54 protein-coding genes and 1 tRNA gene (2 of these 55 running past the window's edge) are annotated in these 56,379 nt (G+C 53.2%); 22 read left to right on the plus strand and 33 right to left on the minus strand.

From position 1 onward, the window contains the following. The 8 genes from fliM to fliF all read right to left on the minus strand — a co-directional run. On the minus strand, positions 1–722 hold the 5' portion of the coding sequence (gene fliM, locus FQ179_RS02520) for a flagellar motor switch protein FliM (RefSeq protein ID WP_149395695.1). The gene continues 271 nt to the left of window position 1, outside the view; 722 of the gene's 993 nt are visible here — the first part of the coding sequence; the start codon lies at positions 720–722; its stop codon lies off the left edge, out of view. Next, positions 722–1,207 carry a flagellar basal body-associated protein FliL gene (gene fliL, locus FQ179_RS02525; RefSeq protein ID WP_149395696.1) on the minus strand — a complete coding sequence of 162 codons (486 nt, stop codon included), beginning with the start codon at positions 1,205–1,207 and terminating at the stop codon, positions 722–724. Before fliL ends, fliM begins: the two co-directional genes overlap by 1 nt. A gap of 156 nt (positions 1,208–1,363) precedes the next feature. Further along, the gene (locus FQ179_RS02530; protein WP_149395698.1) at positions 1,364–2,794 is read right to left on the minus strand and encodes a flagellar hook-length control protein FliK; all 1,431 of its coding nucleotides are present in this window, start codon (positions 2,792–2,794) and stop codon (positions 1,364–1,366) included. A gap of 15 nt (positions 2,795–2,809) precedes the next feature. After that, positions 2,810–3,253, minus strand: a complete 444-nt coding sequence (gene fliJ, locus FQ179_RS02535; protein ID WP_149395700.1) for a flagellar export protein FliJ — start codon at positions 3,251–3,253, stop codon at positions 2,810–2,812. Next, entirely contained in the window at positions 3,250–4,722 is a 1,473-nt protein-coding gene (gene fliI / locus FQ179_RS02540) for a flagellar protein export ATPase FliI (protein ID WP_149395702.1), read from the minus strand. Before fliI ends, fliJ begins: the two co-directional genes overlap by 4 nt. Further along, the gene (locus tag FQ179_RS02545; protein ID WP_188074486.1) at positions 4,709–5,482 is read right to left on the minus strand and encodes a flagellar assembly protein FliH; all 774 of its coding nucleotides are present in this window, start codon (positions 5,480–5,482) and stop codon (positions 4,709–4,711) included. The genes fliI and FQ179_RS02545 overlap by 14 nt, the downstream gene beginning before the upstream one ends. After that, positions 5,475–6,476: a flagellar motor switch protein FliG gene (gene fliG, locus FQ179_RS02550; protein WP_149395705.1), complete on the minus strand. Its 1,002-nt coding sequence runs from the start codon at positions 6,474–6,476 to the stop codon at positions 5,475–5,477. Before fliG ends, FQ179_RS02545 begins: the two co-directional genes overlap by 8 nt. Next, entirely contained in the window at positions 6,463–8,112 is a 1,650-nt protein-coding gene (gene fliF / locus FQ179_RS02555; protein ID WP_149395706.1) for a flagellar basal-body MS-ring/collar protein FliF, read from the minus strand. The genes fliG and fliF overlap by 14 nt, the downstream gene beginning before the upstream one ends. 349 nt (positions 8,113–8,461) lie before the next feature. On the opposite strand from fliF, the gene fliE reads away from it, so the two are divergent. After that, positions 8,462–8,797 (plus strand): flagellar hook-basal body complex protein FliE, encoded by a 336-nt coding sequence (gene fliE, locus FQ179_RS02560; RefSeq protein WP_149395707.1) that lies wholly within the window; start codon positions 8,462–8,464, stop codon positions 8,795–8,797. Here the strand turns inward: fliE and FQ179_RS02565 are convergent. Genes FQ179_RS02565 through fliD form a run of 3 tightly spaced genes read right to left on the minus strand, consistent with a single transcriptional unit; the run spans position 8,736 to position 10,981 of the window. Then, on the minus strand, positions 8,736–9,125 hold the full coding sequence (locus tag FQ179_RS02565; protein WP_149395709.1) for a flagellar protein FliT: 390 nt from the start codon (positions 9,123–9,125) through the stop codon (positions 8,736–8,738). The genes fliE and FQ179_RS02565 overlap by 62 nt on opposite strands. Positions 9,126–9,128: 3 nt before the next feature. Beyond that, a complete protein-coding gene (gene fliS / locus FQ179_RS02570) occupies positions 9,129–9,575 on the minus strand; it encodes a flagellar export chaperone FliS (RefSeq protein WP_149395710.1) in 447 nt (148 codons plus the stop codon). Next, on the minus strand, positions 9,572–10,981 hold the full coding sequence (gene fliD / locus FQ179_RS02575; protein WP_149395712.1) for a flagellar filament capping protein FliD: 1,410 nt from the start codon (positions 10,979–10,981) through the stop codon (positions 9,572–9,574). The genes fliS and fliD overlap by 4 nt, the downstream gene beginning before the upstream one ends. 153 nt (positions 10,982–11,134) lie before the next feature. Between fliD and FQ179_RS02580 the strand changes: the two genes are divergently transcribed. Further along, on the plus strand, positions 11,135–11,902 hold the full coding sequence (locus FQ179_RS02580; protein ID WP_149396873.1) for an RNA polymerase sigma factor FliA: 768 nt from the start codon (positions 11,135–11,137) through the stop codon (positions 11,900–11,902). Positions 11,903–12,313: 411 nt separating this feature from the next. Here FQ179_RS02580 and FQ179_RS02585 read toward each other — a convergent pair whose 3' ends face one another. The 4 genes from FQ179_RS02585 to FQ179_RS02600 form a co-directional block, all read right to left on the minus strand. Beyond that, the gene (locus tag FQ179_RS02585) at positions 12,314–13,126 is read right to left on the minus strand and encodes a flagellin (protein WP_149395713.1); all 813 of its coding nucleotides are present in this window, start codon (positions 13,124–13,126) and stop codon (positions 12,314–12,316) included. A 264-nt stretch (positions 13,127–13,390) separates the two neighbouring features. After that, entirely contained in the window at positions 13,391–15,364 is a 1,974-nt protein-coding gene (locus FQ179_RS02590) for a TRAP transporter large permease subunit (RefSeq protein WP_149395715.1), read from the minus strand. Continuing rightward, the gene (locus FQ179_RS02595) at positions 15,361–15,990 is read right to left on the minus strand and encodes a TRAP transporter small permease subunit (RefSeq protein ID WP_149395717.1); all 630 of its coding nucleotides are present in this window, start codon (positions 15,988–15,990) and stop codon (positions 15,361–15,363) included. Before FQ179_RS02595 ends, FQ179_RS02590 begins: the two co-directional genes overlap by 4 nt. A 259-nt stretch (positions 15,991–16,249) precedes the next feature. Beyond that, positions 16,250–17,404, minus strand: coding sequence for a TRAP transporter substrate-binding protein (locus FQ179_RS02600; RefSeq protein WP_149395719.1), 1,155 nt, complete (start codon positions 17,402–17,404; stop codon positions 16,250–16,252). 205 nt (positions 17,405–17,609) lie between these two features. On the opposite strand from FQ179_RS02600, the gene FQ179_RS02605 reads away from it, so the two are divergent. The 3 genes from FQ179_RS02605 (at position 17,610) to FQ179_RS02615 (ending at position 20,573) form a co-directional block, all read left to right on the plus strand. Continuing rightward, on the plus strand, positions 17,610–18,419 hold the full coding sequence (locus FQ179_RS02605; RefSeq protein ID WP_149395721.1) for a sulfite exporter TauE/SafE family protein: 810 nt from the start codon (positions 17,610–17,612) through the stop codon (positions 18,417–18,419). Positions 18,420–18,572: 153 nt separating this feature from the next. Further along, complete coding sequence (locus FQ179_RS02610; protein ID WP_149395723.1) at positions 18,573–19,370, plus strand: IclR family transcriptional regulator; 798 nt, start codon at positions 18,573–18,575, stop codon at positions 19,368–19,370. 48 nt (positions 19,371–19,418) lie between these two features. After that, complete coding sequence (locus FQ179_RS02615) at positions 19,419–20,573, plus strand: acyl-CoA dehydrogenase family protein (protein ID WP_149395724.1); 1,155 nt, start codon at positions 19,419–19,421, stop codon at positions 20,571–20,573. Positions 20,574–20,616: 43 nt separating this feature from the next. On the opposite strand, the gene FQ179_RS02620 is transcribed toward FQ179_RS02615, so the two are convergent. Continuing rightward, complete coding sequence (locus FQ179_RS02620; protein ID WP_188074487.1) at positions 20,617–21,330, minus strand: lipopolysaccharide kinase InaA family protein; 714 nt, start codon at positions 21,328–21,330, stop codon at positions 20,617–20,619. A 205-nt stretch (positions 21,331–21,535) separates the two neighbouring features. Here FQ179_RS02620 and FQ179_RS02625 point away from each other — a divergent pair, with 205 nt between their 5' ends. Then, positions 21,536–22,804 carry an MFS transporter gene (locus FQ179_RS02625; protein ID WP_149395726.1) on the plus strand — a complete coding sequence of 423 codons (1,269 nt, stop codon included), beginning with the start codon at positions 21,536–21,538 and terminating at the stop codon, positions 22,802–22,804. A gap of 201 nt (positions 22,805–23,005) precedes the next feature. On the opposite strand, the gene FQ179_RS02630 is transcribed toward FQ179_RS02625, so the two are convergent. Beyond that, complete coding sequence (locus FQ179_RS02630; protein ID WP_149395727.1) at positions 23,006–23,212, minus strand: hypothetical protein; 207 nt, start codon at positions 23,210–23,212, stop codon at positions 23,006–23,008. A 426-nt stretch (positions 23,213–23,638) separates the two neighbouring features. Here FQ179_RS02630 and FQ179_RS02635 point away from each other — a divergent pair, with 426 nt between their 5' ends. After that, positions 23,639–24,436, plus strand: a complete 798-nt coding sequence (locus tag FQ179_RS02635) for a 2-keto-4-pentenoate hydratase (protein WP_149395728.1) — start codon at positions 23,639–23,641, stop codon at positions 24,434–24,436. A 437-nt stretch (positions 24,437–24,873) separates the two neighbouring features. Next, complete coding sequence (locus FQ179_RS02640; protein WP_255474802.1) at positions 24,874–25,437, plus strand: transglycosylase SLT domain-containing protein; 564 nt, start codon at positions 24,874–24,876, stop codon at positions 25,435–25,437. 148 nt (positions 25,438–25,585) lie between these two features. Here the strand turns inward: FQ179_RS02640 and FQ179_RS02645 are convergent, their stop codons facing one another. From FQ179_RS02645 to FQ179_RS22560, 3 genes are all read right to left on the minus strand, one after another. Then, positions 25,586–26,011, minus strand: coding sequence for a VOC family protein (locus FQ179_RS02645; RefSeq protein WP_149395730.1), 426 nt, complete (start codon positions 26,009–26,011; stop codon positions 25,586–25,588). Positions 26,012–26,166: 155 nt separating this feature from the next. Then, positions 26,167–27,597, minus strand: coding sequence for a sulfatase-like hydrolase/transferase (locus FQ179_RS02650; RefSeq protein ID WP_255474803.1), 1,431 nt, complete (start codon positions 27,595–27,597; stop codon positions 26,167–26,169). A gap of 388 nt (positions 27,598–27,985) precedes the next feature. Next, entirely contained in the window at positions 27,986–28,225 is a 240-nt protein-coding gene (locus FQ179_RS22560) for a hypothetical protein (RefSeq protein ID WP_255474804.1), read from the minus strand. A gap of 226 nt (positions 28,226–28,451) precedes the next feature. Here FQ179_RS22560 and FQ179_RS02655 point away from each other — a divergent pair, with 226 nt between their 5' ends. Continuing rightward, on the plus strand, positions 28,452–28,712 hold the full coding sequence (locus FQ179_RS02655; protein WP_149395731.1) for a BrnA antitoxin family protein: 261 nt from the start codon (positions 28,452–28,454) through the stop codon (positions 28,710–28,712). Positions 28,713–28,749: 37 nt separating this feature from the next. Here FQ179_RS02655 and FQ179_RS02660 read toward each other — a convergent pair whose 3' ends face one another. Continuing rightward, positions 28,750–29,697, minus strand: a complete 948-nt coding sequence (locus FQ179_RS02660) for an alpha/beta fold hydrolase (RefSeq protein WP_149395732.1) — start codon at positions 29,695–29,697, stop codon at positions 28,750–28,752. Between the two features lie 296 nt (positions 29,698–29,993). Here FQ179_RS02660 and pqqA point away from each other — a divergent pair, with 296 nt between their 5' ends. The 7 genes from pqqA to FQ179_RS02695 all read left to right on the plus strand — a co-directional run bounded on the left by pqqA (position 29,994) and on the right by FQ179_RS02695 (position 35,427). Beyond that, entirely contained in the window at positions 29,994–30,068 is a 75-nt protein-coding gene (gene pqqA / locus FQ179_RS02665) for a pyrroloquinoline quinone precursor peptide PqqA (protein WP_137237098.1), read from the plus strand. Positions 30,069–30,134: 66 nt separating this feature from the next. Then, a complete protein-coding gene (gene pqqB, locus FQ179_RS02670; protein ID WP_149395733.1) occupies positions 30,135–31,061 on the plus strand; it encodes a pyrroloquinoline quinone biosynthesis protein PqqB in 927 nt (308 codons plus the stop codon). A 13-nt stretch (positions 31,062–31,074) separates the two neighbouring features. Then, positions 31,075–31,761: a pyrroloquinoline-quinone synthase PqqC gene (gene pqqC, locus FQ179_RS02675; protein ID WP_255474805.1), complete on the plus strand. Its 687-nt coding sequence runs from the start codon at positions 31,075–31,077 to the stop codon at positions 31,759–31,761. Beyond that, a complete protein-coding gene (pqqD, locus tag FQ179_RS02680; protein ID WP_149395735.1) occupies positions 31,762–32,037 on the plus strand; it encodes a pyrroloquinoline quinone biosynthesis peptide chaperone PqqD in 276 nt (91 codons plus the stop codon). It abuts the gene before it with no gap. A 23-nt stretch (positions 32,038–32,060) separates the two neighbouring features. After that, complete coding sequence (gene pqqE / locus FQ179_RS02685) at positions 32,061–33,188, plus strand: pyrroloquinoline quinone biosynthesis protein PqqE (protein ID WP_149395736.1); 1,128 nt, start codon at positions 32,061–32,063, stop codon at positions 33,186–33,188. Positions 33,189–33,827: 639 nt separating this feature from the next. Then, positions 33,828–35,093 (plus strand): sorbosone dehydrogenase family protein, encoded by a 1,266-nt coding sequence (locus FQ179_RS02690; protein WP_149395737.1) that lies wholly within the window; start codon positions 33,828–33,830, stop codon positions 35,091–35,093. Continuing rightward, a complete protein-coding gene (locus tag FQ179_RS02695; RefSeq protein WP_149395738.1) occupies positions 35,080–35,427 on the plus strand; it encodes a cytochrome c in 348 nt (115 codons plus the stop codon). The genes FQ179_RS02690 and FQ179_RS02695 overlap by 14 nt, the downstream gene beginning before the upstream one ends. A gap of 103 nt (positions 35,428–35,530) precedes the next feature. On the opposite strand, the gene FQ179_RS02700 is transcribed toward FQ179_RS02695, so the two are convergent. The 6 genes from FQ179_RS02700 to FQ179_RS02725 all read right to left on the minus strand — a co-directional run bounded on the left by FQ179_RS02700 (position 35,531) and on the right by FQ179_RS02725 (position 42,758). Beyond that, entirely contained in the window at positions 35,531–36,511 is a 981-nt protein-coding gene (locus FQ179_RS02700; RefSeq protein WP_223146180.1) for a transporter, read from the minus strand. 96 nt (positions 36,512–36,607) lie between these two features. Beyond that, positions 36,608–37,627: a HupE/UreJ family protein gene (locus FQ179_RS02705; protein WP_149395739.1), complete on the minus strand. Its 1,020-nt coding sequence runs from the start codon at positions 37,625–37,627 to the stop codon at positions 36,608–36,610. After that, positions 37,624–38,625, minus strand: a complete 1,002-nt coding sequence (locus tag FQ179_RS02710; RefSeq protein ID WP_149395740.1) for a peptidyl-prolyl cis-trans isomerase — start codon at positions 38,623–38,625, stop codon at positions 37,624–37,626. Before FQ179_RS02710 ends, FQ179_RS02705 begins: the two co-directional genes overlap by 4 nt. 15 nt (positions 38,626–38,640) lie before the next feature. Further along, complete coding sequence (locus FQ179_RS02715) at positions 38,641–40,833, minus strand: DUF3604 domain-containing protein (protein WP_149395741.1); 2,193 nt, start codon at positions 40,831–40,833, stop codon at positions 38,641–38,643. Between the two features lie 411 nt (positions 40,834–41,244). Further along, the gene (locus FQ179_RS02720) at positions 41,245–41,652 is read right to left on the minus strand and encodes an ankyrin repeat domain-containing protein (RefSeq protein WP_149395742.1); all 408 of its coding nucleotides are present in this window, start codon (positions 41,650–41,652) and stop codon (positions 41,245–41,247) included. 434 nt (positions 41,653–42,086) lie between these two features. Then, positions 42,087–42,758 carry a hypothetical protein gene (locus FQ179_RS02725; protein WP_149395743.1) on the minus strand — a complete coding sequence of 224 codons (672 nt, stop codon included), beginning with the start codon at positions 42,756–42,758 and terminating at the stop codon, positions 42,087–42,089. Positions 42,759–43,214: 456 nt separating this feature from the next. Between FQ179_RS02725 and FQ179_RS02730 the strand changes: the two genes are divergently transcribed. Continuing rightward, positions 43,215–44,933 carry a DUF927 domain-containing protein gene (locus FQ179_RS02730; protein WP_149395744.1) on the plus strand — a complete coding sequence of 573 codons (1,719 nt, stop codon included), beginning with the start codon at positions 43,215–43,217 and terminating at the stop codon, positions 44,931–44,933. Positions 44,934–45,356: 423 nt separating this feature from the next. Beyond that, positions 45,357–46,583 (plus strand): hypothetical protein, encoded by a 1,227-nt coding sequence (locus tag FQ179_RS02735; RefSeq protein WP_149395745.1) that lies wholly within the window; start codon positions 45,357–45,359, stop codon positions 46,581–46,583. Here FQ179_RS02735 and FQ179_RS02740 read toward each other — a convergent pair. Continuing rightward, positions 46,580–47,278 carry a hypothetical protein gene (locus FQ179_RS02740; RefSeq protein ID WP_223146181.1) on the minus strand — a complete coding sequence of 233 codons (699 nt, stop codon included), beginning with the start codon at positions 47,276–47,278 and terminating at the stop codon, positions 46,580–46,582. The two genes, FQ179_RS02735 and FQ179_RS02740, sit on opposite strands and share 4 nt — an antisense overlap. 134 nt (positions 47,279–47,412) lie before the next feature. Further along, a complete protein-coding gene (locus FQ179_RS02745) occupies positions 47,413–48,660 on the minus strand; it encodes a type II toxin-antitoxin system RelB/DinJ family antitoxin (protein ID WP_149395747.1) in 1,248 nt (415 codons plus the stop codon). A gap of 738 nt (positions 48,661–49,398) precedes the next feature. Here FQ179_RS02745 and mobC point away from each other — a divergent pair. Genes mobC through FQ179_RS02760 form a run of 3 tightly spaced genes read left to right on the plus strand, consistent with a single transcriptional unit; the run spans position 49,399 to position 51,789 of the window. Beyond that, on the plus strand, positions 49,399–49,785 hold the full coding sequence (gene mobC / locus FQ179_RS02750; protein WP_149395748.1) for a plasmid mobilization relaxosome protein MobC: 387 nt from the start codon (positions 49,399–49,401) through the stop codon (positions 49,783–49,785). Between the two features lie 5 nt (positions 49,786–49,790). Next, the gene (locus tag FQ179_RS02755; RefSeq protein ID WP_255474899.1) at positions 49,791–51,482 is read left to right on the plus strand and encodes a relaxase/mobilization nuclease domain-containing protein; all 1,692 of its coding nucleotides are present in this window, start codon (positions 49,791–49,793) and stop codon (positions 51,480–51,482) included. Positions 51,483–51,537: 55 nt separating this feature from the next. Beyond that, a complete protein-coding gene (locus FQ179_RS02760; RefSeq protein WP_149395750.1) occupies positions 51,538–51,789 on the plus strand; it encodes a hypothetical protein in 252 nt (83 codons plus the stop codon). Between the two features lie 73 nt (positions 51,790–51,862). Here the strand turns inward: FQ179_RS02760 and FQ179_RS02765 are convergent, their stop codons facing one another. From FQ179_RS02765 to FQ179_RS02775, 3 genes are all read right to left on the minus strand, one after another. Next, the gene (locus FQ179_RS02765) at positions 51,863–52,966 is read right to left on the minus strand and encodes a site-specific integrase (protein WP_149395751.1); all 1,104 of its coding nucleotides are present in this window, start codon (positions 52,964–52,966) and stop codon (positions 51,863–51,865) included. Positions 52,967–53,125: 159 nt separating this feature from the next. Next, positions 53,126–53,202 (minus strand) — tRNA-Met (locus FQ179_RS02770). A 426-nt stretch (positions 53,203–53,628) separates the two neighbouring features. After that, positions 53,629–55,317 carry an FMN-binding glutamate synthase family protein gene (locus FQ179_RS02775; protein ID WP_149395752.1) on the minus strand — a complete coding sequence of 563 codons (1,689 nt, stop codon included), beginning with the start codon at positions 55,315–55,317 and terminating at the stop codon, positions 53,629–53,631. 109 nt (positions 55,318–55,426) lie between these two features. Between FQ179_RS02775 and FQ179_RS02780 the strand changes: the two genes are divergently transcribed. After that, positions 55,427–55,861 (plus strand): GNAT family N-acetyltransferase, encoded by a 435-nt coding sequence (locus tag FQ179_RS02780; RefSeq protein ID WP_255474806.1) that lies wholly within the window; start codon positions 55,427–55,429, stop codon positions 55,859–55,861. A gap of 66 nt (positions 55,862–55,927) precedes the next feature. On the opposite strand, the gene FQ179_RS02785 is transcribed toward FQ179_RS02780, so the two are convergent. Next, on the minus strand, positions 55,928–56,379 hold the 3' portion of the coding sequence (locus FQ179_RS02785; protein WP_149395753.1) for a DUF2478 domain-containing protein. It continues 91 nt past the right edge of the window; only the last 452 of its 543 coding nucleotides appear in the window; the start codon falls outside the window, past its right edge; the stop codon is at positions 55,928–55,930.

Genomic DNA, 56,379 nt, shown 5'->3' on the forward strand with positions numbered 1-56,379 from the left:
CCGGCCCCGCCTTCCTGCAATGGGCGGGTGAGCAGGTCGCGTAGTGGCTCAATCATGGAGTAGGGCAGGCAGATGTTCAGGTTGCCGCCTGTTGCGCCAAGCTCGATGTGAAATGAGGTGACCACCACAATCTCGTTGCTGCTGGTGATGCTGGCAAACTTCGTATGCATTTCAGATCGTATGTATTCAAACTCGATCGGGTGAACCTGCTCCCAGGCGCTGGCGTAACTGTCGAGCGTCAGACCAAGCAACTTGCGGATGATGCGCTGCTCGGTCATCGTGAAATCACGACCTTCGACGCGTGTGTTGTAACGCCCGTGGCCACCAAACAGGCTGTCGATCACCAGAAAGACCAGGTTGGGGTCATACGTAAACAGCGCTGCACCTCGCAGGGGCTTCATGCTCACCATATTAAGGTTGCTGGGTACTGGCAAGTTACGTTCGAAGTCAGCGTATTTTTGTATGCGTATGGGGCCCACCGTAATGTCGGCATTGCGGCGCATAAAACTAAGTAGGGTTGACCGCAGACGCCTGCCGAACAACTCGTTGATGAGCTCCAGCGTTTGCATGCGGTGGCGCACGACACGGTCTGGTGAGCTAAGGTCGTACGATCTGACACCACCACTGTCAGCACGCTGCGATGGGGCGTCAGGGCTTTCGCCCGTTACGCCCGCAAGTAGTGCATCGACTTCATCTTGCGAGAGCTGGCTTTGATACGACATTACTGAACCACGAAAGCGGTGAACAGCACATCGTTAACGCGCGGGCCTGTTGGCTCAGGCACATAGGGCTGGCTGATTTCGCTGCGCAACTGCTGTACCAGATGCTGGCGTCCATCAGCAGTCTGTACGGTGTCGGCGTCTTGCTGGGCAAGCAGGCTGAGTATGCGGTCACGTACTTCTGGCATGTAACGCGTCAGAGTTCGTGCTGAATCGTCGTCCGCCACGCGCAGCGTGATGCCTACGTAAAGAATGCGGCGCTTGTACCCGCTGTTCAGAGTGACCGTAAAGGGGTCAAGCTCGACGAAGATAGGGCTGGGCATGGCAGCAGGCGCTGATGTGCGGGGGCTCTCTCCGGCAGTGGCCTTGCGGATGGCGAGTGCATCATAAAAATACAAGGTTGCTGAGGTGCTGCCTGCCGCGATTAAGGCGGCGGTAAGCAGGGAGCGGAGTGTTTTGGTGCGTTTGCTGGGTGTGCTCTGGGGCATAGCCTGTCGGCGGGAAGTTTAAGTATCGACGTGATTGTGCCGGATGCGGGCACAGCACGTGGTACGGAATAATGCAGTTAATTTGTGTTAGCTCTGTTGATTAACGACGGTGGTGAGGCACGGACTCGTGCGCGCGGCGATGCGGGGCTGGCTCGATCAGGCGTAGGTATCCACCAGTGCGTCAGATGACTGAGGCACGCGTGTCTGGTTTAGCGACGTTGCGACGGAGCCGTCCGACGCATCGGGGGTGTCTGGCTTTTGTATGGCGGCTTGGTCGTTGCGCTGATCGTGCTCACTGAAAGCCCTGCTTTCCTGCCCGAAATTGCTGACGCTAGTGTGCCCCAATGTCAGTCCTGCTTGCCACAATTGTTGCTGCAGTTGGGGCAACGCCTGTTCTACCGCCTGGCGCACTGATGCATGCGCCGACACAATGAGAGCCTGAGCGACCTTGTCATGTACCTGAAGGGTAATGTGCAAGGGTCCAAGTTCAGGGGGATTCAGCCGCAGATCCACGCTTTGCAAGGTACCGTGGTTGCGTTGCGCCAGGGCGGTAAGCTGGCGGCTGAACTCGGGTGCCCATGCTGGGCTGCCCAGCGATGCTGCCACGACCACAGGCAGGTTGGGCGGGGCTGAAGACGCCGACATTGTTGGGGCTCCAGGCGCTGCTGTTGTCAGGATGGTTGCGCTGCCACCCGGTATTGGCGCGTCGTTGGTACGAAGGATGTCGTCGCCCATAGCTGCGGTGCTACCTGCTACGCTGGGTTGGTGATCAGTGAACCCGCCTGACGCAGACTGTGCTCCGCGTTCAGCCATGTTTTCCAGAGCCTCCATAACGTCCGTCAAAGATGTCATGGCCGGATCAGATAACGCCGTTTCAAGACGTGTCTGCATAAGCGTGACGGCACGCAAGGCCCCGGCTGTTGTTTCGCCGTCAGCGACAGTGTCGCGTCGCAGTACGTGTGATGCCAGACGAGGTTTATATGCTTGTTCTGTAAGTGAGGCCGCTGAGTTGGCCATATTGTGCGCAAGCGGCGCATGGTCTGTGGTGCTCACAGCATTCGTATGGGTCGCTGCTAACGCAAGCGGCAACAAGCCATCCAAAGGGCCTGTGTGGGTAGGCCTAGTGTTTCCTTGTTTCAGGTTGGCATCCATAAAGTTTTGCAAGGTTTCTGTAGATTCCTCGGTCTTGCCGGCGGGCGAAAAATGCTCGGCGGCCTGTGCGGCGGTGGCCATGACGCTGTGTACGACAATGGCGAGTGCGGTGCTATCTTCAGATTTGTTGTGGTCGTGTGCAGAGTGAGCACGTTCAGACGGAGCGAGAAGTGGCAGACCTACTTGGGCCTGCTGGCTGCAGACATGTGTGCAGCAAGCTTCGTCTGCACCATGTTCTCGCCAGATCGACCTCGGAAACGAGGTCGACCCACCGCCTTTGAGAAACTGTGGCGTGTGTGTCAATGGTTTATCTTCGTTGTTAGCCTGATGGCTGGCCAGAATATCTTCAAACCCGGTCCGCTCCGACCCAGCATCGTGTTTTGCAGTAAGTGTGGCAGGCTGGCTGGCAATAGACGTTATGGTGGGAATTGTCATGAGAGGGCTCACTGATCAAGTGTTGTGCATGTAGTGCATACGGGCGGACGTTTCATCGTTGGCAATCTGCTCGCTGCGGTTTTCCAGCTCACGCTGACGGGAACGCGCACGCGTTTCCAGCGCTTCGAAGGCGTTGAGGCGACGTTTTCCCGTCTGCCAGTATTGGCGTTTTTCCCGCACTTGCGTCTCTTGGCGCGCAACAACATGGCTTTGCTGTGAAATCGCTGCATCCAGTGTGGTGATGAACTGTCTGAAATTCTTAAGGCTTGAAGCGGGCAATCCGATTTGTACGGCCTGTTGCAAGCGACGCGCATAATCGAGACGGTAGTCGTGCAGCAACGTAAGCTGAGCCTGGGCACGCTGGCGTTCGTTCGCAAGCAGATATAGTTCTTTGCCTGCTTTTTGCGCAGCGTGTCGAGCCAGATTCATGAGAGCTTGAAAGGCGTGGGCCTTGTTCATGGCTGGTAATCCCCGATTGGTATCGGCGTTTCGTGAACGCCTGTAGCGTGCGCCAATGACTCGGCAGCGCTGACATAGTCGATGCCGCTTGCTGTGTCTTGCTGCAGATAGGCTTCGAGGTAGGGGTATCGGGCAACCGCCTCATCAATCTGCGTATCGTTTCCGGGTGTGTAAGCGCCAACGGCGATCAGGTCGTGGTTGCGCTGGTAGCGGGACAGCAGTTGCTTGAAGCGGTGCGCCAAAGCTATTTGGGTGGCTGGCACCACGGCCGTCATTACACGTGAAATCGAGGCTTCGATGTCAATAGCCGGGTAATGCCCCGATTCTGCCAAGCGGCGTGACAGCACAATGTGGCCATCCAGTATGGCGCGGGCTGAGTCGGCGATGGGGTCATGCTGGTCGTCGCCCTCCGTTAGCACGGTGTAAAACGCGGTGATCGAGCCGGGGGCTTGTCCATTTTCTGAAGCGCCGTTGCCGGCGCGTTCGACCAGCGCAGGAAGCCGGGTAAAGACCGAGGGCGGGTAACCCTTGGTGGCAGGTGGCTCACCAATGGCCAGAGCAATTTCGCGCTGCGCCATGGCATAACGTGTTAATGAATCCATAATTAACAGCACATGGCGGCCCTGATCACGGAAATGCTCGGCCAGTCGGGTGGCATACACTGCGCCTTGCATGCGCAGCAACGGTGAGACATCAGCCGGCGCTGCAATTACCACCGATCGGCACAGCCCGTCTGGCCCTAGATTGTGTTCAATAAATTCTTTGACCTCGCGTCCGCGTTCGCCGATCAGGCCCACGACAATGACGTCTGCCTGTGTGTATCTGGCCATCATTCCCAGCAGTACGCTTTTCCCCACGCCTGAACCGGCGAATAAACCCATGCGTTGTCCACGACCGACGGTGAGCAAACCGTTAATGGCCCGTACCCCGACGTCTAGCACGGTATCAATAGGGGCCCGCAACAGGGGGTTGATGTACCGAGCAGAAAGTGAGGCGGTTGGTACAGCGTGAAGATCGCCCAAGCGGTCGAGAGGTTGGCCAGCGCCGTCCAGCACGCGTCCCAAAAGTTCTTCACCCACGGGTAGATGGCGGGATAATACGGGAGCTGTGTGCGTGGCCTGAGTGAGTGCGGACTGCGGGGTTTGGTGTTGTGGACCAGGTGGTACGGCAGCCACCCTGGCACCAGGCTGTAGCCCTAAAATATCGCTGTGTGGCATCAGGTAAAGAGTCTGACCATGAAAGCCTACCACCTCAGCATCGACCCAGTGGCTGGAGCCAGGTGTGATTTCTATACGGCATGCAGCGCCGACGGCGAGGCTAAGCCCAGTGGCCTCCAGTACCAGACCCGTGGCGCGCGTTACCTTGCCGTGTAAAGCGAGCATATCGGTCGCGGCAACATGCTGTGCGCTTGAACGAAGTAAGGCTCGCCAGCGGTCAGGGGCCATGTGTGCCGGCTTAGCTTTTTGCATGGTCAGCCTGCGCGATCCAGGGCAGCGTGTAGCCCAGAGAAGACGTGGCACGCTCCCATCGCTTCGCCAGGGTTGCATCAATGCTGCTGGCAGATGTTTCCACAATGCAGTCGCCACGCTCCAGCGTGGGTTCTGGCACGATGCACCAGCGCTGCACTGTGCTACGGCTTTCAAGATATGGACGCAGCGCGGCTTCATCGTCCGGGTGTATACGCAAGGTCAATAAAGCCTGGTCGTTTGCATTGACGCGCAGTATCTGGCCAACCAAGTCGGTAATGTGGCCGGGTTGGGTGGTCAGCGTGCTTTGCAGTATGTGTTGTGCAATGTGCAGGGCGAGTTCGACAAGCTGGTGCCCAAGCTCTGCTTCCAGAGTATGGAGCGCGTCTGCGCAGGCGTCTGCCAAATGTGCGAGACGTTGTGCTTCTTGTTGCGCCTGCGCCTGGCCGGATGAATGGCCTTCGGTATAGCCCGCATCATAACCAGCCGAGTGCCCGTTGCGGTGACCGTCACGTGTACCTTCTTCGAGCCCTTGCGCATAACCCTCTTGATAGCCCTGTGCCTGCCCTTGCCCACGGGCGGTCTCATACAGGCAGTTTGCATCAGCACGGGCAGCGTCGTCATCAACGTTTAACCTGGCCGTGCCGCTTGGCGCATGCCCGTTGGGTCGATCAGCGTCGCCCGTAGGGCCGCCAGGCAGGGGGGCGGGCTGCCAGCGACGCCATTTCTTGAGGCGTTCGGCAGTAATCGTATGTTTAGACATACTCGTCATTGCCCAGACCCGTCAGGCTAAATTGCCCGGCTTCGGCCAGCTTTCGCGTAACTTGCACAATACGCTTCTGCTCTGCATCAACCGTGGACATGCGCACGGGGCCTTGCGCCTCAAGGTCATCGCGCAACATGACGGCCGCACGGTTCGACATATTGCGGAAAAATTTCTCGCACAGCTCTGGCGCGGCGCCTTTCAGTGCAATGGTGAGCGATGCGGTATCGATCTCGGCCAGTATCAATCGGATGGCGGTATCTTCAAGCTGTATCAGGTTATCGAATACAAACATTTCGTCGACAATGCGTTGGGCCAGATCCGCATCGAGTTCGCGCAGACTGTTCACCACCGCTTCTTCATCTGAAGAGTTCATGAAGTTCAATATTTCTGCAGCCGTACGCACACCGCCCATTTTGCTGCGTTTCGCACCTTGGCCTGCCAGCACACCGTTTAGAACTTCAGTCAGTTCATGCAGGGCTGAGGGCTGAACGCCGCCGAACGTGGCGATGCGCAACATGACATCGTTGCGCAGTCTTTCGTTCAGCAGCGCCAGCACTGCCGATGCACGGTCGCGTTCAAGGTGCACCAGTATGGTGGCAATGATTTGCGGGTGTTCGTCTGAGATCAACTCGGCGACACTGGTTGCTTCTAGCCAGTTAAGGGCGTCGATACCGCTGCCATTATTGCCGGCTTCGAGAATATCTTCGATCAGGCCAGCAGCCCGATCTGTGCCCAGGGCTTTGGTCAGCACGGCGCGGATGTATTCATCGGAACCCAGTGTGACCGCCATGAATTGATCTGCTTCTTGACGAAAGTCCTCAAGTACCTGGTCCACATCGCCGCGTGTGACCTGTCGCAGATTGGCCATGGCGCTGCCGATGCGCTGCACTTCGGGCGGGGTAAGATACTTGAAGACCTCTGCAGCAGCGTCTTCACCCAGCGACATCATAAGGATGGCGCACCGATCCAGATTGGCTTCAACCGTTGTCATTAGACTTCTCCATCCAGGTGCGCAGCACCATTGCCACGGCGCGCGGGTCTTTTTCGGCGAGAGTGCGAGCGGTATTCAGATTTTCTTCGTAGCGGCTGAGTTCACCCGCCAATCGTTCTTCTGCCAGGTCGCGCTCTTGTGCATCGGTAAGGGCTACAGGACGGTCATCTTCTGCGACTGTCACCACCCGCGGTGGGGCCAGTAGCGGTTTGATAATGGCTCTCCATACCAAGTACAGACCCAGTGCGATTAGCAAATACCGAATAAGTCGCATGCCGTATTCGAGGTAAACAGGGTCTTGCCACATCGGGACTGCCGTATCGGTGCCTTCGTTGAACGCGCTATTAATGACGCTTAGCGTGTCGCCTCGTTCTTCTGAGTAACCTATGGCTTGTCTGACCAGTTCGGTCAGTCTGTCCAGCTCATCGGCAGGCAAAGGCTCTGCCTTGTCGTCAAACTGGCGGTAGTTGACAACAACTGCTACGGAGAGCCGACGCAAGGTGCCCAGAGGATTTTTGGTGTGACTAATGGTGCGATCGACTTCATAGTTGATGGTCGCGTCGTCGCGTGTTGATCCACTGCCTTGCTGTTGAACGCCTGTTGCTGCGAGAGCAGTTGGGTTGCCTGGCGCGTTGTTGGCAGATGCTGCCGAAGGTGGTGTCTGTATGGGAGCGACGGCATTGACAGGAGGCTGGTTGGTCAGAGCCCCAGGCACACCCTGAGGCGGCTGCGTGTTGGTCTGCGCTGAGGCGCTGGTTTGCTTGCTGCGCACGGCTGCTTCGCCGGGCAATTGATTGGGCCGGTATGTTTCAGAGGTTTGTTCCCGGTGCACAAAGTCAACATCTGCGCTGACCTGTGCGCGTACATTTTCGGGCCCCACCAGGGGGCTCAGCAGAGCAAGAATTTTCTGTACGGTACGTTGCTCAATGTCATTGACCAGGTTGCGGCGAGAACCATCGGCGCCTGCCTCACCGGATGGTGGGGTCAGCAGACGGCCATTTTGGTCTACCACCGATACTTTCTGTGGGTCAAGATGAGGCACGCTGGACGAAACCAGCCAGGTAATGGCCGAAACCTGGGCTTCTGTGAGGCTGCGGCCGGGATAAAGTGTGAGCAGTACCGAGGCAGTAGGCGGCTGTCGCTCCCGCACAAACAGTGATTCTCTGGGTAGGGCCAGGTGTACCCGCGCACGTTGCACAGCATGCAGTGCTTCGACTGACTGAGCCAGCTCGCCCTCCAGAGCACGTTGGTAAGTGACTTGTTCCGAAAACTGGCTGGCCCCGAAGCGTGTCTGATCCAGCAGGCCAAAGCCTGTTTCGCCGCTGCGTGGCAGGCCTTTCTGGGCCAACAGCAGACGAGCTTCGTGTACCTTGTCGGCAGGCACCATAATGGCCTGGCCTGCGCCCGCCAATCGGTAAGAAACATTCATCTGCTCGAGTGCTGTCACAATTGCGCCACCGTCGCGATCTTCAAGATTGGCGAACAACACGCGGTAGTCTGGGCGGCCTGCCCATAAAAAGGCGCCGACAACCAGTGTGACTGCTATCGATGCGACGCCCAGCTGCACCGGACGGGGCCACGCTGCGATCCGGCTCACTGCGGGGAATCGCTCAGCCCACAGGGTCCACGTCTTCATTTAGCGCCTCGTGCTTTTTGAGCGGACGAACAGAGTAAATGACATGGGGCGTATGCTGAGGCGTGGGTAGACATGCGGTGATACAAGATTTGGACAGCCTGAATTATGGTTGCTTGAGTCAGGACGGCAAGCGGTGAAAAGCGCAGCTTTTGGGTGTTATTTAGGTTTAATGGGTTCTCGCCCAAAAGACGGCACTATAGGTGTCTACTCTCAGTGCATTAACGTCAAACAGCCCTGTGTTTTGGTAGCTTTTGAGGCAGTGCTTATTGCGCATGCACAGGTATAGTCTTGTGGCTCAGGCCGTCCGGGCCGTGCCATGTGTTTTCGTCTTATTATTTTGCCTACTCTCATGACAGTTCAACACATTTCCAGCGTTCAGAATCTGCTTGCGCAAATGCGCGCGGCAGCCAAAGCCGCATCATCATTGGCTCCTGTTCACCATGAACAAGTGCCTGCGGGGTCCGGTAGCTTTGCTACTGAGTTGTCACGCTCTCTGGCGCGCGTATCGAGCATGCAAAATGAAGCAGCCGCGCAAGCGCGCGCCTTTCAACTGGGGGAACCCGGTGTCTCGCTTAACAATGTCATGATCGACATGCAGAAAGCGGGTATTGCTTTTCAGGCCACTATTCAGGTTCGCAACCGTCTGGTGGCGGCCTATCAGGAAGTGGCTGGTATGGCCGTTTGAATTGAATGCTTCGCCCTAAGTAGGCATCAAGCACGTGACGCTGCCGACGAAGATCACCCAGAAGTTTTCCCAGGCGACCCATCTCGGGTGAGATGAGTGCGCGTATAGCTGCGTCGGCATCGAGTATGCGGGTTAGAAGTGCCTGGCGCTCTGCACGCGACTGCTCGGACAGTGTGGGACTAGCCCGCAATAGTTCGACTGCGGCCGTATATTCGTTGGCCAGCAATGCCACCTCGTTCCAATGGTTGGATCTGGCACAACACAGCATGCGCTCGGCGATGTTAACAATGGTCTGATAGCGGCACTGTATGGGAGAACATGTGTCCATGCTTCAAGCCCTTGGGGTTGGTGTCGCAGCGTGATGGTTGGGCGAATCAACGGCAGTGCGCCAGGCACTGCCTAAGTTTGCAAGCAGACGCTCCGCTATCAGGAGCTTGTCGGGATCACTATTGAGGTTGGCCAGTAGCAGGTTGCGTATGACCTGGTCGTAAACCGTGACCAGGTTTCTTGCGAGCTCGCCGCCTTCTTCCAGATTGACGCTTGCCTTAAGACCGCTGCCGACGATTTCGATGGCCTTGGAAATAGCGTTGCCGCGTTCCTGGATATTGCCCTGCTGCATATAGAGGTGTGCTTTGGAAATGGCTGCCTGTGCACCGTCAAACAGCAAAGTGATCAAATGGGCGGGGTTGGCGCCAAACACTTGTGTCTGCAGGCCTATACGCGTGTAGGCTTGAGTGGCATGACGTCTATGGGGGTTGCTGGCCTGGGTGTAGGTCATGAACGGGCCTTGTTCTGTGCGCCCAGCATGGACAGTTGTTGCGTAAGGTAATTACTGACGGAGCTCATTTGGGCGATGAGGGTGTCCAGTTGCACGAACTGCTGACGATAGTTTTCGAGCTTTCGATCGATACGGTCAGAGGTGCTGTTGTACTGGTCTTGCAGACCCTTAAGAGTGGTGCTCATGCCTCCTGTGGCGGTATTGATAATGCCGTCGCTCTTCAGGTACAAATTGGCGGTTGTAGTAACCCGCGAAGCGATACCGTTGGTACCCGAAAATAGTCTTGTAACGTCATTCGGGTTGGCGTCAAGCGCTGAAGCCAGTTTGCCGCTGTCTAGAATAAGCATGCCGGTGCTGGGTTCCGTTGTAATGCCTAGTTGAGACAGTGTGCGTAACTCGCCCGAGTCAAGTGCAACATTAAGGGTGTTACGCATCTGGGTTTGTACGCGCCGGGCCAGGCTGTCGCCAGTCAGCGCACTGGCCGACTGGCTTTCAACGTTATAGCTGGTAAGGTTTGTGACTACGTTTTGAAGGTTGTTATACGCCGACACAAAGCGCTCGACGACCGAAAGGGCAGGCTTGTCATCGCGGGTGACTGATAGTGTGGTGGGTACACTGCCTGTGGTGTTGCTTAGCTGCAGGGTTATACCTTCGATGGCGTTTTCAATTGTGTTGCTTTGGCTGCTTATATTGATGCCGTTAATGTTGATTAAAGCGGGCCTGCCTTCGGTGGCCTGCGTCAGGCCGCCTGCTTGCTCAGGGGTGTTGGCATTAAAGCCAAACATACGGGCCAGCTCTGATTCGGCCCCAATACCGGTAACCGTTATGGCCCGTACCGAGCCCACATCGCCTGATTCGGCTGCGGTAATCAGCAGACGGTAGGGTTGCGCGCTGCCGTCGTTGATTACCGTTGCACGTATGCCTAGGCCAGGCTGACCATTAATGGCTGCGGCAATGCCGTCGAGCGTCGTGGCATTTTGTGCAAGCGTAAGTGGTTGGGCTTGGATGCTTGTGCCTACCGTAATATTGAGCGTTACATCGGTGGTGGACAATGTGCGGCTGCGACTGTCCAGACCCTGGCTGGTTAATGCCTGGTGTGTGGCCAGTTGGTTCACATTAATGCTGTAGTTGCCAACCGTGGCTTTGGTTGAGGCGCTGGCAGTAAACCCTTCGCCGCTGATGCGGGTGGCGTGCGCGCCAAATGCTTCAGCATTGGCGAGGTCTCTGGCAGCCGTCTGAAAGTCTTCTAGTGCGTTTTTGATGGTGCCATACGCCGATATACGATTTTGCACCGCTTCAGTGCGATTCTTGAGCAGCGTTAGTGGCGAACTTTCTGCTGCACGCAAGTTGCTTAGCAATTCGTTCAGGGGTAGACCCGATCCGACGCCGATTGAGGATAAAGCCATGAACAATTCCTTGAGTAATAATCTCTGGTTACGGCAGCGCGGAGCCGATGTTTAATCGTGTAATCAGCTGGGCGATTGCATTGCAGCTCTTGGAAACAGATAGGCGTATGCGTGGCGACAATAGGCTTCCAGAATTTTCTTTCCTGCCACTGCATGCCCAGCACCGAAGACCTTCTTGTGGCACAGTACGTACCGCTTGTTCGTCGCCTTGCCTTGCAACTCGCGGCCAGACTGCCGTCCAGTGTCGAACTTGATGACCTGGTTCAGGCCGGCATGATGGGCTTGCTCGATGCCGTGAGACGATACAAAGAAATGCCCAGTGCTCAGTTTGATACGTATGCGGTGGCCCGTATACGGGGCGCCATGCTGGACGAACTGCGCGCTCAAGATTGGCTGCCTCGATCGGTTCGCAGCAAGTCCAGGCAGATCGAGCAGGCCGTGTCGGAGCTGGTGCAAAGCCTAGGGCGCGCACCCACCGAGACGGAGACCGCGCAGGCGCTTGGCTTATCACTGCGTGACTATCAGTCTTTGCTTGAGGAGGCGCAGGGTGCTCAGGTCATTCATTATGAAGACCTGGCTGGCCAGGGCCAGGATGGAGATCATGCACTTGACGTGGCCATGATAGGTGGCCCGGCCAGTGAGGAACAATGGCAAGACAACCCGCTTCATCAGCTCGTTTCAAAAGGTTTGCGCCAGGCGCTGGTTGCAGCTATTTCGGCCTTGCCTGAGCGCGAGGCGTTGCTGCTTTCCCTGCAGTTTGAGCGCAACCTGAACCAACGAGAAATCGCTGCAGTAATGGGTTTGACCGAAGGGCGGGTGTCACAGATAAGGTCGCAGGCCGTGGCACGCATACGTGCGAGCCTGGCTGCCCACCATTGGCACGAACGGCCTGAAGAAGCTGCCTTGCATAGTCTTGTTTAGCAAGTGGGCAGCAGCCTCCAGATGTGCGGCTGTTTTAAGGCGAAGCGCGCACTGCTGGCAGAGGTGCGCCTGATAAACAGGTGACTGAACTTGTAGCGGTTGCCGGCCTGCGACGATGATATCTTCGGCAGATGTGAGCCTGGCAAGTTGAACGACAATTTCGACATGTTGAACCAGAGCCACAAGAACCTGCACTATGCGTTTGAGCGTGATGTTCAGAAGCGTATAAGGACGCCGTTGCGGCATCGTGGGCTGCGCCATGCTTATAGTTGTTTGGGTGTGGTTTTTTAACGCTGAAATTGTTGTTGTTAGTTTGACTGCAGTTCGATGATCAGATCGTGTGATCAAAAAGCAAGTTTGGGCTGAGTTCTGTATTGCACAGCGCTCAGCCCTTTTTCAGAATACCGCGAATTAACGCAGCAGCGACAGAACGGTTTGCGGAACCTGATTAGCTTGCGCCAGCACTGCTGTACCAGCCTGTTGCAGAATCTGTGCGCGGGTCATGTTGGACACTTCTACGGCATAGTCGGCGTCTTCGATGCGCGAACGTGCGGCAGACAGGTTGGTAATGGTGTTGTTCAGGTTGTTGACGGTGGAGGAGAGACGGTTTTGCACCGCACCCAGATTGCTGCGGGCATCGTCCACCACTTTCAGTTGCGCGTCGACAGCGGTAATGGCGGCTTTTGCGTCGGTGACCACGTCAAACGTACCGGCCGTTAGATCTGTGGCATTTACCAGTGCATTGGCACCGATTTCGATGGTGTCGTTGTCAGTGGCGTTGGCGCCTACCTGGATGGCGACAGCTTCGCCGGTGAAGAGGGCCTGGTTATTGAAGGTTGCGCCATTGGCGATGCGGGCGATTTCAGCAACGCGTTGCCCGATTTCTACCTGTATGGACGCCTTGTCGTCACCGTTGTTGGTGCCGCTTGCTGCCTGGGTTGCCAGCTCACGAATGCGCTGCAGGTTATTGTTGATTTCGTTCAGGTTGCCTTCGGCGGTTTGCGCCAGCGAAATACCGTCGTTGGCATTACGGGCCGCCTGGGTCATGCCGCGTATCTGGGCAGTCATGCGGTTGGCAACAGCCTGACCGGCGGCGTCATCTTTGGCGCTGTTGATACGCAGCCCCGACGACAGGCGTTCGATGGCGACACCAAGCGATGATTGCGATTTATTGAGATTGCCCTGGGCAATCAGTGAGAGTGAGTTGGTGTTGATAACTGACATGGATAGCTCCTGGTTGAATGACGTGGCGAAAGTGCATTCGCCCTGATGTCAGAGAGAAACCAGCACTTCATGCAGGCTGTTGTTAGCCATGCAGGTGAGTGCCGCTTTCTTCCCGTACAGAAGCTTTTACGGCCGTGTGCAGAGTATCTTTAGTGTGGCAAGCCGCATAAAAGCAACGCTAAAAAAAACCGGCCCCAATTAGGAGCCGGTTTGTGGCAGGAGCGTCTGACGCCTGCTTGTGGCAGGGTCAGCTAGACGTTAACGTTAGTACAACACCCTTGGCAGCCACAAGCCAATTCCTGGGAATATGTATAGCAGCACGATAGCCACTATCTGTATGCCCATGAAAGGCAGCATGCCCAAGAATATTTGGTTAAGCGTGACATGTGGCGGCGAGACACCTTTAAGGTAAAACGCCGACATGGCAACCGGTGGTGAAAGAAACGCCGTCTGCAGGTTTAGCGCTACCAACAGACCGAAAAACAGCGGATCTATTTGGTAGTGCGCTAGCAAGGGCAAGAAGATCGGCATAAAGATGACGATAATTTCTGTCCATTCTAGCGGCCAGCCCAGCAAGAAAATAACAACCTGCGCCATGATCAGAAATTGCACAGGTGTCAGGTCCATGCCCAGAACCCAGGTGTTGATGATTTCTTGGCCACCAAGCAGCGCAAAGGCGGCAGAGAAAATACTAGACCCTACAAACAGCCAACACACCATGGCGCTGGTTTTGGCGGCCAAGTACACCGACTCTTTCAGCACATCATACTTTAGTCGGCGATAGGCAATCGCCAGCAAGATCCCGCCAAACGAGCCCATGGCAGCGGCTTCAGATGGTGTGGCAAACCCGAAGACGATACTGCCCAGCACAGCCAGTATCAGGATTGCCAGGGGGAAGAACGAGGTCAGCAGCATCTTGAAGATCTCAAGACGAGCCAGGGTCAGAAATGCATAGTAGGCAATGAGCAATGCTACGCCGATAGCAAGTGCAATCCAGAAGCCCCTTGGTGTATCGAGCCGTTCAACCACGGGCTCGCTGGCAGCAGGTGTTGCAGCAGGCGTTGCTGCAGCGGACGCTGTAGCGGCGCCGGATGGCTCAGTCAGGGCACTTCCTGGAGGCTCTTGCAGACCACTCGCACCTGGAGGCTCTTGCAAACCACCAGCAACGGGTGGCTCCTGCAAACCGCCGCTAAGGGGCGGTTCAGCCAAGCCTCCGCCCAACGACGAGTCGTTATAGCTGTCAAAGCCCATGCCCATTTCCATCAGGTGGGCGTCAGCTGTTTTCTCTGGAGTCGTGACAATGTTGTGCGTGAGGCCCATGGCGCCAATAAAAAACAGCGCAGGAAGCAGGACGATGAGCAGGTTTCTGGAGAGTACAGACATGGGCACGTCGGCATTCTGCTTACCTTTCATCGCGCTCAGGATGCCGGGTAAAGCACGGTTGCTGAAGTCGTGCTTAATGGACTGCGCAAAGGCAGGCAGCGTGACGCGGCGCTCTGCTTCAGACAGGGGGGGGGCCGACTTGGGGCTGACTTTCGCTACGATGATGACATATGTGACATAAAGACCTGCCAACATGAGACCCGGGAAGAAAGCACCAGCGTACAGCTTGACCACCGAAACGCCTGCGACAGCGCCATACACAATTAACAGTACGGACGGAGGGATCATAATGCCGAGACAACCGCCCGCCGTAATACAACCGGCGGTCAGCCGCACACTGTAGCCTGCCTTGAGCATGGCCGGCATGGCCAGCAAGCCCATAAGTGTTACGACGGCACCGACAATACCTGTGGCCGTGGCAAACACGGCGCAGGTAACAATGGTAGCGACCGCGAGCGAACCAGGCAGACGAGCCATTGCCAAATGCAGGCTTTTGAACAGCTTTTCAATGAGGTTGGCACGCTCAACGAGGTAGCCCATGAAAATGAACAAAGGCACTGCAATCAGCACATCGTTGGTCATGACCGCATAGGTGCGAAGCACCATCAGGTCCAATGTTTGATTAATGGCGATTTCGGGTCCCATTCCCCGATAGGCCAAATAGGTAAACATGACCCCCATGCCCATGAGCGTGAAGGCAGTGGGAAACCCAAGCATGATGGTGACCACAATCAACGCCAGCATCAGCAGGCCTAAATGCCCATTGGTGATGTCCGCTGGTGCAGGCATCATGACGGCGATGGCAATGACGATAGCAATCAGTATAGAGAGACCGAACCAGACTTCTTTTCTCATGGCTGGCTTCCTTCTTTGTTTCTGTTCATTACGTATTGGTCCAGCTCTTCCATATCGGGGTTTACGTGCACCATACTTTTGAGTTTTTCGACGTCAACTTCTTCCACGTCGTCTTCACGTTTCGGCCATTCACCGTTCTTCAGGCACTTAATGCAGGCCACGACTTCAACAATGCCTTGCAGCAGCAAGGCAATGCCAGCAAACGGAATGACAAATTTGAACGGGTAGATGGGTGGGCCGTCAGCCGTGATGGTGGAGTGTTCGTTAATCATGAAAGACTCCGAGGCATAGCTCCAGCCTGCCCAGGCCAGCGCAATAACGCCGGGGAAGAAAAACAGGAAGTACAGCGTCAAATCCAGCGAAGCCTGCAGGCGCGGTGGAAAGAAGCCATAGAGTACGTCGCCCCGGACGTGGCCGTTTTTAGACAACGTGTAGGCGCCCGCCATCATGAAAAGCGTGCCGTACATCATATTCATGGCATCGAAAGCCCACGAATGGGGTGCTGCAAACGCATAACGCGAAAACACCTCATACGTAACAAAGAGCGTTAATACAAGAACGAACCAGCCAAACAGCTGGCCAATCCAGGTGTTCATGCGGTCGATCGCAAGCAAAATATTCGGCATGGTGCGGCTACCTTGCGGTTAATAAAAAAATGTGGCAGAACCCGGGTGAACACTCGCTATGGAAAGCAGGCCATAGCTCAAGTTCGCCGTTTAGCCTGTATAGACCAACGTGTTTCTCAGCGAGCTGGCAAGCCTTCAGCCGCCATACTGCCGCCGGCCATGGTCTGGGTTCGGCGGGAGTGTGGTCGGTTAACTGGAGGTGAGTGCTCCGGAAAAGCGCCGCCAGGATTCCGGGCGGCGCTTTGATAACCGTGGTCGGTTAGCTCGTTTTGGCGGCAGGCTTCCCACGGAAGTAATGGTTGTAGGCCATTCGCCGATTGTTGTTGGTGTCCATATCCCATGACACGGCCCGCTGTGCGAATGCGCGCTGTGACTGTTCGATTTCCTTGAACAAGACGTTGGTTTCACCTTTTTTGGCAACGATCTGATCCCAGGTCGTGAGCTGCTCTTGCAAAATCGCATCAGGCGTTTTGTAGAACTTGACCTTGTCTTCTGTTTGCAGCTTGATGTAATCCTGAGAGTAGCGGTCGACGGCCTTCCATGACATGTCTGCCGACGCCGCTTCCACTGCGTTAGCAATAATGGCTTTCATGTTGTCGGGCAAGGCGTTGTATTTGTTCTTGTTGAACAGAATCTCAAACGTTTCCGAAGACTGGTGAAAGCTCTGCAACATGCACACCTTCGACACGTCGGGGAAGCCCAGCAGGCGGTCGGAAGAAGCGTTATTGAACTCAGCGCCATCAAGCAAACCACGGTCAAGCGCGGGGACAATTTCGCCGCCTGGTAGCGCATTGACAGCGGCTCCCATGGCGGTAAACAAGTCAATAGCCAAACCATTGGTTCGGAACTTCAAGCCTTTCAGGTCTTCAGTTTTTGTAATGGGTTGCTTGAACCAGCCAAATGCCTGTGTGGGCATAGGGCCACTGAGGAACGTGACAACGTTAGCGCCAATTTCTGCGTAAAGCTTGTCGAGCAGTTCTTTGCCGCCGCCGTACTTGTGCCATGCCAGCACCATATTGGCATCCATGCCGTAAGCGGGCCCGGACGAGTACAGAGCCAAGGCATTCTGTTTGCCGTAGTTGTAACCCAGTACGCCGTGGCCGCCGTCCAGTGTCCCTTTGGTAACGGCGTCAAGCAGTGCAAATGCAGGCACTACAGCGCCGGCTGGCAGCACTTCGATCTTGAGCTCGCCGCCAGTCATATCGTTGACTTTTTGTGCGAAGTCGAGGGCGTACTCGTGGAATATATCCACCGTGGGCCATGTACTCTGGAAGCGCAGACTTGTGGGGGTCTGTGCTTTTACGATTGCAGGGAATCCCATCGACACCGTGGCGGCTGCGCCTGCGGCGGCTCCTCCAAGGAATCGGCGACGGGTGGATGACGTTGATACCGGTTTCTTGCTGTCTTGCTTCATTAGTTTGTCTCCTGGCTTTCTACAGATATTTATTGGTTCAGTGCAATAGCGACAACGCTGGTGGCTGAGCAGCCTCACGTTTTATAGCCTTATGTTCAACAAAATGTAAGACAGTTAAAACCCTGATATGCATGTATTCCTTTAGAATGGTTGCTTCACGGGAGGCCGGTGGTGTCTCTTTCACTTTCGCGGCTTATTTCCCCTCATGACTCTTTATTTATTCATAGTGCTGGTACTAATGGGCGCAGTCAGCGGATTTCTCGCTGGATTGCTGGGTATTGGCGGCGGCATGATCATGGTGCCGTTCCTCACCTATATTCTTTCGGGGCAAGGGGCGGGCGACGGGCTTGCCGTAAAAATGGCAATTGCCACGTCTATGGCGGTTATCGTTTTTACCTCCATGTCCAGCGTGCGCGCCCATCACAAGCGGGGAGCCGTGCGGTGGGATATCGTCGTCAGGCTTGCGCCCGGCATTATTCTGGGTAGCCTGTTAGGTAGCATAGGGGTGTTTTCTTTGTTGAACGGCGCCTATCTGGCCATATTCTTTGGGGTGTTCGTTGCGTTTTCGGCCACCCAGATGCTGTTGAATAAAAAGCCGGCGCCAAGCCGCGAGATGCCGGGCACGGCTGGCCAACTAGTGGCTGGCGGCGCCATCGGCCTTATTTCGGGGCTTGTCGGGGCAGGGGGCGGGTTCATCAGCGTTCCATTTATGACCTGGTGCAATATCGCTATACACGCCGCTGTGGCAACAAGTGCCGCGCTGGGTTTTCCCATCGCCATCACAAACGTGGCGGGGTATATCATTTCAGGCTGGTCGGTTCACGATTTGCCCCCCGGTTCGTTCGGCTATCTATGGATTCCCGCTGTTGTGCTCATTGCAAGTGTCAGTGTGTTTACGGCTCCCCTGGGTGCGCGCGTGGCGCACCGTTTGCCTGTCACCGCGCTAAAACGCGTGTTTGCCTGCCTGCTGTTTGTACTGGCAGCGTACATGCTCTGGAAAGGTATTACGGCCTGATCTAAAGTGCGACAAAGCTATCCTGTTTCGCTAAGCGAACCATTGTTTCGCATTAACTTGACCGTTATTTTGCTGGCGTGAAAGAATACAGCCGCGCGCGCTGCCTGTTTGTTTCAGCGAGGGCGCTTTAGCCTTTTGCAACCAGGAAACCCCATGTCAGAAGACGCCATCTTGGCCGATGATGCCGGTACAGACCGCCAGTTTGTCAATGCGCTGGCGCGAGGCCTTGAAATTTTGCGCTGCTTCCAGCCGGGTAAGCCCTATCTCACCAACGCTGAGCTGTCACGTCAAACGGGCTTTCCCAAGCCCACGGTCACCCGGCTTACCTATACCCTCAAAAAACTGGGTTATCTCGGTTACTCAGAGACTATCGGCAAATACATGCTGGCGCCCGGGGTGTTGGGGCTGGGTTACTCGATGCTGGCCAATCTCGATCTGCGCAGTCTGGCCCGGCCTTCCATGGAGCAACTGGCCGAGTATTCTCGTGTTTCGGTGTCTATAGGCGTACGGGATCGTCTCAACATGATTTACGTCGAAACCTGCCGAAGCAGCGCAAGGGTAACCTTGCGGCTCGATATTGGTTCACGCATTCCCATTGCCACAACGTCCATGGGCAAGGCCCTGATATCTGGCCTGCCGCCTGATGAGCGCGCTGAGATCATGGATATGATCAAAATGGCTGACAAAGAAAACTGGCCACGCATACAGGCTGACCTGGATCAAGCCCTTGATGATTACCAAAACAAGGGCTTTTGCATCGCCTACGGCGAATGGCAATCTGAAATTCGCGCTGTTGGGGTGCCGCTGGTGGGCGTGCCGGGCGAAAAGCAAATGGCTTTTAACTGTGGCGGCCCGGCATTTTTGCTGTCCCGTGATAGGCTGGAAAAAGATCTTGGACCCAGGTTGGTTGAGCTTGTACGTAGTGTGGAGCAAAACCTCGGCCGACCCTGAGGCCTTACTTTCATAAATTTTAGTCGTCAGATTTCAAGGAAAAAATCAGTGATACGCGATCAAGAAACCCTGAACATGCTGTTGGACAGCGTGTCGCGCTTTGTGCGTGAACAGTTGGTGCCTGCCGAAGCCGAGGTGTCTGACACCGACGAAATACCGCCGCGTCTGGTAGCGCAAATGCGTGAGCTCGGGCTGTTTGGTCTGGCCATTCCCGAAGAATATGGCGGCCTGGACCTCACCATGGAAGAAGAGGTGTTGTTCGCGTTCGAGATCGCCAAAACTTCGCCTGCTTTCAGGTCACTGATTGGTACCAACAACGGGATTGGCGCTCAGGGCCTGGTAATTGATGGTACTGATGAACAGCGACGCAAATATCTGCCGCGCATGGCCTCAGGCGAAATCATTGGTTCATTCGCACTGACCGAGCCGGGCGCAGGCTCGGACGCCGCTTCATTACGCACCACCGCCGTCCGCGATGGTGATCACTATGTGGTCAATGGCACCAAGCGTTTCATTACCAACGCACCCGAAGCCAGCATTTTCACCGTCATGGCTCGCACTGATCCCGAGAAAAAAGGGGGCAGCGCGATTTCAGCCTTTATCGTCGAAAAAGACACACCCGGGCTGTCTTTGGGAAAAATCGACAAAAAAATGGGTCAGCGTGGTGCTCACACCTGCGACGTCATTTTCGAAAACTGTCGCGTGCCTGCAGAAAACCTGATTGGCGGACGTGAAGGCATAGGCTTTAAAACAGCCATGAAAGTGCTTGATAAGGGCCGGTTGCATATTTCGGCCATTAGTGTGGGTGTTGCCGAGCGCATGCTTGACGACGCCCTGCGCTATGCCATGGATCGCAAACAGTTTGGCCAGCCCATTGCCGATTTTCAGCTTATTCAGGCCATGCTGGCCGACAGCAAGGCTGAGATCTATGCGGCGCGCTGCATGGTCATTGATGCCGCGCGCCGACGTGACGCCGGCGAAAACGTGTCGACACAAGCTTCTTGCTGCAAATTGTTTGCCACTGAAATGTGTGGGCGTGTGGCTGACCGTGCAGTGCAGATTCATGGCGGCGCAGGTTATGTGTCTGATTACGCCATTGAACGCTTTTACCGTGATGTGCGGTTGTTCCGAATTTATGAAGGAACAACCCAGATTCAGCAACTGGTAATCGCGCGCAACATGATTCGTGAGGCACAGGGCTAAACGCTGTTAGCTGGGCGTCGGCGCTATGGCGTGGGTGCCCCGTTTAGCGCGTGCAGGTTTCGATAAAATTGTGGGGCAGGCCAATGCCATGTTCACGGTACAGGTCGACAACTGCCGCGAGTTTGGCCCGGGGCAGGCCCATTTGCACCAGTGAACGCAGCAGTCGGCGCAGGTCGGTTTCTGCCGCTTTGCTGCGGCTAAAGCGATAGCGGCTAAGCTCCCAGTCAACCACGGCGGTTCTGGGTGGCGTCGTCGACATGTTTACAAAAACCTCTTTCGGATACAGATGCCCATGCTTGCGTCTGGCCTTATGCAAGGGCAACAGGGCATGAGCCACCGAGACCAGTGCGGTTGATTGCTGATCAGGTGTAAGGCTGCCTTGTCGTATGGCGTTTTCCAGGCTGACATAACCGGCCAGGTCGCGTGTAACCAACACGGCGTGCCATCCCTTTTCGTCGTGCCGCATATCGAAGAATACGAGCTGGGCCGTCGGTACGCCCAGTGCCGCGCAACGCTGCATGTTTTTCCATTCGCGCAAAAGTGTAGGGCGTGGCAAGGGATGGCTTAGGTCGCGAAACAAGTGATTGCTTTGCCGCTTTACGTAGTGCAGCACGCCCGTATGTGGGTCAACAATGCGGTAGACGCCGCTGATGCCACCGCGTTGCTCGTTGGCGGGTTCGACGAGCTCGCCCGGTGCGGTCCACCAGAAATCGCTGAGGGTTACAGCGGTGCGTGTATTGGATGTTGAGTTCGACATGAGTTGAGCTACTGCTGGCAATAATAGATGGGCCAAGTGTACGCGACAGCAATGAAGCTGTAACAGCTTTGTACACACTAGCGCGCAAGGTTGGGGCGCCATGCCTGCTTTACACATTAAAATTACAGCTTTAAAGCCACATCAGCGGGGTGTTCGCCAATACGGGCGAAGCTATTTTCGCGGGTGGCCGGGATTTGCTACAACAATGTCTTTCTACGCATCACTTGCGCGCTTTTCGTCGCGTTTACGTCATAGCCGCTCTTCACGCTCGGCGCGCCCTGGGCTGGTGGGTTCAGTTACAAGCCGCAAAGTACATAGTCCGGGATTAGTGCTGTTTGCCTTGGCCATTGGGGCGTTTGCCATTGGCACAACCGAGTTCGCTACCATGAGCCTGCTGCCTTATTTTGCACAGGATCTGGGTATTGATGCGCCTACGGCCGGTCACGTCATCAGCGCTTACGCCCTGGGCGTGGTCGTGGGTGCCCCTATTCTTACCGTGCTGGCTGCACGTCTGCCTCGGCGTACGCTGCTCATCTGGCTAATGGCGATGTTTGCGCTCTTCAATGGCCTGTGCGCCTTTGCGCCCACTTACGGCTGGATGCTGGTGTTGCGGTTTCTCAGTGGGCTGCCGCATGGTGCTTACTTTGGCATTGCTTCGCTGGTTGGTGTTTCGCTGGTGCCGCTAAACCAACGCAACAAGGCTGTAGGGCGTATTTTTCTGGGGTTGACGGTGGCCACCGTTATTGGTGTTCCTTTCGCCAACTGGCTTGGACAGACGGTAGGGTGGCGCTGGGGCTTTGGCCTGGTGGCGCTTGCGGGTGTGCTTACGGTGATACTGGTGGCCTGGCTTGTGCCTGACACGCCGGTGGATAAAGGGGCAAGCCCCTTGCGTGAGCTGGGAGCATTGCGTCACGGGCAAGTGTGGCTGACCCTGGCAATTGGTGCCATCGGATTTGGCGGGCTATTCGCGGTATACACTTATCTCGCCGACATACTATTAGCGGTGACACATGTATCGCCGGTCACCGTCCCGCTCGTATTAGCGGTGTTTGGCGTGGGCATGACGGTTGGCAATATCATCGTGCCCTGGTTTGCCGATCGCGCCCTCATGCCCACGGCGGCCGGGTTGCTGCTGTGGAGTGCGGTCATGCTTGGCCTGTTTGTGTTTGCAGCCGAAAATGTCTGGGCCTTGAGCGTTACCATATTTTTCATTGGCTTTGGCGGTGCGCTGGGTACCGTATTGCAAACTCGGCTGATGGATGTCGCCAAACACGCCCAGGGGCTGGCCGCAGCACTTAACCATTCTGCATTCAATTTTGCCAACGCGCTGGGCCCGTGGCTGGGCGGCCTGGCCATTGCTCACGGGATGGGCTGGACCTCGCCCGGCTGGGTGGGTAGCCTGTTGGCGTTGGGCGGGTTATTGCTTTTGTTGTTGTCAGTGTGGCTGGATAGGCGGGCCCGGCACTGTGCTTGAACAGATCGATATGCCGCATGGTGTTGGCGGGCTAGAGGCGGGAGATGCCGGTGTTTTCTAGTGCGGGGCGAAGCCAGAGGCAAGTGCGCACGATTCGACACCCCAAAACCCGTTAAATAGTGCTTGCAGTATGCCCGCTGGTCTCGCCTGAGCGAAAAATTCTAAATAGTGGTTGCAACGCGCTCGCCAGCCTTGCCCGGGCTATGCTTCATCTTGCCATTTGATCTTCATATCGCGCACCAAGTCTTGTGCAACCCGCAAGACCTCTTGTTTTGGTGGATCGTTTTCATTTTCCAGCAAGGCAAATAATGCATCTGTGGTACGGAGAATGGCGCGGATATTAGCCCAATGTGCCCGCTGAAGGTTAACGAACTCAGGATGGTTTGTGATGCCGATGTCTTGATGCAAGGGTGTCCCTCTCGTTTTGTGCCGTGCTGGTCACGGCAGGCTTATTCTGAACTGAGTCTTCAGCATGTTGCTTTTGTTTGGCTTGCTGGCCATCGCGCCTGGTGTTCAGTATAGATGCTGGGCCGATCGGCGCCACCCATGCTAGAGCAGTAGGTTCAGAATTTGTGCGTAGGCTGGCCGTTACATCACCGTAATGTCGATACCCTCCTTGGCTATGTATTGTGGATAGACATGGCCCGTTACGGGCCAATCTATGTCAAACGATAAGGGTGTGCATAACTCGGTGAGGCAAGACAGGAACCCAAGCAGCTAATATCATGGGTACGTCAACAAAGAGTCAACATACGATTGTCGCCTAAGTGGCTACTGATGGGCTACAGCATGCGGCAGCTTCAGAAACACCCCGATGAACCGATTAAAGGTCCCATGAACTCTATCGCACAGGCGCTGAAGAAGGCGCAAGATGAAGTACTCCATATAAACCCCATCTCCCAGTCTGTTCCCGACTTTGATCTAGTTGCAGCCTATCGTTTGGCCGCAGATATTCAGACCAGGCGTGTTGCTGCTGGTGCGAGGTTTCTTGGTCGCAAGATTGGTTTCACCAATCCCCAGCTGTGGACGCAGTTTGGGGTTGATGCGCCTATCTGGGGAGCCATGTACGATCACAGCGTCATCCAGATGAAAGAAGGGCAAGTGGCGTGCGATCTTGCCTCTTTCAGCGAACCCAAGATTGAACCCGAGATCGTCTTGCACTTTCACAAGACGCCAGTAGGTGCCAGCACGCCGGAAGACCTGTTGTCGTGTATTGATTGGGTTGCCCCAGGTTTTGAAATTGTGCAGTCACACTTTCCTGGTTGGCGCTTCACGGCGGCTGACGCCGTCGCTGATGGTTCATTGCATGGCGCCCTGCTTTTGGGGCCGCCCCATCCCCTACAGGCTTTGGGTGATGACGCAGCGGCATGCCTTGAAATGTTGACGGTATCGCTTTCATGTAGTGGCCAGCTGCGTGAAACGGGCTCAGGCGCCAACGTGTTGGGTAACCCTTTGAACGCTGTACTCCATCTCATCCATGAACTCGCGCGCGATGGGATGGCGCCCATCGAAGCAGGTGAGTTAATTACCACGGGATCGATGACGTCCGCATTTTCGGTTTCGCCGGGAGAGCAGTGGAACGCCGCTTTTATGCATGTGCCGTTTGACGAAATATGCGTATCTTTCGAGTAGCGGGCGTGCTGTGCTTCTTAAGAAGGGCGGTGTAAAGCCAAGTGTGGCTGCCGTTTTCGGCAGAGCCGATTTTTTGTTGTTTTTATACTTGCGCAAGGCTTCGACGCCAGCCTAACTGTGCAAAGCGTTCAAAGCAGAATTGTAAGTTTTATAAGTTATTGTTTTTATTGCTTTTTTGTACTCCATTGATTGGATCAATCGCGCTGCAGGTACCTTTTTCTTACATCCTGAAAACCCTTGGACTGCGTACGATGTTAAGATAATTGCGGAAATCAGCACAGCAGTACGCACCCGAGCCAATGTTAATCTCAAGAAAACAACATTCCCCATCTAAAATTTTTCGCCATATTTTGCTCCGTCGTTTTCGGAGCAAGGCCGCTGTCCATCTCGTTGCAGTCAGCTGTGCATTAGCCCCCTGCAGTGTTCTCGCCAACGAGTTGATCAACTCGCATAATGGCGTATTTTCCAGCAAATTTGAACTCAACCAGTGGCCAGATAATTCGACCCTGCCGTATGCGGCTGCCGAAAGGTTGAGCAAACAGCGGGTTCAAACATTGGCCGAAGAGGCCAGCAAGCGGGCACAAACCCAATATTTGGCCAAAAAATTCGGCCAGCACGTAAAAATTGTGCGCCAGTATGTAGATTATGCCTGGGCTGAGGCGGCAAAGCGGGACGGCATCGAGCCCGAGCTCATTATCGCCATTATGCAGAAAGAAAGTTCATTGCGTCCGCGGGTTCAAAGTCGCTTTGGTGCACAGGGCTTGATGCAGGTTATTCGTAAATGGCACGGTGAGAAACTGCGGCCTTCAGAATCACTTTTCGACCCAGAGGTCAACATTCGGGTTGGCAGTGACATTCTTGAAGAGTACCTGGAACTGGCGGGTGGCAGCTTGCCTCAAGCCTTGAAAAAATACTCGGGCAATGCCCGAGGTTATTCAAATACTGTCCTTAAAGAGTCGCGTAAGCTCGCCCTCGTTGCCGAGCAGGCCGTGGGGGGCTAACCGGTCTTTCGTCGGCAGCATGCCGAGCCCAGCGGCAGTAGCCCGTGCTTTGGTCTGGTTTTTGAGCTAATACCTGATAGCCACGTCGCCAGGTAGGTAGCACGACGTGGATGGTGGTTGAAACCTCTACAGCGTATAAATTAAACGCTTACTTGGCGAAAAGCTGGCTCATGTCTTTGAACGCCTTGAACTCCAGGGCGTTTCCACAGGGATCAAGCAGAAACATGGTGGCCTGTTCGCCCACCTGGCCTTTGAAACGCACGTACGGCTCGATCACGAACTGAGTACCGAAAGACTTCAGGCGTTCTGCAAGTGCTTCCCATTGCTCCCACCCCAAAATAATTCCAAAATGTGGCACAGGCACGTCGTGCCCGTCTACAGGATTGGTATGCGCACCGTCTTGAGAAGCCGTTTTTGGGTGCTCATGGATGACCAACTGGTGGCCGTAAAAATTAAAATCGACCCATTGCGTGCTGGATCGCCCCTCTTCGAGCCCAAAAACCTCACCGTAAAAGCGACGGGCAGCGGGGAGGTCATAAACAGGAATTGCCAGGTGAAACGGGGACAGGCTCATTGAGGGGTCCTTATAAGTACATGTGGGATGGTCGGCGAGAATAACGCCACACTATTTTAAGCTTTAATGTACTTTTTGTTTGCGTAGACGAGAGTCTAATGTCGTGAGGGGCCAGGCACTCATGCCCGGAAGCCCCCCCAAATGCCGCACTGATTTCAAATGGTGGGCGGCCTGCAGTCTTTACCCAGGTTTTGCCGAATGATCGCCAGGTCGGCCTCATTCGTGAGGCCGTCGTGGTTAAAGTCATACCAGCTTGAGTTTCCACCATTACGCGTGCTGAAGCGCTTCCAGTTTTCGATGTCTGTGTTGTCGACAACCAGATCCAGGTTACCGTCGCCGGGGCATTCGATTTTGCTGTCTAACAGCGTATTCATGCCTGATACCAAGGCGGCATAATGCTTTTGCTGTTCTGCAGTCAGGGTCTTTCGGGCAAGAAGGTTTCCGGGCGCATTATCAAGCTTGGGCAACGGAGAAGCTTCGTTGATCGCATATAGCTCGTCAGCGGGTTCAACTTGGCCACTAGCGCAATTTAAGCGCTCAATTCTCACAAGTTTGTACTGCTCGTCGCGCAGCGCTCTCTGCGAGTGTGGAAAAACATCCACTGCGTCGTCGCCTTGCGCTGTCAGATAGTCGTTCACGGCACAACAAGAAGTCAGCCCTGCACCGCCGGCCACGCCACCCGGACCGTACCAGGTTCCTCCCTGATCCTCGCATACGCCCTGTTGTGGAAACAGCTGCACGCATACGTTGGACGACGGAATGACGCAGGGCGGGGCCAGCTCAGCGTTGATGGACCCGATGTTGGTGCCTATTTCGGTGAAGTTAGTCTTGCGGATGCTGGCATGGCCAGGCTCGGTCAGATAGGGAAGTATTGGCTGAGCGTCCAGTCCGCGGGCCTGTGGCACCTTCTGCTGAACGTCAATTCCAGCGATTTCGCCAAACAAGCTGAACATGTCAGCAGAGTTCACCATGTGCGGAACGTCGCGATTCGGCTCCTTGACCATTGGGCCCGCCACAATAAGTGGAACCCAGACACCAGTCTGGTAAGCGGAGCCTTTGGCACGCAGGAGGTTAAAGGGCGCCTTTACACTCGGGCCATAAGTGCCATTGTCAGCCATGATTACAACCACGGTATTGGTATCTTGTGGTCGGTAATCGAGAGAGCCGTCGGGCTTGCGCTTTGCCAGGCCGGCTTCAACGAGCAGGCGGCCGATTTCTTTATCCATCGCCTCGGTCATCTGGTTTGTGAGAACACGCTGCTCTGCAGTTCCTGTACAGGTATAGGCGCCCGTTTCGGCGGCGTCGGTCGCAAGCAATGATATGGGAGGCGGTTGCAGTGGTGTGTGGATGGCTGAGTAACCAAGGCTGAGCATCCATGGTTGGCCTGGTGCCTGCTGGTTGATCCAGTTGACAGCGCTATCGGTTTCTATGGTGCTACGGTAGCCTCGCCCGCGCGCATCTGAGACGGGGATGGTTTCCACGCTGGCGTCTGGTCGATTGATAATTAATTGGCTGGTGTAGTAGCCGTTTTGACATTGCCGTACACGTGCCGGTGGGTTGGTAGCAAGCCCCGCTATCTGCGCCATGGGCCGGATCATCCTTAGCGTTGGGAACAAAGCCGCAACCATAAACCTGATCCACTGGGCTGATGCCCCCTGCGGTTTTGTCGATAGGGTAAGGCCCACCGTCCAGGTACCCTTCAAAATAGTCCCAGCCCAGCTCGTGCATAACACCGTTGCCAAGTGGGTTGTTTGCTGGGTTCAGATGCGAACCGGATAAGTGCATTTTGCCAATGACGGCATTGGCGTATCCCTTTTCCTTTAAAAGCTTTGGCGTCGTAATTTCGTAGGGGGATACCTGAGAATTGGCGAGGTCAAGCGCAACCACTGCGTTTAGAACGTCAGTGCGAAATGGATAGCGCCCTTGGAAAAACGTGGCACGGCCGGGTGAACATGTAGGCATAGCCCACGCATTTCAGAAACGTACGCCCGCATGGGCGATGACGTCAATGTTTGGCGTTTGGGCTGGCGTTAATCCGCCATAGCCGAACACGGGTAGCTGATCGACGCCAAGATCGTCCAGCACAATAAACAAAATGTTGGGGCTTTGTTGTACGGGTGTCTCGCTGGAGGCGACGTTGTCGCCGCTATGGCACGATGCCAGCGTTATTGAGACCAGTGTCGCAAAAAGCAGGCGTGAGAGCGTTTTGTTCAAGGCAGTCTCCGAAGCTCGGCACGATAAGCTCGTAAAGGTATTTGAGCTATGTTGTTATGGCTGATCGCCCGCTTTTCGCGCGTCGATTTTTTGTAATTGTAAGCGTTGGCGAAAATCGTAATATAAATTTACTTGACTGGCATCAAGATTTGTATGGGGTTTGGTATGGCGACTATCTTGACGTGATCAGAAAAAAATATACTTTCCACTCAGCTGAGGAAAGCAAATGACCGCGAACAAGCGAAATACGCGAAGTACTTGGGTCGATCCGGATGATGCACCTGAGTTAACCGACGAATTATTCAAAAAGGCCGATTTGTACGAAGGCGACAAGCTGGTCAGGCGGGGCCGCCCGAAATCAAATGACCCAAAAGTGGCTATCAGCTTGCGCTTGCCGCCTGATGTATTGGCACGGTGGAAGTCTACGGGAGCTGGATGGCAGACGCGTATGGTGGCGATGTTGCAGTGTTACGCACCGAAGCTTTAGAGTCTGCCGCGTTATGGGCAAAAAATGCCTGCGTCGGTTAAGTAACGTTTGGAGCGTGCTGACGAGCGATCTCATCCAGCACGCTAACGAGCGCTGCGTGTATTGGCGGGTCGCTTGCAAGGTGGCCGGCATTAACGCATATTTGCTTAATGTTGGGCATATGCGTTTTAAGCCAGGCTAGGTTGGCGAGAGGGCAAACCGGGTCTCTTTTGCCATGCACAGCGGTGCCGACAATGCCATGAGCGTGGGCTTGCGCTGCCAGTTGGGGTAACCGCCCGCCACGCAAGCCACATGCGTTCCACAAATAATGCACCTGTATCAGGTATTTTGCTGTCTGACGGCGTTGCTGCAGCGTGTTTTGCCGGCGGGTTCGGCTGCTCATGTGGCGATTGCATCGTGCCAGCATCGCTCTTTCAAGTGCACTATATGCCTGTGCCACCCGCCACGCGGTGGGGCCGCCTTGTCGAAGGCGGGTGTACATGGCTGACACCATTGCGTCAGAGCCAGCAGCACCGGAGGCACGATACAGATCAAGCCAGGCCCGGGGAGCCCGAGTGCGTGACGCACTGAGTAAACCGCGAACTTCCCGACCACTTGCCAGAAAGGTGCCGCGAAGTATCAGCCCCAAGACAGCCTCAGGATAGCTTCCCGAGTAGGCAATGGCGAACGTCGCACCCCACGAGCCGCCCAACACATACCATTTTGAAATCCCCAGATGCGCACGCACGGCTTCAACGTCGCGCAAAAGCCATGCCGTACTGTTGCGGGCGATACGGCCCGAAGGGGTAGAGCGTCCACTTCCGCGCTGATCAATCAGTACAACCAAAAATCGTGATAAATCGAATGGACGCAGCATCGACGCATTGCTTCCCGACCCTGGGCCGCCATGGAAGGAGACGATGGGAATGCCGTCGGCCGAGCCCGCTGTGGTGATGTGAATTCGATGCCCATCCCCAGCGGACAGGGTGCGGTGCATAACAGTCATGTAGAGCCCACCTGATTAAAGCAGAAGATGCGATTCATACACGTATACCCTAAGTTAACGAAATGAAGCGAGCAGCGATTATGTCGAAACCGAGGTAATTTCCGAAACATATTGCTATGTATCTGGCCTGCGGAATGTATTAGTGCTTATTTTTATGGAGGGTTCAAGTTTTAGATCTTGAACTGCACTGACAGAAGCCGTAGACTCTGGATAGCAGATGTGTTGTGAGGTGTGTTGTGGTGCGCAACGAATGCTACTAAGTACACGTATTATTACATTATCACAGGAGAGACATCATGACTTGGAGTACTCCCGCTTATACCGACATTCGCTTCGGTTTTGAAATCACCATGTATATTGCAAATCGATAGATTTTGCTGATTTCGCGATAATTTTACGAGGAAAAGCGGCGGAATTTATATTCCGCCGCGTCACATATGAAGCTGAAAATATTAGGTTCAGCCGCTGGCGGTGGCTTTCCTCAGTGGAACTGTAACTGTCCAAACTGCGATGGCATTAGGCGCGGCACGATCAAAGCCCAGGCGCGAACACAGTCGTCTCTTGCCATTAGTGTCAATGGCGACGACTGGCTATTGATTAATGCGTCACCCGATATACTCGCTCAAATTCGCAATAACCCATCTTTACAGCCCGCAAGAACGGTGCGCGATACGGGCATTGCTGCCGTATTAGTGACGGATGCACAGATTGATCATGTTACCGGGTTATTGATGCTGCGAGAACGCAGCACACCTTTGCCGCTATACACCACCGAATCGGTGTTTCGTGATTTATCGACCGGTTTCCCGATTACGTCAATATTGTCGCATTATTGCGGGGTTGAGCATCGCGCCATACCGCTTGACGGCAGCGCCATGCAAATTGATATTTTGCCAGGCGTGTCAATCACGGCAATCCCGCTGCGAAGCAAGGCGCCTCCGTATTCGCCCAATCGTCAGGCCCCGACGCAAGGCGACAACATCGGCCTGTTTATCAAGAACACGCAAAGTGATGCATCGGTATTTTATGCCCCCGGGCTTGGGCAGCCTGAGCCTCATGTTATTGCAGCGATGAATCGTGCAAGCACGGTGCTGGTGGATGGCACGCTTTGGCATGATGATGAAATGATACAGCTGGGGCTTTCTGCCAAAACATCTCAAGACATGGGGCATCTGGCTTTACACGGTGCCGGCGGCATGATTGATGTATTAAACGGGCTAGACACCCGCTCACCCCCGACCCGCAAAGTGCTGGTTCATATTAACAACACCAACCCGGTACTGCGTGAAGATTCCGTCGAGCGAGCCAGCCTTGTTGCTAACGGAATTGAAGTGGCTACCGATGGTATGACGTTTGAGCTATAACACGATGACAACGATGAGCCGTGCCTGGACCCCGGTGGAATTCGAAACCAAACTTCGCGCACTTGAAGTCCATTATCATATTCACCATCCGTTCAATATTCGCATGAATAGTGGCGGCTGCACCCCCGAACAAATTCGTGGATGGGTCGCTAACCGCTTTTACTATCAGATCAACATTCCACTCAAAGATGCGGCTATTCTGTCCAATTGTGACGACAGAGAAACGCGCCGGCGTTGGGTGCTGCGACTTCTGGATCATGATGGCTGGCAAGATAACCCGGGCGGTATCGAGGCCTGGAGCCGCCTCGGTGAGGCAACAGGGCTGTCACGGGATGAAATTTGGTCGCTTGAACACGTTGCACCCGGTGTGCGTTTCGCCGTAGATGCTTATGTAAATTTTGCCAGACGCGCACCGTGGCAAGAGGCTGTTTGCTCTTCGTTGACAGAAATGTTTGCGCCGCAGATTCATAAAGACCGGCTCACGACATGGCCTGATCACTACAACTGGATCGAGCCCGAAGGGTTGCATTATTTTCGTTCTCGTATACCTTTGGCTGAGCGCGATGTCGAGCATGGACTAGAGGTTACGCTAACCCACTTTAAAACACGCGACGAACAAGAACGAGCACTTCAAATCTTGCGGTTCAAACTCGACATACTGTGGTCTATGCTGGATGCTATCGAAAGGAAGTTTCCATAAATGCCAACATTCGAACAGGGCGCTGAAACATTGCGTATGAATGCTACGTTTAGGCTACAGTGGGAAGAAGCGCAGCAAGGTTATGTACTTCTTTACCCCGAGGGCATGGTGAAGCTCAATCAAAGCGCTTCAGAAATCCTCAAACTGTGTGACGGTACGCGAACTCTGGAAAAACTTGTCGCAGATCTAGAAGTTGCGTTCGAAACCGCAGGTCTTGCTGCGGAAGTTGCAACGTTTGTCGAACATGCAAAAGGGCGTGGCTGGATTATCACCTGAAGTGCATCTGCAGGAGACACTGGATGCCAAGCAGACCCGAAAACAATAACGGTGTTCAGCCGCCATACTGGCTACTGGCTGAGCTGACTTATCGCTGCCCGCTTCACTGCGTTTTTTGCTACAACCCGGTCGAATACAGTGGCGTAGGCCCTGAACTGACTACAGAGCAGTGGTTGAAGGTGCTCGAAGAAGCGCGTGCGTTGGGTGCTGTTCAACTTGGCTTGTCGGGTGGAGAGCCTCTGGTACGCGATGATCTGGAAGTTATTGTGGAGCATGCGCGCAAGCTTGGTTTTTACACCAATTTGCTCACTTCAGGCGTTGGTTTGACCGAAAAGCGCCTTACTGACCTGAAGCGTGCTGGCCTTGACCACATTCAATTGTCATTTCAAGACTCTACACGCGAACTTAACGATTTTTTGTCCAGCACGAAAACATTCGAGCTAAAGAAAAGAGTCGCCAAGATGATCAAAGATCATGGCTACCCCATGGTGTTGAATTGCGTGCTGCATCGTCTGAATCTGCCGCATATCGGCCAAATTATCGACATGGCAGTCGAGATGAAGGCAGATTACCTTGAGCTCGCCAATACCCAGTATTATGGCTGGGCGTTGCGAAATAGAGCAGCGCTGCTGCCCTCGGCAGATCAACTGAAAGAGGCCGAAGCAACGGTTCAGCAAAGGCGTGCCGAAATTGGTGACACCTGCAAGATACTTTTTGTTGTCCCTGACTATTTTGAAACGCGTCCCAAACCCTGTATGAGCGGGTGGGGAGCGATCTTTCTGGTTATTGCGGCAGACGGCGCTGCACTGCCATGTCACGCCGCGCGAGAATTGCCGGGTATTACGTTTCCCAATGCGGCGACAGACGGCATAGAGCACATCTGGTATGAAAGCCAGGCGTTTAATGCCTATCGAGGCGACGACTGGATGAAGGAGCCTTGCAGAAGCTGTGACGAGCGTCACAAAGACTTTGGAGGTTGCCGATGTCAGGCTTATCTTTTGACGGGTGACGCGACAAACGCGGACCCGGTATGCAGTTTGTCACCGCATCATCACGTCATCACGCAAGCGGTAGAAGACGCGCAAAAGCCAGCTGTGCGAAAGCAGGTTATGCAGTTTCGAACCAACCCGTCTTCAAGTCCGAAAGTCTGATAAACCAGTATCCACCCAATAGCGCGAACAATCGAATGTTTTGAACGACTTGAGTAACCCGAACAGCTCAAGTAATCGTAGTAACCGCAATTACTGTGGTAACCGTAACCGTAACCGTAACCGCAGTAGCTGTAGTAATTATAGTGGCCGCAGCAGCCGCTGAGACTGCAGTAACTGTAGTAATCCTGACGGTGCCTTTAACCGCTTTAACCGCTTTAATCCCGTAACTCCCGTAACTCCCGTAACTCCCGTAACTCCCGTAACTCCGATAAATCGATAAACCGATAAACCGATAAATCCAATAGACCGATAAATCCTATAAATCCTATAAATCCGATAAACCGATAAATCCTATAAATCCTATAAATCCGATAAACCGATAACCCCTTAACCTGATAGCGCCAACAACTCTGGCTAGATATAAATGCGCCCAAGACGCATCTGATTGTCTGTTACGCATAAAAGCCGAGACGACCATAGGCTGTATAGCCTAGGGCCGCAATTCTTATGTTTTATCCATAAAAACTTTAATCGTCATTGATCAGGCAGTTGTATTCAAATAGTTTTAATCGCAGTAGTATTTGGATGCGTTCCTACTTACGTGGAAGGCACATAAAATAAGCTAACTGGAGACATAAAATGAATGCGAAGATACGCGTTTCCCCTATTGCTGTGGGTATGGTTTGCTTTGCTCTGGCCTATGGGGTTCATGCCGCAGAAAATAACGTAAATAAACTGTTAAATATGGAAGTAACAGGCACTTCACTCGACCTCGAGAGTGTGCCGCAAACAGGTGCCAAACAAGAAGCGTTAGCCCGCAATTTAGAACACGTAAAATTGCCTGATGGTTTTAAAATCAGTCTGTACGCGGTAGTACCTGATGCACGTCATATGGCTGTCGGCCCTTCTACTGGGGTTGTTTTTGTTGGTACACGCAAGACAAAAATGTGGGCGGTTACTGATAGCGCAAAAACTCGGGTTGCAGACTCTGTAACGCGCTTTGCACCCTCGGTCACCATGAAAGTTCCTAACGGTGTCTGCTTTTCGCGCGACGGCATTTTGTACAGTGTTGAGCATAATCGGGTCATGGCGTACCCTGCGGCTGAGTTTTTCTATGGCGGGCCAGACGTTGCTGCCGACGTTGTTGTACCTCAGGGTGAGCTGATTCCTGTAGCAGAAGAAAGCTTTAACCACGGTGCCCGTACTTGCCGTATTGGCCCAGACAACAAGTTATATATCACCATGGGCAACCCATTCAATGTACCGCCCAAAGAAAAAATCGAGGTGTACAACAAGTACGGCATGATGGGCATTCTCCGTATGGATAGGGACGGCAAAAATCGCGAAGTGTATGCGTACGGCGTTCGTAATTCCGTTGGCCAAGATTTCAACCCTAAAGACGGTACGTTATGGTTTACCGATAATCAGGTTGACGGTATGGGCGATGACACCCCTCCGGGCGAACTTAACCGCGCTACCAAAATGGGCCAGAACTTCGGCTTTCCGTATTACGGCGGTGGAGATGTTCGCACAGTCGAATACAAAGACGCAGAACCGCCAGCAGATGTCGTGTTCCCACAGGTTGAGATGGCCCCCCATGCGGCAGATCTTGGCATGACGTTTTACACGGGGAAAATGTTTCCAGCAAAATATCAGGGTGGCATTTTTGTGGCTGAGCACGGGTCATGGAATCGCACCACGCCTATAGGCGCCCGAATCATGTTCACCAATCTGAAGGAAGATGGTACGGCTGACAAAACCGAAGTGTTCGCCGATGGCTGGCTGACATCCAATAACGAATATTTGGGCCGCCCTGTTGATGTAGCGATGCTGCCCGACGGATCGTTGCTGGTGTCTGACGACTATGCCGGCGCAATCTATAGAATCTCGTATGAAGGTAAGTAGGCCAGTCTTTCAGGGGTTGGCGCTTGCTGCGCTGGCCCTGGGCGCACTAGGCACGGCAGCATCAGCTGCCGCTGCTGATGTGGCCGCAGGGCGCGCAAAATCAGTGCAGTGCGCCGTATGCCATGGGCCCCAGGGCATCGCAACCTTGCCGGAAGCGCCTAACCTTGCAGGCCAGAATGAAATCTATCTGGTTAAAGCTTTAAACGATTTTAAATCTGGGGTGCGTACCAACGAGATGATGACCATGATGGTGGCTAATTTATCAGAGGCTGATATCGAGAATTTGGCTGCGTATTATCAAAGTATCGAGATCGTGGTTAAAGAGCCTGATTAATAAAGAAAGCTGATATGCGTAATGGTCAGTAAAGGTAGTAATTGCAAGGGTGGGGCAAAGGTAATGGCGATTTTAGCCTTGCCACTGCCTCACCTGCATGGTTTCATTTTCCTAATGGAATCACCACTGTGGCGTACAAGGCGTAGCCCTCAATGCGGTTTTTGGCCCAGAACTCCTTGTAAGCGCGGAGGTTTGCATAGGCGGGCTTGCCGCCGATTTCGAAGGCATAGCCGATCTGTGGCCCGATCGCCGCAACCCTTGATTTGAACGCTCCGAGTTTTGCACCGGAGCCGCTGTCACCGGTCACCTGGTTGTAGACATAGCCTGCGAGTCCGACCTCCCATTTTTCGGACAAGAAGCGCGACGCTCCCCAGTCGAGATGTGAGTCGATGCCGTTTTTGTAATTGGTGTCGGAGTTTTTCCAGTTGTAGGTAAAGCCCAGCAGCGCGGAAAACTCGATACCGGTTTTCGGATCGAAATAGGTATAGGCACCACCGGCGTCGATGGCGGCGTGGCCAATGCCGATATTAGACAGCCGGGAACTGTCATAAGAGCCCGTCGGGATGCTGCCGGTCAGGTAGGTCATCCAATTGTGCACGCCGTGATTCCACGCGACGCTAGCAATCGGGAACAGATCGGTGAAACCCGATACTGAACTGCTGTTGTTGAACCTGGTGCCACTCTTTTGAAACGAAATATGCGCGTCCGTGGTGTTTCTGCCATACCCGAAGCCCAAGCCCAGCGAGGCCTGCCCGCCTAAGAATTTGGTTTGAGGCGCATAGCTTGGCTGCACGATCACTAACGGCATGCGTGAATCGAGGCCCGCAGAGACGTCGCCGCCTCGCACGAACTTCTTGCTTTTTGAAGCATCGCCACTGTAATAGTAGCCTATGGTTGGCATCGACCAACCCGGCGTTGCGGGTACAGCAGACAGGCTCGAATAGGAGCCCGACATCCAGAATGGCACGCCGCCTTCGTCGGCGAACGCGGGCAACGACGCCATTGTCATTATGGTGGCCAAAAGCCAGGGAGTTGCGACATGGCGTGCTGGAGAAATGCGGTGGTTGCGTAGTTTTTGAACCATGCGTGGATATCCTAATCGATTAGTGAGGGAGGCGACAGGCGGTCGAGTCAGGACATTTGACGGCCGCAAACTACCCGTGCCGGACTGAAGCCTTTGCTACAAAAAAGCCGACTGAATACGCTCGAGGGTCCAGAACGTCGCGACGATCCCGATGCAATAAGCAGAAGCCACCACGGTCTTTTGTGGTATTTGGAAGAACCTTCGAACCAACGCGACTGTGGCAAGTATCAACGTAACGAACATCAACTGTCCGATCTCCACGCCAACGTTAAAGCTAAATAGCGCCAACGGGATGTCGCCTTGCGGCAGACCCAGATCTTTCAGTGCACTTGCAAATCCGAATCCGTGCAGCAATCCGAAGGCAAAGGCCACAACCCACGGAGCTTTAATGGTCAGGCTGGTTTGTCCTCGCTTCATCCTGATAATCTCTGCGGCAATCAGGACGATACTGAACGCAATCATGGTTTCAACGGGTCCCGATGGCAGCGATACCCACCCAAGCGTGGCGAACGTGAGTGTGATCGAGTGGGCAACGGTGAAAGCGGTAATTGTCAAGAGTAATACGCGGGTGCCCCTTACAATCAGCATCAAAGCCAGCACAAAGAGTAGATGGTCAAAACCGAACAGAATGTGTTCGATCCCCTCGATCACAAACACCTTCATGACCTGAAAGAAGCCCGGTTGAGGCTGAACGTCAATCCATGGCTGAGAAGGGCGGACTAGCGACGTAGTGACCGTGCCATCCGCCAGTTTTACGCGAACCAGAACATCGGTGATCGACGCCTGCAGCCCGAGAAAGCTTATTCGCTGCCCGAGCAGACCATTGGGTGCTTCGATGAGGCTGCGCTCAACCACGGAGTCGGGCAGCTGCCGTTCTGAAGGCTCGGTCATCAGTTTGATGCCGTCGGAAAACCGTAGAAGGACCGGGAGTCGCATTCCCGACAGCAGTGGCGTGCGCCAGAGCACGTTGAAACGAGCCTCGCCGACTTGATCAATCTGCAGGTACGCAGGTCTCACCTCGTGTGCGGAAACGCTGGCGGGCATCGTCAGCACGCAGATCATCAGTGCAAACAATAGCCCTGTGCAGGAAAGTAAGGATCGAATTGAATAATTCATCGCGACGCGAAACCTGATGGATTGGCAGCGGCCTGGCCGGTGCCAGGCAAGTTGCTCATGTCGATGGTGTCCAGGGCAGGTACGACTACGGTGTAGCGAGAACGCATCTCTGCAAGCGCGGCGCGCTTGATTTCTATGAATTGAGCATCATGCCATGCTGTCCTCACGTCTGCTTCGGCCTCATCGAAGCGCGGTGCACGACCGGGTTCTATGGCGTCTATCCAGACCAAGTGCCAGCCGTATCCAGACTGAATGGGGCCCCGCCAACCACCGGGTTCAAGCTTAAATATTTCGGTGGAAAAGGAGGGGCCGAATTCCCTCATCACTTGTCCGGGAGTGACGTTGCTTACATAGCTGCGCAGACTAAAGATGTCTGCGACTGCGGCAGTTTCTGCAGAGTCGGTTGGCTTGTCGGAAATTACGGCGAGTGCTGCTTTTGCATCGCTTCTCGTATTGTTGCCGCGCTGGTCAGGAGAAAAATACAAATGGCGAAATGTCATGCGGGGCGGCAATGTGAATTGCTCGATGTGTGTGGAGAACCATTTCACGAGCTCCGCTTTCTCCGGCTCCTGCAGAGCAGCCACATCTGCGGCCAGAAAGTCCATTTTCTGTGCCACCCTGCGCTTGATGATTTCATCATTGCGATCCAGGCCGAGGGCCACGCCTTCGCGGAACAGAATCTCTTCTGAAACCTTTTGATCGATCAGGCTTTGCAATTGATGCTGAGTCAACGGTGTTCGGCCTTGTGCAAGCCACGCGAAGATGATTTGGCGAATATCGTTTGCGCTGATTTCTATTTCTTGTGGATCTTGCGCCGCTGGCTCGTTATGTTGAAATGAATATGCGCCAAACACCAGCACACCGACGGCGAAGAAATGCACAAGCGGCTCACCCAGCACGCTGCGCCGCCAAGGCTTCGTGGCTGAGTCTTCCGAAGTAAAGTGCTGGGCGGGTGCTGGCTCAGCGACTTCGGGATTGAGGTTTTCGATTTTTTTCATAGTTCTCAACCCTGCTTACTTTGCCGCAAATGCCAGCTCATAGTTGGCATGACCAAACTCATTGTTGCGTGCAGCGATGTATTTGTCGCCAGAACGATAAACCGTCAATTCGAAAGGCGTGCCGTCAATTGTTGTCACGATGTGGCCGTCCTTGATCTCGTAGGGTGCTGACGAACCTGAAACGCTGTGCGGGTCGCCGCCTTGAGATGACTCGCTGTCGAGTGTGGTGACGGTGCGCTTGCCATCCAACCCGAACAGTACATTGGATGTGTGGCCGGTTACGGTGTTGCGAATCATTAGATTCTTGCCGAAGACAAGTTTTTTGAGCTCATCATCCCCTAGTGCAGTTGCCTGGCTCTTGACCAGGTCAGCGACCATAAGGCCAGATTTGGATTTAGCTTCTTCGGCTTCGGTGGGTGTGTACCAGATCGGTGTGCCCCAGGCGCGTTCTTGAACGGTCGCCGGTGCATTGCCTGGAGGAAGTATGCCGAGCTTGACCGCATCATACGTACTCCAGCGGGGGGTAGGTATCTGGATGACCCGGGCATAATAAAAAGCGTTCTGAGAGGGGTCAAAATCGGGATCGGTCCAGAGCGTCTTCAGCTCCACGGAGCCAATGTCGTTGGTGTAGGTGGCTTTGGCGATATCGACCGTGTTGCCAATTGAAGGGAGCCTGCCCGTGACAGGGTCTGGTTTGCGGTCGCCAGACCAGACAACATCATAAATTTTATCGAATATCTGGCCGTCCTTGGTCCATCCCTTAATAATCTGGATACGATCAAGGTTCCCGTCAACCGGGTCCTTCAAGGCCCAGACGATGAATGACGGGGCCTTGCCATCTGCCTGGCTAAGGTCACCCCCCATGGGTACTCCACCCGCATAGGCTTTCTGCACCCAACCCGTTTCCGACAGCAGGTCATTGTCGTATCCCCACCCGCCGAACATGCGAAGCGTGAGCCGTACCCCGCTGGTTGCGAATACCTCCCGGCGCTGCATCGCAGCGAAAATCGACTCGCGCGTATTTTCTTCCGCCCAAACCCCACCCAAACCAGATGTTCCTGTTTTCAAGATATCCATGCCCGAAAGGATGTTTCCTGCAAGTCTGGCTTCGGGGGTAGCGTCGGCAAAACCGTGATCGCCAAAGTAGTTGGACTGTGAATACGAGGATGCAGTGTTGTGCGAATCGCTGGCACCCAATATGCCCATCTTGTAGGGGTTGTAGCCTCGCGCTGACTGCATAGCTAAACCATTCTGGTACGCCTCACGGATGTAACTTCCGTGCATCTTCGAAAAGCTATTGTCGAGGCCGATCAGATAGTTCATGATTTCGAAGTTCGCGAACTCGTCATTTGGCGACAGAGCCGGATTAGTTTCCGACGCGCCCTTGACCTGTTTGATCTCGGTTAACGGCTCGTTTTTCAGGCGTTCTTGCGCCCATGCTGCATCAATCGGCCTGCCTTTGCTGTCGAGTTCGATTGGAAACATGAGGCCATTTGACAGGTTGGCATTGTGCGAGATCGCCAACAGTTCGGTACCGTTCTTGCGTTGGGTGTCCATCCAGTTCCACAGGTCTTCGGGATGGTCTGAGTCGATCGCCGTAAACGGTGCAGTGGGAAGATTTTTACAGCCCTCGAAGAAGACGTTTCTATGCATGTTCTGGTTCTGCGGCATCGCTGTCCACTCATAGGAACAGAACGTGGTGAACTCGCCTGGCTTGTTGTATTTTTCGGCAATGGCAATGTTCTGCGCCCATACCGAGTTGATTATCGAGGGATCAAGCAATTCCTTGATGGGCTTGCCGCTTGCAATGCTGCCGGCCATCCATTGGAATATCTGCGTCACCGTATTGTCTTTGGATACACGAAGCTTCTGAGCGATTGGTAGCTTGCTGATGGGTGAGTTCGGGTCATTTGCCAACCTGATGACACCGACGTATTCGGCGTGATCAGTGACGCCCTGGAAGTCGAGCGGCGTTTTGATTTGTATGTTGTATCCGGCGGGATGTTTTATCGTCTGCCCTAGCGAATACTGGTAAGCCTCTTCCGGGCCTGTCGCAGTATTTCCGAGGATGTAGGCATCCAGTGACCAGCTTGTGTGCTGGTGGGTCTGGCCGAAGTAGGCATGCCTGTCTTGGGCCGATGCTGAGCTGGCAATAAGAACGATGGCTGCTGAAGCAAGCAATATGAAGCTTTTTGTAGACACGTACATGCGATTCTCCCGGGGTGTAACGGTATCGATTTACCGCGAAACGGTCCCTGTGTGGCATTTGACCGTCGCTCATCAGGCCCGGCAACGCACCCATACGCAAGTGGCTTAGCAGTGCACTAGCCTAATGTACAAATGTCCTATATTGTGATTGCACCAAAAACAGCCTCCGTATTCAATTGTCCCTTTGGGCAAAAGGACGTGCAGAGGGGGCTCAGTTTTTTATCATTAACAGCCATCGTGTACGGGATACATTCTGAACTTTCGGATTGTATAAAGCGTAGCCCGTGGCTGATGTTGGTTTTCTGCTTGAATGTCGTCTCATACCGTGTGATAGCGGCAGGCAAGCCACCAGCCGCATGAACCTGCTCTCCATCTGTCTGGTGGTTGCGCATCTAGATGGACAAGCAGCGCTCAGCGATGAATCCACTCCTGAACGTCAGGCCCACCGTAAGATTCAACAATGTCGATATCAGCACCTAGCTGAGCAAAAAACTGCGTAACCTCAAGGTTATCTTCTTCTGCGGCAACGACAACGGCGCGGTTGTCTTTTGCACGGTAATTAGCCCCTTGGCTCACCAAGTATTGCACTACCGGCAAATGATTGACTGCCGCTGCATACCAAAGTGCCTCATCTTTTTCTTCTTGGCTTCTTCCATGATTAACAAGGTGTTGAACTACTGGAAGATGCCCTTGATCCGCACTAATATTTAATGCCACGTTTTGCTTGGTCGCGCCAGCCTGCAGGCAGCGTATCACTGCTTCCAGGTTTCCGCTTTTGGCGGCAGTCAAGAGTTCTTCATCAGTGTCTGTAGTATTCATTTATGTATCCTATATTCAATTTTAGTGGCCTGAAGGTTCACTGTGTGAAGCCAGGAGCGGGGCCCGTAGAGGGTTGCTTCGAAAATCAGTTTTTTTTCTAGACTGCTGGTAAACGGCCCACGCAACTGAGCCTGCGATATCGAGCGGCTGATAAAACGCCTTTATATGAGATGGCTCACATAAAACCTAACATACGACCAAAGCAAAAGGGGTTACGTTTTCACGTAACCCCTTGGTATTCTTGGTGGCGCATCCCTGATTCGAACAGGGGACCTGCGGATTATGATTCTGACCAACGCCAAACTAAGCACCGTACATAGAGTGTAGCAAAGCAAGGTACGGCACGCAAGGCAACTCTTTCGCAATGCGTACGGATAAGTCGCAATGAGGCAAGTTGTTGCGTCTGTTTGTCGCAGGATTGTAGCGACGGACGATCAATTATAAAAGTCGAAATAACCATTGGTCTTGCTCGGGTCTTTGACCCTAGGCTTTGCCGGGTACAGGCAAACCTCGGTCAATTTCTTCACATCGCTGAGCATCGCGCGCAGAGAGGGGGCATCTACAGGCTTCAAGTGGAGTAGGGCGTACTCAGTTCCATCAACGTCATGCTCGAAATCTAGAAGGTCTTGCTCATCTTTTTCTTCGGAAGTTAGAGGAACCTTCAACATGTGCGCGTCATCGCTTGCAAGAGTGCCTTCTATCAGGCATTCAAAATCTCGCAGAGCCTTCTCTAGAGCAACTCTGGCCGACTCATGCTTAATGCACTTTGGTAGTGTTTCGTTCAGAAACTTTGAGTCATTGACGTTTGCCCGTGCTATCTGTCGTGCTCTCTCGCTGAAATACCCTTTCTTTTCCGCTTTCTCAATTATCTTACCCAGCGAAGTACAGAGAGTTCCACTTGCCCAACGCCTCCACTTTTTTCCAGCGTTGCCGTCTTCGTAATTTGCACCGCCGCATAGTTCCCGCTCCAACTGCGAAGCGGTCTTTCCGCTCTGAAGTTGTATTTCCAGCAATATCTCCTTCTGACGGCGCACTTTAGATGCGTGATTCGGGTTGTTGGCAGAAGGCGGCCTGCCATGTCGTTTCGTTTTGTGCGGTTCGTTCATAGTACAAAAAAGTCTCGTAATACCAAGTTTGTTAGTACTTTACCTTGTTTTGCCTTGCTCCGACAATGAGATCTAATTTATTTTTTGGAGTTAATAATGGATACGAGACCAACAATTAGGCCGTATAAGGATTTCCGAACAGAGTTTGAGTCAATCCCAGACGATGCTCTGATTACTGCGGATGAAGTGTGCTTGTTACTAGGTGGTATTTCGCGTGAAGCTTTGAGGTGCCTCGCTCGCCGGAAGAAGGATTTCCCATCCGCGGCACCCATTCGATTGAAGCGCTCTAAGGCATGGAGGGCGGGAACAATGAAGCAATATTTTCGGAGCTTGAGTACAGATGTAGTAGTGACGAGGGGTAAGAAAACTGGTCGCCCGCGTAACTCGATTTAGTCGCAGTTGCGTAAGTACACTGCATGAAGCCATGGGCTTCGTTTTATTTTCTGGAATGCCGATATGTCAATCAAAAAAGAAACAATAGCCCCAACGAAAAAGCTAGCGTTCCCTATACCTGATCACTGTGCTGCGACGAGCTCTTCCACCGTACTGAGAGCTCCTGAAGCTCACTCAAGAAGCGCAGCCACATCATCCACCATCGCGTCCATGATGGTAAGAGACGCGCAACTGTGTTTTGATGATGACGGAAGTGCGCACACCCTCGTCACTTTCCATAGCAAGAAAAAAGTGGCAATACGGCGGGATGCGGATCATTACAAAGCCTTGTTACGCGAGGGGCTGCCGCTACCGCTCAAACCGCCTGCAAAATACGAACAGGAGTTTGTCCAGTCGCTTTCTGATCTCTCGATTCAGAAACTCGACGGCCTCATTACTCGGCGCACGGGCTGGTGCGGTGCCGGATATGTCACTCGGCAAGGGCTTATTAGCTTCTCGGAGAATGCACCCAGCTTACATTTTCTTGGAGAGACTCCTTACCCCCACAAAGGCAGTTTAGAAAGCTGGAAAGCTAATGTAGGCCCATTTATTGTCAATAACACCATTCCACTGACGCTTGTCGGTTGGCTGTTGTCGGGGGCACTACTTAGAGAGCATGGGGTCGAGTCAGGTTTTATTAATCTTTTTGGTCAAACATCGAAAGGTAAGTCGACGTGTGCCAATCTGGCAGCTTCCATAATGGGCCCGCCTGACGGGAATGGAAATAGTGCAGTCAATACTTGGCGCGCGACTAGCAATGGACTCGAACCTCTAGCTCAGAGTGCAAATGATTCATGTTTGATCTTGGACGAGTTGCGCCACATAGACGCCAAAATTCTAAAACAGACTATTTACTCCATTGCGAACGGGCAGGGCAAGGTAAGAGCCCGGGGTGATGGAAGTCAAAGGGCGATCAGGCATTGGGCATTGAACGTGATAAGTACGGCGGAAATGTCATTGATGTCGCGCTTGAACGAAGCGGGAGATACTGAAGATCTGGGGCTTCGAGCTAGATGGGCTGATATCCCCGTAACGACCGGTTTGCTTGGAGATGCCTTTGATCACTTGAACGGTTACAGCTCCTCGAAGGCGTTTGCTGAGGCCGCCAAATCGGCGGTAGAGAATCATCACGGGGTCGTTTGGGAGGCGTGGATTAAGTGCATCGTTCATAGAGATAAAACCCGAGATCCTGACCTCGGCTCAACCATCAGTATGCTGCAAATTCCGACTGACACACCAGAATTTATTTCGCGGGCAGCAAAGCGCTTTGTGCTTGCCTATATGGCCTTGTACATAGCTTCAGAGAATGAGATTCTCCCGAACCTATCTTGGAACGATATCATTGCGCCCATACGCGTATTTGACGCATGGGCGAAGGATGCCGCTGTTCATGGCAGTGAACGAGACAAATCCTTTCTGCAGGTGCGAGAATGGTTCCAAGCCTATCATTCAAAACTTATTAGCATTTGCAGTGACGGGTATAGTGGCGCAAGCGCTTTCGGATACTCCGAATTTGTTCATGGTCAATACCTTTTTTTCGTTTGGCCTGAGAAGTTTCGTTCGTCTGTCTGTGCTGGCCTGGATCATCATAAGGTCTTACGGGATTTGGAAGAGCGAGGCTTGCTGCGACACGATGCAGGACGCTTGACTAAGAAAAAACGCCTACCTCACTCTGCAGATGCGGTGTGGATGTATTGCATCTCGGGCAGCATTCTCGCCGACCCTGCTGACATAGATACTTGAAGCGATCGTGAATCTAGCTCTTCTTCCTATCACTGGGTACAGTGAGTACAACGAGTACAGCGATTTGTATTGCCTGCAACAGCTGGTGTCCCAAACTAGATTCGTGGATTTGGACGCTCGGTGTCCTTGCGGGCTGCTGTGCTCGTATTTCCGGGTAGGATGCGTGCTGGGCAACGTATTTCCCCAATTCGAAGGCGGCAGCCACAAGACGCAAAATCTCCGCTCAAATAATCGTGATCTCCGCCTAAGCTATGATTATCACGCCCAATATCCGCTTCGAGTCGGGTCAGGTGTCTTTGGCTACAATCGGGCAAACGCGGAAATTTCACAGGTGCAGTTTACTGTCAGCTTGGCAGCGGTCGCAGTCTCGGCTTGATTTCAAGCCTCGCTTTCATCGAGTGTCAGTCTTTAAAGGAAAACTTAATGGAGCTGATGAACCAGCCCTTTACCGGACAGCTTGGAGACCGTCTGATCGAGCTGCTCGACTCACCGGATTACCATACTTTGAATATCGTAGTCGCTTTCGCAAAGAACAGCGGTGTCCTCAGAATCAAGGATTCGCTCCAAAGATTCAGGGAACGTGGCGGAATAGTAAATGCTTTCGTGGGGGTTGACCTTGGCGGGACGTCGTACGAGGCCCTTACAGCTTTGCGACTTCATACCAACTCCTTGAATGTTGTGCACTCTGAAAAAGGCCAAACATTCCATACAAAGATCTATCAGTTTATAGGGAAGGATAAGGGGCTGATAGTTATTGGCTCACATAATCTCACCGGCGGCGGCTTGTGGACCAATTTCGAAAGCTCAGTACTGATCCCGGTAGATCTTTCGAATGTCCATGAGATGCAGATACTAACAGAGACGGACGGCTACATCGGGGAGCTGTCTTCGCTCAAAGATTCATTCATGTCGATTCTTGCACAAGACGACATAGATAAGCTTCTCCACAACGGCTATATATTTAAAGAAGTCGGCGAGCAAGTGCGCCGAGCTAAGGCTGCTACACAGAGTGGAATCGGGGAACGTCTATTCGGGAATGGTGCTCCAGCAAAGCTACCTCGCGTCGCCAAACCGAGCAACGAGAAGACGGTCGGGGTTTCCGTGGGCCCTTCGAGACCTATCTTAGTCACGCTCAGTGACGAAGCGCAGACTATTTGGTTTGAAACCAAGAAATTGACTGGCGGATCACGAAATATCCTTGATCTTTCAATGAAGTCCTTGGTCGAGCGCGGAGACCCTAAAGGCACCCCTTTTGACCTTGACGACCCAGGGTTCATGCGCGGTGGAGTCGAGTTTTTCGGTTTAAATCCTACAGCTACCGATCAGATTAAAAACATCACCCTCAACTTCGAAGGGATTGACTATACAGGCAACACAATACTTTTTCCTGTTGGAGACAGAGCAAACGGTACGTGGCGGCTCCAGATCAAGGGAATTAGCTCTGCTGGAATGAGGATCACTGACGCCTTTAGAGCCAAAGATAATGCGCCCTACTTGGTTGAAAAGATAATCACCTTTACTAAAATCAGGGATGATTACTACTTCTTGTCCGTATTCCCCGAATCTGAACTTGATAATTTCATGGAGGCTTCAAGTGTCTTGGCTCGAAACGGGTCGACAACGAATGCCAAGCGGCTTGGGCTGCTCTAAAAGCGACTTAGCCATTCTTGGTGTTTCTCCTTCCGTGTCCCGCTAATGCCACCCTTTGCTCCACCGAATGTGAGCATTAAGGCGTTGTCACTCAAAGGGACTCCTTCGGAAATGAACAACGGGACCTGATTTACTTCGCAGAAGCGGCTTATAAACGACGTTATGTCGAAGCCAAATGCATACCCCGTCGTGCCTTGATATGGCGGGTCTACATACACGACAGCATCCTTGGGAAACGGATCACTAAGAACCGACATGATATCTATGTTGAGACAGGTCACTCCTTTCATTCCGTTCACGAGCGCATCGATTCGGCGACGCAGCTCCGTCGGAGAGGGTTGCATCGGATTGGCAGGGCTGCGACGTATGCTAGTCGCGGTTGGCTCCCAGTAGTCCCGGAAGAACGCGTTCGCCCAACGTTCTCCATTGCGCCAAATTTGCTTCCCTCCAAATGAGCAGGCCTGAAGCAATGGATAAAGTTCTATTTCATGATCACCCACTGGTAGCGCCGATAGCGCTGACATGTAAGCCTTTAAATCGCGTTTATCACTCGGCAAATCGGATAAAAACTGATCAAAAGCGTCCATATTGAACGTACCGGAGCCGATGGCTGACCAGAAGGAGCCCCAAGAGCTAATGTCGAGCATGCAAATGCGTGAAGGGGCGACGCCTCTGTTAACCAGTTCGATGGACACCGCGGCAGATCCGCAGCATAGGTCGTAGAATCGAGAATTGGGCCCAGGAGCGGCCTCTAGAAGAAAATCGACGATCTGAGCCGCGACGCGCTGCTTACCTCCCTGATACGCACAGGGTACCCGCATTCCGTATCTCACAAAGACTTCCTGCGGATCAGAATTCGTACATAAACGCGCCGGCCGTTGATGATGCCAACACCTCCCCTATCCTCAGAATGGGGACGATACCCTACCTCTTTAAGGGTATTGGATAATACGTTGGTGCGTGCATTGCCGTTGGCAAGCATAACGATCTCGAACTGATCGGGACTGTATTTGTCGAGGAACGTGATCGGCACACCCATAATCCCGTCGTAGTCGACCGGAATATTTTGAGTGCGCCCAACGTCGATAGCATCGTAGTTTTCGTAACGTGGGTATTCTTCCGGGGTGTAGCGCCGGGTCAATGCTATGGGCTCGTGCCGCCTGCTAATATCCAAGTTAGTGAACCAGCGCACGCCTTTCACCCGGATGAAGCGGCGTCCTCTCTCGTCAATACCGCAGCCAGCGGCGTTTAGCGGGTAGCTATCGGGCACATTAAATTTGCGATCACCGGAGCGGATGGATTCCCCATACCAAACTTTATTGTCTCGGAAGAGGGGGAAGACCTCCTTGTATGTTGTAGCGTTCATGTTCCCAAGGATAATAAAGTCCTTTTCGTGACGCTCTAGCAAACTTATGTACTCACGGAAGAGGCTGAAAGGTGGATTGGTAGCCACTATGTCGGCCTCCGTAAGCAAGGCCTCGCACTCGTCGGACCGGAAATCGCCGTCACCAGCGAGATACATTAGAGAGTTGCCCGGCATGGCAAACAAGGTCTCTAAATCCAACGAACCGTCTGGCCTCACCAGAGGCTCGTCAGGTACTTCGGTTACTACAGCCTTGTAGGCGCCTGTTACTCCCTCTAATGGATATTCCCGCCCCGCGATTGGGGAGCCCGCGTAGCAGGTGGACGTCAGCCCCGCTAGCCCCAACTTGTCGAAATGAAGCACAAAAAACCGGAAGAAAGCTGACTCAAAAGGATCGTCACAGTTACAAAGTATGGTCTTTCCCTTCAGTTGCTCTCGATGCTTCAGCATTTCTCTAGCTACGTCCTCGTACTGCGTGTAGAAATCATCCTTCTTGACGATAAACGCACGATTAAGTGTCGCATTTCCGGCTTTCGAGTGTGATTTTGGACGTTCAATCTGTATATCAAATGGCATGCTGCCCTCGCGAACCACCGCTTTGAGAAAGGTATTAATCGCGGCCGACATGCCGATGCCAATCTCATTGAACACCTCGTTGGCGCGTTTCTTAACGTCTAAGTCTATGCGTATTGTCGTCGTGGGTTTGGTCGACATATTTGCCACTCCTATCGTGACATACAATGTAGCACGATTTATTAAGAGCTACAATGTAGCACATTTTAAAAATGACGGTTTCGCCATTTTTTTACTCCAGTGGCGCTATTTGCGGGAATCGCTGTCTCGCAGGTTGTAGGCTCAAGACATGAGCCAGTCACGATACTGTTGTACTTACTCTAAGCAATACAACGTAACGTTCAAAGCAAGAAGGTCATCTTTCGCGAAACCAAGACGTCTCGGTTTATCGCTGTATGCGGCAAACGTGGCCCTACACCGAAGTTCGACATTCGCTAACCTGATTCACTGTATGGTCGGCGATTGCTATCAACACGTGGCGTAGCTACACATCGGAGTTCAGGCCGTTAGCCTGGGCAGTCCCGGTATAGAGCTTGATCGACAGCACTGCTAGCGCCCAAAAAGCGCGTTCACGTGACCACTTGTACAAGGCATATCAAATAGCTTTGGCTGTTTTCGATTTCTGCCAGAGCGTTGGTAACTGTTCCTGCAAGCATGTGTGCAACGCGATGGCGATGGAAGCAGTCACGCTCGCCAAGAGCGGTAGTACATATAAGTCGAAATCGCCCTCACTTTGTCGTACTTCCTTTGCAGATAGATTTGTATCAATATCTCGGATATGCCCTGCCACTAGGTTAGAAGCAAGAGCTAACCGGCGCTTCGCTTGGTTCTCTTGTCCCGCTATGGCGGGAGTACAGCGTTTATTGATTCGGAGATGTTATGGAAGTGAAAGCTAAGCGATATGGTCGTTTGTTCAGCCGTGGTGAGAAGCGTACACATTGCGTGAGCGTGCGCCTGAACGCGAGTGAGCTGAAATTGCTAGATATGAAGCGTGGAGCTCTGCAGAGGGGAGCATGGATGCGGCTTGTAGTCCTTCAAACAACTCCCAAAGTTATTCCATCGTTGAACATTGATCATGGACTTGAACTAGCTCGTATCGGTATCAACATCAATCAGATTTCACATCGTCTGAACTCAAGTGTGGAAGTTGATTTTGAGCACATCACCAACTTATTGCAGGAGCTGCGTTCGCGGCTGATTAGTGGAATAGATCTCCTCGTTGCCCTCGATGACGAGGACAACGAGGCCTGCGAGGAGGGCTTGTGAAAGCTATGCGAGCCGTTAAAAGAGGGAGTGGCTTTCGAGGCATTCTCAACTACGTGTTTGCAAACGTGTCTGCTCACTTTATGGGCGGAAACATGATTTATACCAATGCTCGAAGTCTAGCTAGTGAGTTTGGTGTGAGTCGAGCTCTGAGGCCAACCGTGGAGAAACCGGTTTGGCACCAAGCTCTTCGATTACCGGCTGGTGACAAGCTGAGCAAGGATAGGTGGGTACACATTTGTGACGATTACATGAAAAATCTCGGATTCACCGATGCGCATCAGCGCACGTACGTTATGCATGATGAAGTGGATGGTCAGCACGTACATATCATTGCGTCCCGGATTGGTCTCAATGGGACGTTGTACCTTGGTAAAAACGAAAACTTACAAAGTACGCGGATTATTGCTCAGATCGAAAAGAGCCATCAGCTACGCGTTACGAAAAGCCATGAGATCGATGAACTAGGACGTGTAGTAATGCCTGCAAACGCACTACCCAAAAAAAGCGAGATTGAAAAATCGTTACGACTGGGACAAGAGCCACCGAGACAACGTTTGCAAAAGCTTGTGGGGGCAGCGGTGGAAGGAAGACCTAGCTTTCTACAATTTGTTGAGCGACTTGAAGGGGCGGGCGTGCAGGTGTTGCCCATGTCAGATAGAAACGGCGTAAAGGGCTTGTCATTTCGATTGTGCGATGACGTAGATCAATTAGTGTTTAGTGGTAGCAAGCTAGGGGATAAATATAAGTGGCCACAGCTTAGTAAAGGGATCGATTATGACAAAGACAGAGACAGTTCGACAGTTGAACGACTCAAGTCCCCAATTGGAGACTATCAAAAGCATTCACGACTTGCAGAGTCAGTTGCATTCGCTGAACAGCTTACTAGTGGCTTCTGCGGACGAACTGGCGAGCAAGATCCACCCATTAATAATAGCAACGCAAAAAGTGATCAGCGGAACGGAGAGCGTAGTGAAAAAGCAGGCGAACTTAACTGTGAACGAACTCCGGAAAGTCTCGGCAGCACAGCTGCGCTTAAATCAATTGATGACCCAGTATCAGCGGTCTGCCTTCCTGGTGCCAATACTAGTAGGAACGTTGAGTGCAGCAGTTACGAGCATCTTATTACTTCTAATTATGCTGCACTAGTTGACGACACGATGGACACCAGCGCGTCTCAAGCTCCCATTTGGTCTGATGTGGAAGGTATGAAAACCTTTAAACGTGCACTGATACGAAGCATAAAGCTGAAAGAGAGAAGGTTGGAAGATGCTGGTGCAGGTGCGAAGTTCTTAAATCGTGTGTTCGCTCGAATCGGTCTGGATTTGTTAGGACTACAGGCGTTGGAGTTTGACCTTAAATGCGACAAGCAGAAGTTAGCGGAAATCAGCAGTCGAGTAGAGCAGCGGCAGAACGAAAATTCACCGTTTCTTAAGAGTTTCAGCGATCAGCAAAAGAACACTGAGATTAGCCGTGGAACAAAAAACCAACTGGCTAGAGTGACAAGTGTTGGTCTGGAGACTTCAGTTTGTGCCGGTACCCAACCTCGAATGGAAATTGCTAAATGCATGGAGTCTCGATCTGCTCCGCTGGTTTCACCTGCTCGTGTTGTGAAAGCGATAACAGCAAGAAAAGCCCATCTTAATATAAGGCGGCATCAAGCTAAGCGGCCGACACAGCGTTCTAAGCATCAATATTAAAGATAATTTTGCAGTAAAAATTTCGCCCAAAAATGGGCTCTTGTGGAGAAGTGATATGGAAATATTTGAACCTTTGATAGTGGGCGATTTTATTCGCTGTTTCTACGAACCAGACGACGACCGAGAGAAAGAGCTCTTTCTGTCCATGGCGGATGTGTCGAGATTCGAAGTCGCGCTTGGCGGGGGGCTCTTCTGTGTTGTTGTTCGGGGTGAGAAAGAAGAGGAGGCTCTGCGTTGTGCTCAATACCCTAATGTCGGAGATGCAGCCGAAGGTATGCGTAAGCTGGTTTATGCATTGGCTGCGTGATTAGGAGATCTGCGAACAGGTAGAGCGATGCGGCCCGTTTAAAGGGCCGCTTCGCCGAAGCTATTGTGATATCTTAACTACGTGTAGTGAGGCTAAGTGCGAGCTTCTTGGCGAGGCTTTTTGCTGTCGGGTTGTAGTAACGTTGCAGCATTTGCAGTGTCTTATGTCCCGTAATTCGGGATAGTTCTAAAGTGCCAGATACTAGGCCAGCAAGACGGGTAATCGCTTCGTGTCGCAAATCATGCCATGTTAGGTTACAGAGGAATTCTGGGTCTTCAGGGATGCCAAGTTTTTTGCAATCGGCAAGGTATAGCCCTTTAGCGCGTGCAATTCCATCACGCCACGCCAAGTTCACAGCATTTCCAGTGACGTTAAAAACAGGGCCACTTTCATGCGAGGCCTGGGCATGAATTTGTTTAAACACGCTTGTGGCATTGGGGGTCAAAGGAACGTCGCGATCTTCGCCGTTTTTTGTATCGCGGGCACAGACCCAACTATCCTTTATGTGCACATCTTCCCACCTTAGCGAAAGTAGCTCCCCACGTCTCATCGCCGTCTCCGTTGCGAGGATAAATAGCCACCGCCATTCTGGCTTGATGGCTCCATGGATAATGCGCCCTTGGGCGTTGAAAGACCGGGAGCATGGCGAGAGGGCCTTCAATAGGTATTCTTCTTCTTGTAGTCGCAGCACTCGACTACGAGCGTTCTTTACACTTGGCTTTCGAACGAGTTGGACGGGATTTTCAGGCAAGTAAATTTGCCATTCCCTTCGTGCGTAATTAATAATGGAACTTAAAACGGCCAGGTCCGTTCTTACAGTAGCTTGACGTACGTTTTTTAAACGTGTGTCCCGGAACTGGATGAAATGAGTTTGACGTAGGTCTGATAAACATAAGTTGGAAAACGATTCGCGTTCGAGTCGAGCAATGAGCCGGGACTCTTGCTTTGCACCCTTTTTTGTGGGTGTAACCTGTTCCCGATAGCGTTTCAGTAGATCTTTGAAGACGGTAGCTCGAGCTTCGCCATCATCCCGATGTAGACCTGAAATGATTTTTCCTTCTATTTCGGCGGCCCACAGTCGAGCTGCTGATTTTGTATCGAAAGTTTGAAAGAGGCGATGCCCCTTCTTCGTGACGCGGGCTTGGAAGCTACTACCGCGTTTAACGATTGACGCCATGATAAACACCTTTTTATGATTTAAGAATTACGGTGTTTAGTTTGGGCTGTAGCAATACTGTCGCAAAGTACGAAAAAAAGCCCCTAACAGGGGCTTCTTTGTACGTCTTTTATTCTCTTGAAAGCCTTTGTAGCTAACACTATCAAGAGAATCGGAATCTGGTGGCGCATCCCTGATTCGAACAGGGGACCTGCGGATTATGATTCCGTCGCTCTAACCGGCTGAGCTAATGCGCCAAAGAGCAGCACTTTAACATGGATTTTTAAGTTTGTGCAAATGAGGGCGCTGCCTGGCACCAGAAGTCTCTGGAATAGTTCTGACGGCTCACCGGCTTTCAGCGAAAAGCCTGGCATTTACACCGTGATTGGCCCCTGCGTAGGCAGTCATAAATCAAAAGGCCCCGCCTTTTGGCGGGGCCTTACTGCTGCTGTGAGCAGTAGACGCTACACGTTGAGTGTGCGTCGAAGGCTTTTAGAGAAAAAGCCGAGCTGTCAGTGACAGCAACTTCAGATTACTCAGATAATGGTGCGCATAATACTAGGGAAAACCCTAGAAATTGTGTACGGCATTTACGTCCATATAGTCCGCTGGTCTGAACCTATTACAAACCATCAACCATCAACCATCAACCATCAACCATCAACCATCAAGCAGCAACATCATCAGTCTGCTCCAGCGCGGTTTGCCTCCGTGGCGTCGGAGGGTAGGGCGCTCTCTGTATTGCCGGACAGTGCTGCACTAAGGCTGTACAGCGGCGCAAAAGAGTCTGCCTGTGCCATGGGCCATGCCGTACGGAAAATACGCATGCGATACGTGCCCTCGATCAGTTCGCCTTTGTCGAGATCCGGGTACAGCACTGACAGTACGCGAACCTCACCGGTGGAAATTCGGCGGGCAATATGATGCGGGCGTAACTCACTTGGATGACGCAGGCCCGCAGCCCCCAAAAGCTCAGCCAGGGCAGCCAGTGTATTACGATGGAAACCTTCCACGCGCTGGGATTTGTCGCCCACCACCAGGGCCGCCTGACGTTTTGGATCTTGGGTAGTGACGCCCGTAGGGCATTTACCGGTATGGCAGACTTGGGCCTGGATACAGCCTATGGCAAACATGAAACCGCGTGCGCTGTTGCACCAGTCGGCGCCCAGCGCCATGGTGCGTGCCATGTCAAAGGCGCTGATAATCTTTCCGGATGCACCCAGCTTAATGCGGTCGCGCAGTCCTATGCCCACTAGCGTGTTGTGTACCAGACGTAACGCCTCACGCAACGGTGTTCCAACATGATCCACAAACTCGATGGGCGCAGCGCCTGTGCCGCCTTCTGCGCCGTCCACAACAATAAAGTCGGGGGTGATTCCCGTTTTTAGCATGGCTTTGGCGATGGCAAACCATTCCCAGGGGTGGCCAATACAGAGTTTGAACCCAATGGGCTTTCCGCCCGACAAAGTGCGCAGCTTGGCGATAAAGTGCATTAGCTCTATGGGTGTCGTAAATTCGCTGTGCTGTGCCGGTGAGTTACAGTCTTGCCACGCCGGGACGCCTCGGGCAGCAGCGATCTCAGGGGTAACCTTGGCGCCTGGCAGTATGCCGCCGTGTCCGGGTTTGGCACCCTGTGACAGCTTTATTTCTATCATCTGTACATTTTCGCGACAGGCGTTTTCGGCAAACCTTTCTTCTGAAAAACGGCCCTGGCTGTCATTGCAGCCAAAATACCCCGAGCCTATGTTCCAGATGAGAGGCCCTTTGTGTTCAAGATGGTAGCTGCTGATTCCGCCTTCACCCGTATCATGAGCGAAGTTGCCCAAGGCCGCACCTTTGTTAAGCGCAAGCACTGCATTGGCGGATAAGGCGCCAAAGCTCATCGCCGAAATATTGAGTACCGATAGCGAAACAGGCTGCGTGCAGTCTGGACCACCGACCGTGATGCGAAAGTCGCTAGACTCAGGGTGTACAGGTTCCATGGAGTGGTTTATCCACTCATAGTCACTTCGGTAAACGTCACGTTGCGTACCAAAAGGGCGCTTGTCCACCTGTCTTTTTGCGCGCTGGTAAACAAGCGAACGATCCACTCTTGAAAAAGGCTGGGAGGTGGTATCGTCTTCAAAAAAATACTGGCGTATTTCAGGCCGTATATATTCAAAGAGAAATCTGAGGTTGCCGATTACCGGGTAGTTACGACGAATGGCATGACTGGTTTGGTGAAGATCTACATAGCCAAGCACTGACAGCGCTGCAAATATGAAGGCGGCGATCATCCACCAGCCATTGATAAATAACGCCAGCAGCAGGCACACGCCAGTTGCGATAATTACGGCATAAAATGCTGTGTGGCGCGTTAATACTTGATGCATACAGTCTCCCTTGTTTCGCTATGTTTCAACATCATAGATGATCGTCGAGTAAAATTTACGCTGTTCAGGCAGTTAGTTGAAGGTTGCTTGATTAGTTAAGGAGCTACTCTTGAGCCATCCAGTAAAAATCCAGATAGGCGACTGGGCCGCCTGCCGTGACCATGCCATGGTCATCCGGCACGAAGTGTTTGTACAAGAACAAAACGTGCCACTTGAACTTGAACTTGACCACCAAGATGAAAATTGCATCCACGCCGTTGCGTATAACAGCCAAGGCGAGGCCATAGGAACTGGGCGTCTGCTGCCCGATGGGCATATCGGTCGCATCGCCGTCAGGGCAAAATGCCGGGGCATGGGAATAGGGTCTAAATTACTTGACGCGCTCATGAACGAAGCCCGGCTGCGGCACCACATGGAAGTAGTGCTCTCTGCGCAAACCCATGCCCTCAAGTTTTATACGCGCCGTGGTTTTGTGGCTGAAGGCATCACCTACATGGATGCTGGTATCGAGCACGTTACCATGAGACACCCCCTCACAGCCTGAGCGAAAACCAATTTAATCTGGCTTGGCGTGATTCGACAATTGAGTCACGCACTAACGCTTGACGAGTCAGTCTGCCACGGTGGTTGCGTTCGGAAGCCCGGCATACCATGCGCTCAAAGCGTCTTTGTCAGGTGCCAACTCAGTTGCCATGCCGCCTGTAAATTCACGCCAGGCATCAATGTATTTATGGTCAACTACTGTCAGTACAGGCAGCCCCATGGCCATCAGTTCGAGCAGTTCTTCGGCAAACCCACTGCCTTCTGCCTCCATTCTGCCAAAGCGATTAACTACCGTAAGATCCGGTTGATCGACACAGGCGCGGCGCAAAATAATACTGGCGTCTGACAGGGCGGCGGAGTCAAGACAGCAGCCACGTGCATCTTTACCGCGGTGCTGCGATATTTTCAGACGCTCGCCCGTGGAAATGTCAATAATGCTCATATCGCGTGCGCTTGCAGGCGGGCGCAATGTGGTGACCTGTGCCACACCACGTACCTTTAGCCCTGCTTTTTTCATGG

The organism is Pusillimonas sp. ANT_WB101 (assembly GCF_008369125.1).
Classification (GTDB): Bacteria; Pseudomonadota; Gammaproteobacteria; order Burkholderiales; family Burkholderiaceae_B; genus Allopusillimonas.

What these genes read in the sequence shown, in the direction of transcription:
- fliL (WP_149395696.1), bottom strand. Translation starts at nt 1,207, where the DNA reads ATGCCCCAGAGCACACCCAGCAAACGCACCAAAACACTCCGCTCCCTG.
- FQ179_RS02530 (WP_149395698.1), bottom strand. Translation starts at nt 2,794, where the DNA reads ATGACAATTCCCACCATAACGTCTATTGCCAGCCAGCCTGCCACACTT.
- fliJ (WP_149395700.1), bottom strand. Translation starts at nt 3,253, where the DNA reads ATGAACAAGGCCCACGCCTTTCAAGCTCTCATGAATCTGGCTCGACAC.
- fliI (WP_149395702.1), bottom strand. Translation starts at nt 4,722, where the DNA reads ATGCAAAAAGCTAAGCCGGCACACATGGCCCCTGACCGCTGGCGAGCC.
- FQ179_RS02545 (WP_188074486.1), bottom strand. Translation starts at nt 5,482, where the DNA reads ATGTCTAAACATACGATTACTGCCGAACGCCTCAAGAAATGGCGTCGC.
- fliG (WP_149395705.1), bottom strand. Translation starts at nt 6,476, where the DNA reads ATGACAACGGTTGAAGCCAATCTGGATCGGTGCGCCATCCTTATGATG.
- fliF (WP_149395706.1), bottom strand. Translation starts at nt 8,112, where the DNA reads ATGAAGACGTGGACCCTGTGGGCTGAGCGATTCCCCGCAGTGAGCCGG.
- fliE (WP_149395707.1), top strand. Translation starts at nt 8,462, where the DNA reads ATGACAGTTCAACACATTTCCAGCGTTCAGAATCTGCTTGCGCAAATG.
- FQ179_RS02565 (WP_149395709.1), bottom strand. Translation starts at nt 9,125, where the DNA reads ATGGACACATGTTCTCCCATACAGTGCCGCTATCAGACCATTGTTAAC.
- fliS (WP_149395710.1), bottom strand. Translation starts at nt 9,575, where the DNA reads ATGACCTACACCCAGGCCAGCAACCCCCATAGACGTCATGCCACTCAA.
- fliD (WP_149395712.1), bottom strand. Translation starts at nt 10,981, where the DNA reads ATGGCTTTATCCTCAATCGGCGTCGGATCGGGTCTACCCCTGAACGAA.
- FQ179_RS02580 (WP_149396873.1), top strand. Translation starts at nt 11,135, where the DNA reads ATGCCCAGCACCGAAGACCTTCTTGTGGCACAGTACGTACCGCTTGTT.
- FQ179_RS02585 (WP_149395713.1), bottom strand. Translation starts at nt 13,126, where the DNA reads ATGTCAGTTATCAACACCAACTCACTCTCACTGATTGCCCAGGGCAAT.
- FQ179_RS02590 (WP_149395715.1), bottom strand. Translation starts at nt 15,364, where the DNA reads ATGAGAAAAGAAGTCTGGTTCGGTCTCTCTATACTGATTGCTATCGTC.
- FQ179_RS02595 (WP_149395717.1), bottom strand. Translation starts at nt 15,990, where the DNA reads ATGCCGAATATTTTGCTTGCGATCGACCGCATGAACACCTGGATTGGC.
- FQ179_RS02600 (WP_149395719.1), bottom strand. Translation starts at nt 17,404, where the DNA reads ATGAAGCAAGACAGCAAGAAACCGGTATCAACGTCATCCACCCGTCGC.
- FQ179_RS02605 (WP_149395721.1), top strand. Translation starts at nt 17,610, where the DNA reads ATGACTCTTTATTTATTCATAGTGCTGGTACTAATGGGCGCAGTCAGC.
- FQ179_RS02610 (WP_149395723.1), top strand. Translation starts at nt 18,573, where the DNA reads ATGTCAGAAGACGCCATCTTGGCCGATGATGCCGGTACAGACCGCCAG.
- FQ179_RS02620 (WP_188074487.1), bottom strand. Translation starts at nt 21,330, where the DNA reads ATGTCGAACTCAACATCCAATACACGCACCGCTGTAACCCTCAGCGAT.
- FQ179_RS02625 (WP_149395726.1), top strand. Translation starts at nt 21,536, where the DNA reads ATGTCTTTCTACGCATCACTTGCGCGCTTTTCGTCGCGTTTACGTCAT.
- FQ179_RS02635 (WP_149395728.1), top strand. Translation starts at nt 23,639, where the DNA reads ATGAACTCTATCGCACAGGCGCTGAAGAAGGCGCAAGATGAAGTACTC.
- FQ179_RS02645 (WP_149395730.1), bottom strand. Translation starts at nt 26,011, where the DNA reads ATGAGCCTGTCCCCGTTTCACCTGGCAATTCCTGTTTATGACCTCCCC.
- FQ179_RS02650 (WP_255474803.1), bottom strand. Translation starts at nt 27,597, where the DNA reads ATGGCGCAGATAGCGGGGCTTGCTACCAACCCACCGGCACGTGTACGG.
- FQ179_RS02655 (WP_149395731.1), top strand. Translation starts at nt 28,452, where the DNA reads ATGACCGCGAACAAGCGAAATACGCGAAGTACTTGGGTCGATCCGGAT.
- FQ179_RS02660 (WP_149395732.1), bottom strand. Translation starts at nt 29,697, where the DNA reads ATGACTGTTATGCACCGCACCCTGTCCGCTGGGGATGGGCATCGAATT.
- pqqB (WP_149395733.1), top strand. Translation starts at nt 30,135, where the DNA reads ATGAAGCTGAAAATATTAGGTTCAGCCGCTGGCGGTGGCTTTCCTCAG.
- pqqC (WP_255474805.1), top strand. Translation starts at nt 31,075, where the DNA reads ATGAGCCGTGCCTGGACCCCGGTGGAATTCGAAACCAAACTTCGCGCA.
- pqqD (WP_149395735.1), top strand. Translation starts at nt 31,762, where the DNA reads ATGCCAACATTCGAACAGGGCGCTGAAACATTGCGTATGAATGCTACG.
- pqqE (WP_149395736.1), top strand. Translation starts at nt 32,061, where the DNA reads ATGCCAAGCAGACCCGAAAACAATAACGGTGTTCAGCCGCCATACTGG.
- FQ179_RS02690 (WP_149395737.1), top strand. Translation starts at nt 33,828, where the DNA reads ATGAATGCGAAGATACGCGTTTCCCCTATTGCTGTGGGTATGGTTTGC.
- FQ179_RS02695 (WP_149395738.1), top strand. Translation starts at nt 35,080, where the DNA reads ATGAAGGTAAGTAGGCCAGTCTTTCAGGGGTTGGCGCTTGCTGCGCTG.
- FQ179_RS02700 (WP_223146180.1), bottom strand. Translation starts at nt 36,511, where the DNA reads ATGGTTCAAAAACTACGCAACCACCGCATTTCTCCAGCACGCCATGTC.
- FQ179_RS02705 (WP_149395739.1), bottom strand. Translation starts at nt 37,627, where the DNA reads ATGAATTATTCAATTCGATCCTTACTTTCCTGCACAGGGCTATTGTTT.
- FQ179_RS02710 (WP_149395740.1), bottom strand. Translation starts at nt 38,625, where the DNA reads ATGAAAAAAATCGAAAACCTCAATCCCGAAGTCGCTGAGCCAGCACCC.
- FQ179_RS02715 (WP_149395741.1), bottom strand. Translation starts at nt 40,833, where the DNA reads ATGTACGTGTCTACAAAAAGCTTCATATTGCTTGCTTCAGCAGCCATC.
- FQ179_RS02720 (WP_149395742.1), bottom strand. Translation starts at nt 41,652, where the DNA reads ATGAATACTACAGACACTGATGAAGAACTCTTGACTGCCGCCAAAAGC.
- FQ179_RS02725 (WP_149395743.1), bottom strand. Translation starts at nt 42,758, where the DNA reads ATGAACGAACCGCACAAAACGAAACGACATGGCAGGCCGCCTTCTGCC.
- FQ179_RS02730 (WP_149395744.1), top strand. Translation starts at nt 43,215, where the DNA reads ATGTCAATCAAAAAAGAAACAATAGCCCCAACGAAAAAGCTAGCGTTC.
- FQ179_RS02735 (WP_149395745.1), top strand. Translation starts at nt 45,357, where the DNA reads ATGGAGCTGATGAACCAGCCCTTTACCGGACAGCTTGGAGACCGTCTG.
- FQ179_RS02745 (WP_149395747.1), bottom strand. Translation starts at nt 48,660, where the DNA reads ATGTCGACCAAACCCACGACGACAATACGCATAGACTTAGACGTTAAG.
- mobC (WP_149395748.1), top strand. Translation starts at nt 49,399, where the DNA reads ATGGAAGTGAAAGCTAAGCGATATGGTCGTTTGTTCAGCCGTGGTGAG.
- FQ179_RS02755 (WP_255474899.1), top strand. Translation starts at nt 49,791, where the DNA reads ATGCGAGCCGTTAAAAGAGGGAGTGGCTTTCGAGGCATTCTCAACTAC.
- FQ179_RS02760 (WP_149395750.1), top strand. Translation starts at nt 51,538, where the DNA reads ATGGAAATATTTGAACCTTTGATAGTGGGCGATTTTATTCGCTGTTTC.
- FQ179_RS02765 (WP_149395751.1), bottom strand. Translation starts at nt 52,966, where the DNA reads ATGGCGTCAATCGTTAAACGCGGTAGTAGCTTCCAAGCCCGCGTCACG.
- FQ179_RS02775 (WP_149395752.1), bottom strand. Translation starts at nt 55,317, where the DNA reads ATGCATCAAGTATTAACGCGCCACACAGCATTTTATGCCGTAATTATC.